53 protein-coding genes, 1 tRNA gene and 1 rRNA gene (1 of these 55 cut by a window edge) are annotated in these 57,671 nt (G+C 51.9%); 29 read left to right on the top strand and 26 right to left on the bottom strand.

The features are described 5' to 3' along the window. Window positions 1-324, top strand: partial view of a cytosine permease gene (gene codB, locus OGY10_RS15165; RefSeq protein WP_048225726.1) — the 3' portion only. Its footprint begins 927 nt before the window's first position; only the last 324 of its 1,251 coding nucleotides appear in the window; its start codon lies off the left edge, out of view; it ends in the stop codon at window positions 322-324. Then, on the top strand, window positions 314-1,594 hold the full coding sequence (locus OGY10_RS15160) for a cytosine deaminase (protein WP_032945132.1): 1,281 nt from the start codon (window positions 314-316) through the stop codon (window positions 1,592-1,594). The genes codB and OGY10_RS15160 overlap by 11 nt, the downstream gene beginning before the upstream one ends. Window positions 1,595-1,652: 58 nt before the next feature. Here OGY10_RS15160 and nanQ read toward each other — a convergent pair whose 3' ends face one another. From nanQ to nanR, 5 genes are all read right to left on the bottom strand, one after another. After that, window positions 1,653-2,120 (bottom strand): N-acetylneuraminate anomerase, encoded by a 468-nt coding sequence (nanQ, locus tag OGY10_RS15155; protein ID WP_191227194.1) that lies wholly within the window; start codon window positions 2,118-2,120, stop codon window positions 1,653-1,655. A gap of 2 nt (window positions 2,121-2,122) precedes the next feature. After that, on the bottom strand, window positions 2,123-2,992 hold the full coding sequence (nanK, locus tag OGY10_RS15150) for an N-acetylmannosamine kinase (protein WP_191226735.1): 870 nt from the start codon (window positions 2,990-2,992) through the stop codon (window positions 2,123-2,125). Between the two features lie 96 nt (window positions 2,993-3,088). Then, entirely contained in the window at window positions 3,089-4,579 is a 1,491-nt protein-coding gene (gene nanT, locus OGY10_RS15145) for a sialic acid transporter NanT (protein WP_048215451.1), read from the bottom strand. Between the two features lie 109 nt (window positions 4,580-4,688). Continuing rightward, complete coding sequence (nanA, locus tag OGY10_RS15140) at window positions 4,689-5,582, bottom strand: N-acetylneuraminate lyase (protein ID WP_003828793.1); 894 nt, start codon at window positions 5,580-5,582, stop codon at window positions 4,689-4,691. Between the two features lie 259 nt (window positions 5,583-5,841). Further along, a complete protein-coding gene (gene nanR / locus OGY10_RS15135; protein WP_126317335.1) occupies window positions 5,842-6,633 on the bottom strand; it encodes a transcriptional regulator NanR in 792 nt (263 codons plus the stop codon). 359 nt (window positions 6,634-6,992) lie between these two features. Between nanR and dcuC the strand changes: the two genes are divergently transcribed. Beyond that, complete coding sequence (dcuC, locus tag OGY10_RS15130; protein ID WP_057067985.1) at window positions 6,993-8,360, top strand: anaerobic C4-dicarboxylate transporter DcuC; 1,368 nt, start codon at window positions 6,993-6,995, stop codon at window positions 8,358-8,360. Between the two features lie 55 nt (window positions 8,361-8,415). Here the strand turns inward: dcuC and sspB are convergent, their stop codons facing one another. From sspB to zapE, 5 genes are all read right to left on the bottom strand, one after another. After that, window positions 8,416-8,919, bottom strand: coding sequence for a ClpXP protease specificity-enhancing factor (gene sspB, locus OGY10_RS15125; protein ID WP_032945142.1), 504 nt, complete (start codon window positions 8,917-8,919; stop codon window positions 8,416-8,418). 5 nt (window positions 8,920-8,924) lie between these two features. Beyond that, window positions 8,925-9,563 carry a stringent starvation protein SspA gene (gene sspA / locus OGY10_RS15120; protein WP_003025132.1) on the bottom strand — a complete coding sequence of 213 codons (639 nt, stop codon included), beginning with the start codon at window positions 9,561-9,563 and terminating at the stop codon, window positions 8,925-8,927. A 316-nt stretch (window positions 9,564-9,879) separates the two neighbouring features. Beyond that, entirely contained in the window at window positions 9,880-10,272 is a 393-nt protein-coding gene (rpsI, locus tag OGY10_RS15115; protein WP_003025138.1) for a 30S ribosomal protein S9, read from the bottom strand. 15 nt (window positions 10,273-10,287) lie between these two features. Then, window positions 10,288-10,716, bottom strand: a complete 429-nt coding sequence (rplM, locus tag OGY10_RS15110) for a 50S ribosomal protein L13 (protein WP_003025141.1) — start codon at window positions 10,714-10,716, stop codon at window positions 10,288-10,290. Window positions 10,717-10,934: 218 nt separating this feature from the next. Beyond that, complete coding sequence (zapE, locus tag OGY10_RS15105) at window positions 10,935-12,062, bottom strand: cell division protein ZapE (RefSeq protein WP_191226734.1); 1,128 nt, start codon at window positions 12,060-12,062, stop codon at window positions 10,935-10,937. 192 nt (window positions 12,063-12,254) lie between these two features. Here zapE and zapG point away from each other — a divergent pair, with 192 nt between their 5' ends. The 3 genes from zapG to degS all read left to right on the top strand — a co-directional run bounded on the left by zapG (window position 12,255) and on the right by degS (window position 15,346). Further along, window positions 12,255-12,653, top strand: coding sequence for a Z-ring associated protein ZapG (gene zapG / locus OGY10_RS15100; RefSeq protein WP_003025147.1), 399 nt, complete (start codon window positions 12,255-12,257; stop codon window positions 12,651-12,653). A 168-nt stretch (window positions 12,654-12,821) separates the two neighbouring features. Further along, window positions 12,822-14,189, top strand: a complete 1,368-nt coding sequence (gene degQ / locus OGY10_RS15095; protein ID WP_008785951.1) for a serine endoprotease DegQ — start codon at window positions 12,822-12,824, stop codon at window positions 14,187-14,189. Between the two features lie 89 nt (window positions 14,190-14,278). Further along, window positions 14,279-15,346 (top strand): outer membrane-stress sensor serine endopeptidase DegS, encoded by a 1,068-nt coding sequence (gene degS, locus OGY10_RS15090; protein ID WP_032945146.1) that lies wholly within the window; start codon window positions 14,279-14,281, stop codon window positions 15,344-15,346. 147 nt (window positions 15,347-15,493) lie between these two features. Here the strand turns inward: degS and mdh are convergent, their stop codons facing one another. Next, window positions 15,494-16,429, bottom strand: coding sequence for a malate dehydrogenase (gene mdh, locus OGY10_RS15085; RefSeq protein WP_008785953.1), 936 nt, complete (start codon window positions 16,427-16,429; stop codon window positions 15,494-15,496). Between the two features lie 436 nt (window positions 16,430-16,865). Here mdh and argR point away from each other — a divergent pair, with 436 nt between their 5' ends. Continuing rightward, window positions 16,866-17,336, top strand: coding sequence for a transcriptional regulator ArgR (argR, locus tag OGY10_RS15080; RefSeq protein WP_003025162.1), 471 nt, complete (start codon window positions 16,866-16,868; stop codon window positions 17,334-17,336). A gap of 376 nt (window positions 17,337-17,712) precedes the next feature. Continuing rightward, the gene (gene yhcN, locus OGY10_RS15075) at window positions 17,713-17,979 is read left to right on the top strand and encodes a peroxide/acid stress response protein YhcN (protein ID WP_286576962.1); all 267 of its coding nucleotides are present in this window, start codon (window positions 17,713-17,715) and stop codon (window positions 17,977-17,979) included. A 57-nt stretch (window positions 17,980-18,036) separates the two neighbouring features. Here the strand turns inward: yhcN and OGY10_RS15070 are convergent, their stop codons facing one another. The 4 genes from OGY10_RS15070 to aaeX all read right to left on the bottom strand — a co-directional run bounded on the left by OGY10_RS15070 (window position 18,037) and on the right by aaeX (window position 21,551). Beyond that, window positions 18,037-18,315 (bottom strand): barstar family protein, encoded by a 279-nt coding sequence (locus tag OGY10_RS15070; protein WP_003025168.1) that lies wholly within the window; start codon window positions 18,313-18,315, stop codon window positions 18,037-18,039. 119 nt (window positions 18,316-18,434) lie between these two features. Beyond that, entirely contained in the window at window positions 18,435-20,402 is a 1,968-nt protein-coding gene (gene aaeB, locus OGY10_RS15065) for a p-hydroxybenzoic acid efflux pump subunit AaeB (protein ID WP_204192245.1), read from the bottom strand. 5 nt (window positions 20,403-20,407) lie between these two features. After that, a complete protein-coding gene (gene aaeA, locus OGY10_RS15060) occupies window positions 20,408-21,340 on the bottom strand; it encodes a p-hydroxybenzoic acid efflux pump subunit AaeA (RefSeq protein ID WP_057067981.1) in 933 nt (310 codons plus the stop codon). Window positions 21,341-21,347: 7 nt separating this feature from the next. Next, window positions 21,348-21,551, bottom strand: coding sequence for a p-hydroxybenzoic acid efflux pump operon protein AaeX (aaeX, locus tag OGY10_RS15055; RefSeq protein ID WP_003828816.1), 204 nt, complete (start codon window positions 21,549-21,551; stop codon window positions 21,348-21,350). 184 nt (window positions 21,552-21,735) lie between these two features. On the opposite strand from aaeX, the gene aaeR reads away from it, so the two are divergent. Beyond that, window positions 21,736-22,665 (top strand): HTH-type transcriptional activator AaeR, encoded by a 930-nt coding sequence (gene aaeR, locus OGY10_RS15050; protein WP_008785957.1) that lies wholly within the window; start codon window positions 21,736-21,738, stop codon window positions 22,663-22,665. Between the two features lie 86 nt (window positions 22,666-22,751). On the opposite strand, the gene tldD is transcribed toward aaeR, so the two are convergent. The 8 genes from tldD to csrD form a co-directional block, all read right to left on the bottom strand. Then, entirely contained in the window at window positions 22,752-24,197 is a 1,446-nt protein-coding gene (gene tldD / locus OGY10_RS15045) for a metalloprotease TldD (RefSeq protein WP_057067987.1), read from the bottom strand. 147 nt (window positions 24,198-24,344) lie between these two features. Beyond that, on the bottom strand, window positions 24,345-28,145 hold the full coding sequence (yhdP, locus tag OGY10_RS15040; protein ID WP_191226732.1) for an AsmA2 domain-containing protein YhdP: 3,801 nt from the start codon (window positions 28,143-28,145) through the stop codon (window positions 24,345-24,347). A 111-nt stretch (window positions 28,146-28,256) separates the two neighbouring features. Beyond that, a complete protein-coding gene (rng, locus tag OGY10_RS15035) occupies window positions 28,257-29,726 on the bottom strand; it encodes a ribonuclease G (RefSeq protein ID WP_003025190.1) in 1,470 nt (489 codons plus the stop codon). After that, a complete protein-coding gene (locus tag OGY10_RS15030; RefSeq protein ID WP_008785959.1) occupies window positions 29,716-30,309 on the bottom strand; it encodes a Maf family protein in 594 nt (197 codons plus the stop codon). Before OGY10_RS15030 ends, rng begins: the two co-directional genes overlap by 11 nt. A 7-nt stretch (window positions 30,310-30,316) precedes the next feature. Then, a complete protein-coding gene (gene mreD, locus OGY10_RS15025) occupies window positions 30,317-30,805 on the bottom strand; it encodes a rod shape-determining protein MreD (protein ID WP_003025196.1) in 489 nt (162 codons plus the stop codon). Beyond that, window positions 30,806-31,828: a rod shape-determining protein MreC gene (gene mreC, locus OGY10_RS15020; protein ID WP_008785960.1), complete on the bottom strand. Its 1,023-nt coding sequence runs from the start codon at window positions 31,826-31,828 to the stop codon at window positions 30,806-30,808. Window positions 31,829-31,894: 66 nt separating this feature from the next. After that, the gene (gene mreB, locus OGY10_RS15015; RefSeq protein WP_000913396.1) at window positions 31,895-32,938 is read right to left on the bottom strand and encodes a rod shape-determining protein MreB; all 1,044 of its coding nucleotides are present in this window, start codon (window positions 32,936-32,938) and stop codon (window positions 31,895-31,897) included. Between the two features lie 306 nt (window positions 32,939-33,244). Continuing rightward, on the bottom strand, window positions 33,245-35,185 hold the full coding sequence (csrD, locus tag OGY10_RS15010; RefSeq protein ID WP_048215442.1) for an RNase E specificity factor CsrD: 1,941 nt from the start codon (window positions 35,183-35,185) through the stop codon (window positions 33,245-33,247). Between the two features lie 225 nt (window positions 35,186-35,410). On the opposite strand from csrD, the gene acuI reads away from it, so the two are divergent. The 13 genes from acuI to OGY10_RS14945 all read left to right on the top strand — a co-directional run bounded on the left by acuI (window position 35,411) and on the right by OGY10_RS14945 (window position 46,727). Beyond that, window positions 35,411-36,385 (top strand): acrylyl-CoA reductase (NADPH), encoded by a 975-nt coding sequence (acuI, locus tag OGY10_RS15005; RefSeq protein ID WP_003828832.1) that lies wholly within the window; start codon window positions 35,411-35,413, stop codon window positions 36,383-36,385. A gap of 119 nt (window positions 36,386-36,504) precedes the next feature. Beyond that, complete coding sequence (msrP, locus tag OGY10_RS15000; protein WP_191226730.1) at window positions 36,505-37,509, top strand: protein-methionine-sulfoxide reductase catalytic subunit MsrP; 1,005 nt, start codon at window positions 36,505-36,507, stop codon at window positions 37,507-37,509. After that, complete coding sequence (msrQ, locus tag OGY10_RS14995) at window positions 37,510-38,109, top strand: protein-methionine-sulfoxide reductase heme-binding subunit MsrQ (RefSeq protein ID WP_191226729.1); 600 nt, start codon at window positions 37,510-37,512, stop codon at window positions 38,107-38,109. It begins immediately after the preceding gene. Window positions 38,110-38,501: 392 nt separating this feature from the next. Further along, a complete protein-coding gene (accB, locus tag OGY10_RS14990; RefSeq protein ID WP_003025210.1) occupies window positions 38,502-38,972 on the top strand; it encodes an acetyl-CoA carboxylase biotin carboxyl carrier protein in 471 nt (156 codons plus the stop codon). Window positions 38,973-38,982: 10 nt separating this feature from the next. Next, window positions 38,983-40,332, top strand: coding sequence for an acetyl-CoA carboxylase biotin carboxylase subunit (gene accC, locus OGY10_RS14985; protein WP_003828838.1), 1,350 nt, complete (start codon window positions 38,983-38,985; stop codon window positions 40,330-40,332). 107 nt (window positions 40,333-40,439) lie between these two features. Continuing rightward, a complete protein-coding gene (locus OGY10_RS14980) occupies window positions 40,440-40,682 on the top strand; it encodes a YhdT family protein (RefSeq protein WP_003828839.1) in 243 nt (80 codons plus the stop codon). Further along, window positions 40,672-42,123: a sodium/pantothenate symporter gene (gene panF, locus OGY10_RS14975; RefSeq protein WP_286576956.1), complete on the top strand. Its 1,452-nt coding sequence runs from the start codon at window positions 40,672-40,674 to the stop codon at window positions 42,121-42,123. Before OGY10_RS14980 ends, panF begins: the two co-directional genes overlap by 11 nt. Window positions 42,124-42,134: 11 nt before the next feature. Next, window positions 42,135-43,016, top strand: a complete 882-nt coding sequence (gene prmA, locus OGY10_RS14970; protein ID WP_003025221.1) for a 50S ribosomal protein L11 methyltransferase — start codon at window positions 42,135-42,137, stop codon at window positions 43,014-43,016. 170 nt (window positions 43,017-43,186) lie between these two features. Then, window positions 43,187-43,921 carry a carbonic anhydrase gene (locus OGY10_RS14965; protein WP_233097447.1) on the top strand — a complete coding sequence of 245 codons (735 nt, stop codon included), beginning with the start codon at window positions 43,187-43,189 and terminating at the stop codon, window positions 43,919-43,921. A 298-nt stretch (window positions 43,922-44,219) separates the two neighbouring features. After that, complete coding sequence (gene dusB, locus OGY10_RS14960) at window positions 44,220-45,185, top strand: tRNA dihydrouridine synthase DusB (RefSeq protein ID WP_008785970.1); 966 nt, start codon at window positions 44,220-44,222, stop codon at window positions 45,183-45,185. A 25-nt stretch (window positions 45,186-45,210) separates the two neighbouring features. After that, the gene (fis, locus tag OGY10_RS14955) at window positions 45,211-45,507 is read left to right on the top strand and encodes a DNA-binding transcriptional regulator Fis (protein ID WP_000462905.1); all 297 of its coding nucleotides are present in this window, start codon (window positions 45,211-45,213) and stop codon (window positions 45,505-45,507) included. Window positions 45,508-45,595: 88 nt separating this feature from the next. Continuing rightward, window positions 45,596-46,480, top strand: coding sequence for an adenine-specific DNA-methyltransferase (yhdJ, locus tag OGY10_RS14950; protein ID WP_032945161.1), 885 nt, complete (start codon window positions 45,596-45,598; stop codon window positions 46,478-46,480). A gap of 82 nt (window positions 46,481-46,562) precedes the next feature. Then, the gene (locus OGY10_RS14945) at window positions 46,563-46,727 is read left to right on the top strand and encodes a DUF2556 family protein (RefSeq protein ID WP_003025279.1); all 165 of its coding nucleotides are present in this window, start codon (window positions 46,563-46,565) and stop codon (window positions 46,725-46,727) included. Between the two features lie 46 nt (window positions 46,728-46,773). Here the strand turns inward: OGY10_RS14945 and envR are convergent, their stop codons facing one another. Then, window positions 46,774-47,430, bottom strand: coding sequence for an acrEF/envCD operon transcriptional regulator (gene envR / locus OGY10_RS14940; protein ID WP_008785973.1), 657 nt, complete (start codon window positions 47,428-47,430; stop codon window positions 46,774-46,776). Between the two features lie 413 nt (window positions 47,431-47,843). Between envR and OGY10_RS14935 the strand changes: the two genes are divergently transcribed. The 7 genes from OGY10_RS14935 (at window position 47,844) to OGY10_RS14905 (ending at window position 57,237) form a co-directional block, all read left to right on the top strand. After that, window positions 47,844-49,004, top strand: coding sequence for an efflux RND transporter periplasmic adaptor subunit (locus OGY10_RS14935; RefSeq protein WP_008785974.1), 1,161 nt, complete (start codon window positions 47,844-47,846; stop codon window positions 49,002-49,004). Between the two features lie 11 nt (window positions 49,005-49,015). Continuing rightward, on the top strand, window positions 49,016-52,129 hold the full coding sequence (locus tag OGY10_RS14930) for an efflux RND transporter permease subunit (protein ID WP_008785975.1): 3,114 nt from the start codon (window positions 49,016-49,018) through the stop codon (window positions 52,127-52,129). Between the two features lie 270 nt (window positions 52,130-52,399). Further along, a complete protein-coding gene (locus OGY10_RS14925) occupies window positions 52,400-52,621 on the top strand; it encodes a lipoprotein (protein WP_003025292.1) in 222 nt (73 codons plus the stop codon). Between the two features lie 460 nt (window positions 52,622-53,081). After that, window positions 53,082-54,107 (top strand): amino acid ABC transporter substrate-binding protein, encoded by a 1,026-nt coding sequence (locus OGY10_RS14920; protein WP_008785976.1) that lies wholly within the window; start codon window positions 53,082-53,084, stop codon window positions 54,105-54,107. A gap of 69 nt (window positions 54,108-54,176) precedes the next feature. After that, entirely contained in the window at window positions 54,177-55,358 is a 1,182-nt protein-coding gene (locus OGY10_RS14915) for an amino acid ABC transporter permease (protein WP_191226727.1), read from the top strand. 9 nt (window positions 55,359-55,367) lie between these two features. Next, window positions 55,368-56,471: an amino acid ABC transporter permease gene (locus OGY10_RS14910; RefSeq protein WP_191227193.1), complete on the top strand. Its 1,104-nt coding sequence runs from the start codon at window positions 55,368-55,370 to the stop codon at window positions 56,469-56,471. A gap of 7 nt (window positions 56,472-56,478) precedes the next feature. Then, the gene (locus OGY10_RS14905) at window positions 56,479-57,237 is read left to right on the top strand and encodes an amino acid ABC transporter ATP-binding protein (RefSeq protein ID WP_003025300.1); all 759 of its coding nucleotides are present in this window, start codon (window positions 56,479-56,481) and stop codon (window positions 57,235-57,237) included. A gap of 118 nt (window positions 57,238-57,355) precedes the next feature. Here the strand turns inward: OGY10_RS14905 and rrf are convergent. Further along, window positions 57,356-57,471 (bottom strand): 5S ribosomal RNA (gene rrf, locus OGY10_RS14900). A 38-nt stretch (window positions 57,472-57,509) separates the two neighbouring features. Then, window positions 57,510-57,585: transfer RNA gene (locus OGY10_RS14895), tRNA-Thr, on the bottom strand. Window positions 57,586-57,671: the final 86 nt, after the last annotated feature.

Genomic DNA, 57,671 nt, shown 5'->3' with positions numbered 1-57,671 from the left:
GGCACACTGTGCGCACTGTGGCTTTACAATAACTTTGTCGGCTGGCTGACATTTCTGTCGGCAGCGATTCCCCCGATTGGCGGGGTGATCATCGCCGACTATCTGCTGAACCATCGCCGCTATGCCGACTTCAGCAAAGCGCAATTTATTTCCGTAAACTGGATAGCGATCCTGTCCGTTGCACTGGGCATTGCCGCAGGTCACTATATTCCCGGCATCGTGCCCGTCAATGCCGTACTTGGCGGCGTATTCAGCTATATCCTGCTGAATCCACTTTTCAATCGCAGCCTTGCTAAATCCCCGGAGGTCAGCCATGCAGAATAATAACATCACCATTCATCAGGCGCGTTTACAGGGACGTGAAGGGTTATGGCAAATCACGATTGAAAACGGGCGCTTTAGCCGTATTGAGCCTCAAGACGCAGCGACGTTACCACAGGGTGAAGTGCTTGATGCTGAAGGCGGTCTGGCTATCCCACCGTTCGTTGAGCCACATATCCATCTGGACACTACACAAACCGCGGGCGAGCCGAGCTGGAATCAGTCTGGTACGCTGTTTGAGGGCATTGAACGCTGGGCTGAACGTAAGGCAATGCTCACTCACGAAGACGTCAAAGCGCGCGCCATGCAGACCCTGAAGTGGCAGATGGCCAACGGCATCCAGTATGTCCGTACCCACGTTGACGTTTCCGACCCAACGTTGACGGCGCTAAAAGCCATGCTGGAGGTGAAGCAAGAAGTCGCTCCGTGGGTAGAGCTACAGATTGTCGCGTTCCCGCAAGAAGGCATTCTTTCTTATCCCAACGGTGAAGCGCTCCTGGAGGAAGCCGTACGTCTGGGCGCCGACGTCATTGGCGCGATCCCGCACTTTGAATTCACGCGTGAATATGGCGTAGAGTCGCTGCATAAGATTTTTGCTCTGGCGCAAAAATACGACAAACTTATCGACGTGCACTGTGACGAAATCGATGATGAGCAATCCCGCTTTGTTGAAACCGTTGCGGCGCTGGCGCATCGCTACAATATGGGCGAGCGCGTGACCGCCAGCCATACTACGGCGATGCATTCCTACAACGGCGCGTATGCTTCCCGTCTTTTCCGTCTGTTGAAAATGTCCGGCATTAACTTTGTCGCAAATCCACTGGTGAATATTCACCTGCAAGGGCGCTTTGACACTTATCCTAAGCGTCGTGGTGTTACGCGCGTCAAAGAGATGCTGGAAGCGGAGATCAACGTCTGCTTCGGTCATGATGACGTCTTCGATCCGTGGTATCCGCTGGGCACTGCGAATATGCTGCAGGTGCTGCATATGGGATTACACGTGTGCCAGCTGATGGGATACGGACAAATTAACGATGGGTTGAACCTGGTCACCACCCACAGCGCGAAAACCCTGCATCTGCAGGACTATGGTCTGAACGTGGGGAATTCTGCGAATCTGGTGATTTTGCCTGCAGAAAATGGGTTTGACGCGGTTCGTCGCCAGACGCCTGCCCGTTATTCCATTCGTCATGGTCGAGTCATTGCCGAGACGGTCCCAAGCCAAACCACACTGCATCTGACGCAGCCAGAAACGGTGACGTTTAAGCGCTAGGACGTTACATTCCATGTCGGATGGCGTAAGCCTTGCCATCCGACACAGTCTCTCATTCTCAAGCTTGTAATAAGCTGGCGCGGACTTTGATTACCACCTTTTTGATGTCCATCGGGGTCTGCACCACACAACCCGGTTTATGCGGCTCGCCCGGCATAAAAATCACAAATTTTCCCGGCTTCAGTACCATAGCCTGTTCATCGGCAATCTGGCTGCACAGCTGATAATCATCCTCGATGTGCATCTCTTCGCAGTGACGAGCAGAATCGATCATCCCGAACAGAATCCGTTCTTCGCCGGACAACAGCATCTGAATATCAATGTACTGCTGATGCAGCTCCGCTTTCTTATGCTCTGGGCTCTGCGTTGTAAATTGCATGACATTCATAAAAATATTCTCGCCCTGCAACGTGTAGCGCCCAGGCGTTTTCTCCTGCGGATTCGCCGCAATGGCAAGCGTTAACGCCTGCTGCAAGACCGGATGTAATCCGGCAGAAGGCAGTGAATTCAACGCATCTGATATCATCATCATTCTCCCTGGGCCAACAGCGCGGCCCCCAGTAATCCAGCGTCATGACGGTAATGCGCCGCCAGCAATTCCACGTGATAGGCCCAAGGCTCTTGTGCCAGATAATGTTCCACCAGCGCCAGATACCCTTCAGCCAGCCCAACGCTACCGCCAATGACCACGCACTGACAATCGGTCGTGGCCTTCACATCGGCAACAAGCCTTGCCAAAGTACGCGCTGAGCGATGGATCAACCGGCTTGCCTGCTCATCCCCCTGCCCGGCACGGCTAAAAATAGTTTTGGCGTCGCATCCGGCAAGCGCGCCTTCGGCAGCCGCCGCTATTCCACGACCGGATGCGATCGCCTCAACGCAGCCCTCACGCCCGCAGCCGCACATGGGTCCATGAGGATCGGCCAGCGTATGTCCCAGATGCCCAGCCAGACCGCCGACTCCGGTCAGCAGTTTCCCACCGCTGACGACTCCCCCGCCCACGCCTGTGGAGACGGTAATAAACACCAGATCGCGGTACTCACCACCAAGCGCATGGTACTCAGCCCACGCCGCTGCCTGTGCGTCATTGACGGCCAGCGTCGGCAGGTCGGTGATTTGCTCCAGCGTTTGTGTCAGCGGAAAATGCATCAACCCGCCGAGGTTATGCGGATTCAGCGCCAGTAAAGCCCCCTCACGGATAATCCCCGTCGAGGCGATCGCCACCCGATTAGCACGCCCCTGTAGCGGTGCAACCAGTGTTTGTAACGCGGCGCGCAGCGCTTGCGGCGTTTTACTGGCAGGCGTCGGCAGTTCACGCCGCTCGCGGACTTGCTGATTGTTCTCTACCAGCGCGGCAGCCAATTTGGTGCCGCCAATATCAATCGCCAGTGTGGTCATGACGCCGCCTCATGCATCGTAGTGGCGCTCTGTAGCTCAAAGAACGACATATTCTTCCCTTACGGCTATTGCCCGGTTCAGCACCGGGCAATTGGATTAACTTTTGGATTTCACCATGGTGCTTTTGTCACCGCCGAACGGCACGGCACCGCTAAACGGTCGACCATCAATGGCATCATGCGTACGCAACGCTTCAGGACGCAGCCAGCGCTGTACACGGGACGGCATATCAAGACCAATCAGCAGGATCACTACAAATGTCAGGCCGAAAGAGAGCGATCCCAGCGCGGTACCCAGATCCAGACGTTGGGCAATCAGCGCGCCGATGATCGGTGCCAGAGCCCCGCCCAGTGCGCCTACGTTATAGGTGAAGCCCAGTCCCGCCGCACGCTGATCGGTATCGAAATAACCGCCAATCAGTTTTGGTAAGATCCCGGAGATCCCCTGGCCGAGCATTTGTTGGAAAAACAGCAGCAAACCCAGTACCCAGACGTTTGAACCGCCTATCGCAAACACCGGAATAATCAGCAACTGCGAGGCCAGCAGACTGCAGACATAAGCTTTGCGCGTGCCCAGCCAGTCACCAAGAAAACCGCCGACGCAACACCCAACCGCCGCACCAAAACCGCTAAAGAAGAGCACTCTGGCCACCGTGGAAGGATCGTACAGCAGTTCCGTTTTCAGATAGGTTGGCAACAGCGCCTGAATCGGCCACGAGTACAGGAAGGCGAATAGCACGACCACCATCAGCATCACGCCCGTCGGCCAGCGTTTCCCGCTGCTTTGCACCATAAAGCTAATGAAGATAAAGGCGCATATCAGTCCCAGGACCGCCACGATAGCCGCATTTTGCAGGTTGCCAGCAAAGCAGAACCACAGCGCAGTTGCAGCGGCGAGCGTCATCAGAATATTAATTACCCGATGCTCGCCCCGGTAGAGAATGTCCACCATCGTGCGCACTGGCGCTTTGCCTTCGTGTTTCTCTTTCCAGTCTTCCGCTTCCGGAATATTTTTACGCAGCCAGAGGGCGAAGATAATTGGCAGGATGCCGATGAAGAACAGCGCGCGCCATCCCCAGACCGGGACCACCAGACTGTAAACCTGGGCGGCGATCACGGCACCAACGGAAAATCCGGAAATCAGGAAACCACTGGCTTTGTTTCGCAGGTGTTTAGGCCAACTTTCAATAACATAGGTTGCGCTGGAGCCATACTCACCGGCCATTCCCATACCGATAACCAGGCGGGCGATAAACATGGTGGTGTAGCCCGGCGCGAAACCGCAGGCCAGCGTTCCCACAGAGAACAGAATGATGCTGGTGACCATTGCCAGGCGGCGTCCGTAGCGGTCGCCCATTGCCCCCAGCATTAACCCGCCAAACCAACGGGAGATAAAGGCGGCCGAGATCAGGCTGGCAGCCTGCACCGTCGTCAGTCCGAATTCGCCCTGCACTTCTGTCAGCACCAGAGCGATTAACACAAAATCGAAACCATCAAGCAAATATCCCAGCCAGGCGGCGGAAAATGCCCGCCATTGTGCCCGATTGAGATGGCGATACCACGGGATGCTTTGGGTAGAAGTACTCATTTTACTCTCCCGACGATTTTTGTTGTTGTGCCGGGTGGTGGCTTTGCCTTACCCGGCCTACGGTCGAAAATCCAGGCCGGGCAAGCGAAACGCCCCCGGCGACCCGTGATTACGCCTTTTCCGCCAGCAGTTGGTTTGCCAGCGCTTTCAGTTCCGGCAGATAGTGTTCATCTACCGGGGCAAAGGGTTTACGGCACAGTGGGACAGAAACCACATCCATATAGTGCAGTACTGTTTTCAGACCGCGGAATACGCCAACCTTAATAAGCAGATCGATAACCTTATTGCACTCGGTTTGCAGCTTTTGCGCCGTGCGGATGTCACCTTCTTTGAGCGCTTTCACAATTCCCTGATAGCGCCACCCCATGATGTTGTAAGTGCTACCGATACCGCCATCTGCGCCTGCAAGCAGTCCGGAAGCGAAGATCTCGTCATAGCCGTTATAAAGCACCAGATCGGGATGAGCGCGGCGGATCTGTTCCATCTGATAGAGATCGCCCGAAGTTTGCTTCAGTGCGCCAACACCTGGCAGCGTCACCAGTGTGTTGATTTGATCCAGCGTCAGTTTTACGCCACTCAGCGCCGGAATGTTATAGACCACCATCGGTAAACCATCAGCGGAATCAATAATTGCGCGGTAGTGATCGCAATGTTCTTCAAAGCTGAACGGATAGTAAAACGGTGTAACGGCCGAAACAGCATCAAAGCCGTAACGATGTGCCGCACTCGCCAGCTGTTGGCTCTCTTCAGTACTCACCGTGCCAACATGGGCGATCAGCGTCACCTTACCTTTCGCCTCTTCGGCAACAATTTCCAGTACCTGCTCTCTTTCAACGCGGTTTTGGACAAAGGCCTCACCCGTTGAGCCACCGACATAGAGCCCGTCTACACCCTGACCAATGTTGAAACGCACCAGGCGGCGCAAACTCTCGATGTCCAGTCTCTGTTGGTTATCGAATGGGGTTAACAACGCTGGCATTACGCCTTTTAAATCTCTTGCCATAACGACCTCTGACGATGATTAGTGTTATCTAACCGCATACCTTTATACCTGTTATACCAGATCAAATAAGCAGCAATACAATACAGAACGCTTATAGTGCGATCTACTTCACTAAACACTTCATCCTTCGAGCCGCCTCTGCGTTAGCTGCGTTCGCTCACCCCTGTCACATAGTTATCTATGCTCCAGGGAACTCGCTCTCTTGCCGCCTTGATGCAACTTGAATGATTTTGTGTTTAAACGATCGTCGGGATCGCGATCACTTACGCAATTTTTTACTTTTGCTGAAGGCGTGCCAGGTCGCGGAAACGCTATTGAGATGTTCTTGCAGTGCGCGGTCTGCTTCTTCAGGATCGCGCTGGCGAATAGCTTCTACAATCGCGATATGCTGCTGATAACTCACGTTGTTGTGCTCATACAACTCTTGATCGGCGACGGTCGGACGGGCGGCAATCAGCCAATCTAACAGCGCAACATGGATAGCCATAAAGATAGGATTGCCCGGGATCTCAGCCAGTACACGGTGAAAATCAACGTCCGAGCGGATGAACAACGTATTGTCATCGAGCGACTGGCTGTTGATCTCCAGTGCTTTAGCCAGTCTGTCGATTTGCTCATCTGTCGCATGTTCGGCGGCGTATCGTACCAGGCTGGATTCAAAGAACAGTCGCAACTGCTCGAAGTGGGCAATGCCGCCGGGATGTGCGAGGAAATCTTTCGCCATACCTGACAGCTCGCTAATGATGGTATCAGCTGAAGGACGCGAAACGCGGGCGCGCTCGCCGTTGTTGATTTGTACCAGACCTTTGCGTTTTAACGCGGCCAGCGCTTCTCGTACAGAAGGACGGCCCACGTTAAAGAAGGCCATCAGCTCCCGCTCAGACGGCAACTGTTCGCCCTCGCCAAATTCCCGACGACGAATCATCTGCTCCAGTTCTTCTTCAACCATTTCAGACAGTTTTTTACGCGCCAACGGGCGATTGCGTAAGCTACGGCCAATGGTGGATGGAGAGTCTTCAGCTTGCGAATCAAATGCGTTCATAGGGTCCATTCAGCTAAGTCGTGGTGACAAACAACAGCGGGTTTATCCTAACACAGGATCGAAAGCAGGGTGAAATGATGGACGATCTGATCCGGCTGGCTTATTGATAATATACGTAACAGCAATATTATTTTAAGCGAGTATCTTCTGCCTCATTTTAATTGAATGGAGTTAAATAGCTTCATGAAAATTATGAATATGAACGTGATAATTTATCATAACCTTCTATTTTATAACGATAAATAATTACATCATCGAATTAAAAATAAGATATTCACTCCATAAAAAATGCCCAGAAAAATATAACATCCGTTTTGACAACAGCATTATTACCGGATTTATCTTCTTCTCTGGCATGGAGTGAAACAATGTTCGGCATCATTATCTCTGTCATCGTTTTATTAACGATGGGTTACCTGATCCTCAAAAACTACAAACCGCAGGTCGTGCTGGCCGCCGCCGGGATCTTCCTGATGATCTGCGGCGTCTGGCTGGGCTACGGCGCGTTGGTCGCTAACGACAAAAGCAGTGGCTATCTACTGGTCGATATTTACAATGAAATTTTGCGTATGCTCTCCAACCGCGCGGCCGGGCTGGGGTTATCAATCATGGCGGTGGGCGGTTATGCCCGTTATATGGACAGAATGGGGGCCAGCAGAGCGATGGTTAGCCTGTTAAGCCGCCCGCTCAAGCTAATCCGTTCACCCTATGTAGTGCTTGCCGCCACCTATGTGATTGGTCAGATCATGGCGCAGTTCATTACCAGCGCATCCGGGTTAGGTATGTTGCTGATGGTGACGCTGTTCCCAACGCTGGTTAGTCTTGGCGTAAGCCGTTTATCCGCTGTTGCGGTCATTGCCACTTCGATGTCGATTGAGTGGGGCATTCTGGAAACCAACTCTATTTTTGCCGCGCAGGTCGCGGGCATGAAAATCGCCACCTATTTCTTTCAATACCAGTTGCCCGTCGCGTCGTGTGTCATTGTCGCCGTCGCCATTGCGCATTTTTTCGTTCAGCGTCAATTTGATAAAAAAGCCGCACCGGAAAGTAACGGATTTGCGGAACAAAAGGCGCTGGAAAACGTACCCCCGCTCTATTACGCCATTTTGCCGGTGATGCCGCTGATCCTGATGCTGGGCTCGCTTGCCCTTGCACAAATGGGGCTAATGAAAGCAGAGTTGAATCTGGTGGTGGTGATGTTAATGAGCATGACGCTGACTATGTTTGTTGAATTCCTGCATAAACATAATCTGCGCGAAACGATGGATGATGTGCAGGCTTTTTTTGACGGCATGGGGACGCAGTTTGCCAACGTTGTCACCCTGGTGGTCGCCGGTGAAATCTTTGCGAAAGGGTTGACGACTATCGGGACTGTCGATGCCGTAATAAAAGGCGCAGAGCATTCCGGTCTTGGCGGTATCGGCGTGATGATCATCATGGCGGTGGTCATCGCCGCCTGCGCAATCGTCATGGGGTCAGGCAACGCGCCGTTTATGTCTTTTGCCAGCCTCATTCCGGATATTGCCGCCGGGCTGCATATTCCTGCGGTAGTAATGATTATGCCGATGCATTTTGCCACTACGCTTGCCCGCGCGGTGTCACCCATAACCGCTGTAATTGTCGTGACATCGGGTATTGCCGGCGTATCGCCCTTTGAAGTGGTAAAACGTACAGCAATCCCGATGGCAGTAGGATTTGTGGTGAATATGGTAGCCACCATCGCGCTGTTTTATTGATACCAAAGCCAGAAAACAGAACAGGCCCCAAAGGGCCTGTTTTTCATTTCACTACTTATTTCACTACGCGCAGCGCTGGACGCCCACCGCGAGGCGGTGGCGGAGTATCATCCGGATCGTTGTCGTCGCCATTATCAGGTTTATCGCCATCAATGACCGACATGACCGTTTCACTCTCAAAACCAGACGTGTCGTTGTCGTCATCATTTAAGCTGGCAACATCTTCGTCGTAGGCGGCTTCCGGTTCAAACATCGTACCGGCGCCATTTTCACGTGCATAAATTGCCAGAACGGCAGCCAACGGCACAGACACCTGACGCGGCACACCACCGAAGCGCGCGTTAAAGCGCACTTCATCGTTAGCCAGTTCCAGGTTGCCCACCGCACGCGGTGCAATATTCAGAACAATTTGCCCGTCACGCGCATATTCCATTGGAACCTGCACGTCCTGGAGCGTCACATCCACCACCAGATGCGGCGTGAGCTGGTTGTCCAGCAACCACTCATAGAACGCGCGCAGCAGATACGGACGGCGTGGTGTTAGCTGTGGCAAATCCATACAGGTTAACCCCGGCCCAGACGCATTTCACGTTCAGGCTCAGTCAGAGAAGCCAGGAAAGAGTCACGTTCGAAGACGCGAGTCATGTACCCTTTCAGTTCTTTCGAACCTGCACCGTTGAATTCAATCCCCAGCTGCGGTAAACGCCACAGCAGCGGCGCCAGGTAGCAGTCTACCAGGCTGAACTCATCGCTCAGGAAGTAAGGTTTCTGGCCAAATACTGGCGCGATTGCCAGCAGTTCTTCGCGCAGACGCTTACGCGCGACTTCGGCTTCAGATGCAGAACCGTTCACGATGACGTTCATCAGCGTGTACCAGTCTTTTTCAATACGCTGCATGTACAGGCGGCTTTCACCACGCGCAACCGGGTAAACCGGCATCAGCGGCGGATGCGGGAAGCGCTCATCCAGGTATTCCATAATGATGCGAGATTCCCACAGGGTCAGCTCACGATCCACCAGTGTCGGTACGCTCTGATTCGGGTTGAGGTCGATCAGATCCTGAGGTGGATTGTCCTTCTCCACATGCTCAATCTCGAAACTAACACCTTTCTCAGCCAGCACAATGCGGACCTGATGGCTATAGATGTCAGTAGGACCAGAAAACAGCGTCATTACCGAACGTTTGTTGGCAGCGACAGCCATGAAAACCTCCAGGTATATTCAGAATTTTTACTGCTACCAGCCACTCAGTGGCCAGCCAGAAGTGATGTCACCCAGACTCGGGAAAGTCATTACTGTTCAAAATACAAACAAAAAATGAACGATACCGGACATTTGGGCAGAAAATTGGATGATAGTTTACCAGATTTTGTGACCTTTGTGGTGAGTCGATTCTTGAAATGGGGAAAAAGAGGTGGCAATCAGCGGATTACCGTGGATCTGAGGCGAGAAATAACGATAAAAAAACCCGCCGAAGCGGGTTTTTTCGCAAATTGTCGTCTGCCGAAGCAGAGTACAATTAACGTTTGGAGAACTGAGGACGACGACGTGCTTTACGCAGACCGACTTTCTTACGTTCAACCTGACGAGCATCACGGGTAACGAAGCCAGCTTTACGCAGTTCGCCACGCAGGGATTCGTCGTACTCCATCAGAGCGCGGGTGATACCGTGACGGATCGCACCAGCCTGACCAGAGATACCACCACCTTTAACAGTGATGTACAGATCCAGTTTCTCAACCATGTCGACCAGTTCCAGCGGCTGACGAACTACCATGCGGGCAGTTTCACGACCGAAGTACTGTTCCAGAGAACGTTGGTTGATTACGATTTTACCACTGCCCGGTTTGATGAAAACGCGAGCTGCGGAACTTTTGCGGCGACCAGTGCCGTAGTATTGATTTTCAGCCATTGCCTATAATCCCGATTAGATGTCAAGAACTTGCGGTTGCTGTGCCGCGTGGTTGTGCTCGTTGCCAGCGTAAACTTTCAGTTTACGGAACATAGCACGACCCAGCGGGCCTTTTGGCAGCATGCCTTTAACCGCGATTTCAAGCACACGCTCAGGACGGCGAGCAATCATCTCTTCAAAGGTCGCTTGTTTGATACCACCGATGTGGCCGGTGTGGTGATAGTACACTTTGTCAGTACGCTTGTTGCCGGTTACAGCAACTTTGTCAGCGTTCAGAACGATGATGTAATCACCGGTATCTACGTGCGGAGTGTATTCCGCTTTGTGCTTACCGCGCAGGCGCAGAGCCAGTTCGGAAGCCAGACGGCCCAGAGTTTTACCGGTCGCGTCAACAACATACCAGTCGCGTTTTACGGTTTCTGGTTTAGCTGTAAAAGTTTTCATTAAAAGCTTACCCAAATAAATAAGTTACACGTTGGTGAACACCCAAACGTTTTGTCAGTTGAGGTTCACACGACATTGTCCAGCAAACCTACCCCTTCGAATAGCCTATGCCGGCGCATAGAAAGTTTTGGGAAAAAAACTCTCTCGTAACGTGGGGTCGCAAGATTATAGAGAAGTCAGGGTCAAAGATCGACCCCTTTATGTGATTTGCGGCAGGTTTAACCGGCTAAATGTTCCCGCTTCAGATACTCTTCGCTTTGCATCTCCTGCAAACGCGACAAACAACGCTGAAATTCAAACTTAAGACGCTCGCCCTGATAAATTTCATAGAGGGGTGATGCCGCACTGACCACCAGCTTGACGTGGCGTTCGTAGAACTCATCCACCAATGCGATAAAGCGTCGCGCTTCACTCTCCATCAGCGGGGTCATGACCGGCACATCAGACAACAGCACCGTGTGAAACAGACGCGACAGCGCAATGTAGTCATGCTGACTCCGGGCATCGACGCAGAGCGTGGTAAACGACACCGCCAGCGTTTGGTTTTCGACGGCCAGCGTCTGCATCGGACGATGATTGATCTCCAGCATTGGCGCATGTTCACCTTTGGTTCCCGCTAATGCCAGCCAAAGCTTATCCATCTGCTGGCGGGTTTCCTCATTCAATGGCGACAACCACAAATGCGCCTGCGTTAAGGTGCGCAGACGATAATCGACGCCGGCATCGACATTCATGATGTCGCAATGCTGTTTGATCGCATCAATGGCAGGAAGAAAACGCGTGCGTTGCAAACCGTTACGATATAGCTCATCTGGCGGAATATTGGAGGTCGCCACCAGCGTAATACCGCGGGCAAACAGCGCTTTCATCAGGCCGCCGAGCAGCATGGCGTCGGTGATATCAGAAACAAAAAATTCGTCGAAGCACAGCACGTCGGTTTCGGCCTTAAAGCGGTCGGCGATGATTTCCAGCGGATCGCTCTGCCCCTGTAAGGCAGTAAGCTCTTCATGCACGCGCAGCATAAAACGGTGAAAGTGCAAACGCTGTTTACGTTCGCCCGGCAGGCTATGGTAGAACAGATCCATCAGCCAGGTTTTTCCGCGCCCAACTCCGCCCCACATATATAAACCACGCACCGGCGCGTTGATCGGTGACTCACGCTTGCCCAGCAACTTACCAAAACGCGCCATCAGTCCACTCTCCTGCGGCGCAGGACGTGCTGGCGTCGTAAGCGCCTGGAAAATGGTTTCCAGTCGATTCACGGCTTCGAGTTGTACGTTGTCGGGTTGATGACTGCCGTCGTTGAGGGCTTGCTGGTAACGCGATGTAGGGGAAAAGCTTTGCATGATGTTATTGTTATTCCTTGAGAATCGATGTGCCGTCGCTCACGGTTGACGAAAAAAAGGCCGTTCTACATTACGTGATATAAACACGGGATTCCACTTCTACGGGATTAGCGGTTATAGTGGCATAATCAGGCGCAGGCATGGAGCCTAAAGCCAACACCCTACGGAAACACAAGACAACGGGAGATGTTCATGACCTGGGAATATGCGCTAATTGGGTTAGTCGTCGGTATCATTATTGGTGCTGTAGCCATGCGTTTTGGTAATCGTAAATTACGCCAACAGCAGGCATTGCAGTACGAACTGGAAAAAAATAAAGCTGAGCTGGAAGAGTACCGCGAAGAGCTGGTGAGCCACTTTGCCCGCAGCGCTGAATTGCTGGATAACATGGCGGACGATTATCGTCAGATTTACCAGCACATGGCGAAAAGCTCCAGCAACCTGCTGCCGGGTATGTCGCCGGAAAACAACCCGTTCCGTAACCGTCTGGCAGAGTCTGAAGCAGGCAACGATCAGGCGCCGGTTCAGATGCCACGCGACTATTCTGAAGGGGCATCCGGCCTGCTGCGTAGCGGCGCAAAGCGCGACTAACCGCACATCGTTAAGAAATTTATTGGGCGCAGCAATTGCGCCCTCCGCTTCTCTTCCTGTCCCAGCTATTATTTAGTCGTTAGCCGCATTGTGACCAAACCGAAAATTCAATAACATCAACCTGTTTTGAATCATCTTCCGTTTACTCAAGGTACGAGAGCAGGATCCATGAAAAAACAAACCCAGCTGTTGAGTGCATTAGCGTTAAGTGTCGGGTTAACTCTCTCGGCGCCATTCCCGGCCGCAGCGTCTATCCCCGGCCAGGTTCCCGGTCAGGCTGCGCTTCCCAGCCTCGCTCCGATGCTGGAGAAAGTGTTACCTGCAGTGGTGAGCGTAAGGGTTGAAGGTACCGCCACTCAGGGGCAGAAAGTCCCGGAAGAGTTCAAAAAGTTTTTTGGTGATGAACTTCCCGATCAACCGTCACAACCCTTTGAAGGGCTGGGTTCAGGGGTCATCATTGACGCAGCCAAAGGCTACGTTCTGACCAATAACCACGTTATTAATCAGGCGCAAAAAATCAGCGTTCAGCTTAATGATGGCCGTGAGTTCGACGCTAAGCTTATCGGCAGCGACGATCAGAGCGATATCGCACTGCTACAAATTCAGCACCCCAGCAACCTGACGCAAATTGCCATTGCCGACTCCGACAAACTCCGCGTGGGTGATTTCGCGGTGGCTGTGGGTAACCCGTTCGGTTTGGGTCAAACAGCCACCTCCGGCATTGTATCTGCCTTGGGTCGCAGTGGGTTGAACCTGGAAGGTCTGGAAAACTTTATTCAGACTGACGCCTCTATCAACCGCGGTAACTCCGGCGGCGCATTGCTCAACCTGAACGGTGAGCTGATCGGTATTAACACTGCGATTCTGGCCCCCGGCGGCGGCAGCATCGGGATTGGTTTTGCAATCCCGAGCAACATGGCGCGCACGCTGGCACAGCAGCTGATGCAGTTTGGTGAAATCAAACGCGGTCTGTTGGGTATCAAAGGCACCGAAATGACCTCGGATATCGCCAAAGCGTTCAAACTGGACGTACAGCGTGGCGCGTTTGTCAGTGAGGTTCTGCCTAACTCCGGCTCCGCAAAAGCAGGGGTGAAATCAGGTGACGTCATTACCAGCCTCAACGGTAAACCGCTCAACAGCTTCGCCGAACTGCGTTCACGCATTGCGACAACTGAACCTGGGACCAAGGTCAAACTGGGCCTGCTGCGTAACGGTAAACCGCTGGAGGTTGAAGTCACCCTCGATACCAGCACATCATCGTCCGCCAGCGCAGAGATGATTGCGCCTGCGTTGCAAGGGGCTACGCTCAGCGACGGTCAGTTAAAAGACGGCACCAAAGGCATCAGAATTGATAACGTAGAAAAAAGCAGCCCTGCCGCACAGGCCGGTCTGCATAAAGATGACGTTATCATTGGCGTTAACCGCGATCGCGTAAACTCAATCGCCGAAATGCGAAAAGTGCTGGAAGCGAAACCGTCGATCATTGCTCTGCAGGTGGTGCGCGGTAACGAGAGTATTTACCTGCTCCTGCGTTAACGCATGCAACCGGACATCAGCCCCTCGTGTGATGTCCGGTTAACTCGTGATATGCTGCTGCCGTTCCCTTTTTTAATGACGCCGCCATCATGTTTGTGAAGCTTTTACGTTCGGTCGCGATTGGTTTAATCGTCGGCGCCATTCTGCTGGCGGCGATGCCCTCTCTGCGAAAAATTAATACGCTTACCGCACCGCAGTTCGACAGTGCAGATGAAACGCCTGCCAGCTATAACTCGGCGGTTCGCCGTGCTGCTCCAGCCGTCGTTAACGTTTATAACCGCAGTATGAACAGCACAGCACATAACCAGCTTGAGATCCGCACGCTCGGCTCAGGCGTTATCATGGATCAGCGCGGCTATATCATTACCAATAAGCACGTCATTAACGATGCCGACCAAATCATCGTCGCATTGCAGGACGGCCGCGTATTTGAAGCGCTGCTTGTGGGGTCTGATACGTTAACCGACCTTGCGGTGCTGAAAATCAACGCCACTGGCGGGCTGCCAACAATCCCAATTAATAACAAACGCGTGCCGCACATTGGTGACGTAGTACTCGCCATCGGTAACCCGTACAACCTTGGGCAAACCATCACTCAGGGGATCATCAGCGCCACCGGTCGAATTGGCCTGAACCCGACAGGACGGCAAAACTTCCTGCAAACAGATGCTTCCATCAACCACGGAAACTCCGGCGGTGCGCTGGTCAACTCACTGGGTGAATTGATGGGGATTAACACGCTGTCATTTGATAAGAGCAACGATGGCGAAACCCCGGAAGGGATCGGTTTTGCCATTCCGTTTCAGTTGGCGACTAAAATCATGGATAAGCTGATTCGTGACGGGCGCGTGATTCGTGGCTACATCGGTATCAGCGGTCGCGAAATTGCACCACTGCACGCTCAGGGCGGCGGGATGGATCAAATTCAGGGGATTGTGGTTAACGAAGTTTCCCCGGATGGTCCGGCAGCGCAGGCGGGCATTCAGGTTAACGATCTGATTATCTCGGTCAATAACAAACCGGCGGTGTCTGCGCTGGAAACGATGGACCAGGTGGCAGAGATTCGACCAGGTTCAGTTATCTCCGTTGTCGTGATGCGTGATGACAAACAGTTGACGCTGCAGGTAACGATCCAGGAATACCCAGCCACCAATTAACGTCACGTCTGGCGGCCTACTGACCATAAAAAAACCGGAGCATGTTGGCTCCGGTTTTTATTAGGCGGTATCGTAGAGAGTTAGTACGTAATGCCTGATGGCGCTACGCTTATCAGGCCTACAAATACACGCAGGCCTTTCTTCGTGTTACTTAACGAACTCTTCGCCCAGAGTAATATCTTTTTTCAGCGTATCCAGCATGCCTTCCAGCGAGCTTTGTTCAAACGCGCTCAGCTTGCCGATAGACTGACGCTCTTCTACGCCGTTTTTACCCAGCAGCAGCGGCTGAGAGAAGAAACGAGCATACTGGCCGTCGCCTTCAACGTAAGCACATTCAACCACACCTTTTTCGCCGCTCAATGCGCGAACCAGGGACAGGCCGAAACGTGCAGCAGCCTGACCCATAGACAGGGTTGCAGAACCGCCACCGGCTTTGGCTTCCACAACTTCAGTACCCGCATTCTGGATACGTTTAGTCAGGTCAGCTGCTTCCTGTTCGGTGAAGCTTACGCCAGGAATTTGTGACAGCAGTGGCAGGATGGTCACGCCAGAATGGCCGCCAATAACCGGAACTTCAACGTCGCCTGGTTGTTTGCCTTTCAGTTCCGCAACAAAGGTGTTGGAGCGGATGATGTCCAGCGTGGTCACGCCAAACAGTTTGTTCTTATCGTATACGCCTGCTTTTTTCAGCACTTCTGCAGCGATAGCAACGGTAGTATTCACCGGGTTGGTGATGATACCGATACACGCTTTCGGGCAGGTTTTAGCAACTTGCTGCACCAGGTTCTTCACGATACCGGCGTTGACGTTGAACAGGTCGGAACGATCCATACCCGGTTTACGTGCGACGCCCGCAGAGATCAGTACCACATCAGCACCTTCCAGTGCAGGGGTAGCATCTTCGCCGCTGAAGCCTTTGATTTTCACAGCAGTAGGGATATGGCTCAAATCAACGGCCACACCCGGTGTTACTGGAGCGATGTCGTACAGGGAGAGTTCTGAACCTGAAGGCAGTTGGGTTTTTAACAGTAATGCTAGCGCCTGACCGATACCACCAGCAGCGCCGAGGACTGCAACTTTCATCCTAAACTCCTTATTATATTGATAAGCAAAATGTCTATTGCTCCGCGGCGGCGACCTTAATTCACAAATCCAATGAATACAACAACCACGCGTCAAGAATGCGTAGTCACGCAAATTTGGCTTTTATGCATTTAACTTACGTAAAATAAAACCTAAGTTACGTAATTCAAAACCACCCACACAGTAGAGCAACTTTCCAACAGGTGCTGACAATATACCCTACCCGCCTCTCAAAACAACATCAATTTGATAACATTTAATTTACTTTTAACCTTATTTGCGAGCCGTGACACAGGCATGTTTCTTGATAACGAAATTTGATAAAATTCCGCTCTTTCATAACATTATTTCAGCCTTGAACAAGGCAGACTGTTTGCATAAAAATTCATCTGTATGCACAATAATGTTGTTTCTACCGCCATATTACGGGTGACTTATGCGAAGCTCGGCAAAACAAGAAGAATTAGTAAAGGCGTTTAAAGCGCTGCTTAAAGAAGAAAAGTTCAGCTCTCAAGGCGAAATCGTCCTCGCGTTGCAGGATCAGGGCTTTGATAATATCAATCAGTCCAAGGTTTCACGCATGCTGACCAAATTTGGTGCCGTGCGTACCCGCAATGCGAAAATGGAAATGGTGTACTGTCTTCCGGCGGAGTTGGGCGTACCCACGACCTCCAGTCCGCTGAAAAATCTGGTGCTGGATATCGACTATAACGATGCGGTCGTGGTTATTCATACCAGCCCTGGCGCTGCTCAGTTGATTGCACGTCTGCTGGACTCATTGGGGAAAGCGGAAGGTATCCTGGGTACGATTGCCGGTGACGATACCATCTTCACCACCCCAGCTAAGGGTTTTACGGTAAAAGATCTGTACGAAGCCATTCTGGAACTGTTCGAACAAGAACTGTAATACCACCTCCCCGTCGCCTCGCGGCGGGGGAAAACACTCTCTTTTCATCCCCCTCCTTCTCTTTTCCACTGCTATTGATTTAACAAATGGTGCGTTTAACCATCAAAATACATTCACATGGTGAATGTGCAGCCTTAAAAACGCACATTTTGCAAAATCAAGTATCTACATGATTTAATTGAATTTATTTTGTGTAAGCTGTTTGAAATGCTCTTTTTAATTCCATTGAGTTATAAAAAATCATTTTCTTAACACTCAAAACCCAATGAAACAATTAGCGTGGTATTAATTTATCGGGTGATTAGTGTATACTTGATTTTGTGATGAGGGTCACGAAACACAGACCCCAATAAAAGAATTCGACGAGGTAAATATCATGAAAATCAAAACTACTATTGCAACCTTAGGCCTTCTTTCTGTTCTCTCCTTCGGTGCAAGCGCCGCGGTTACTCAGGTGAACTCACAAGAAGCACAGAATCTGCAATCCATCGGTAGCGTCTCCGTCTCTCAGATCGGTAGTTCACCAATGGACATGCGTCAGGCCATCGCCGCTAAAGCTGAAAAAGCAGGCGCCAGCAGCTATCGCGTCACCGAACTTCGTGAAGGTGCTCACTGGCACGCTACTGCAGAACTCTACAAATAAACCCTCGTCGTCTAAGTCCGACGACTTGCCCCCGCCTGCCGGGGGCTTTTTTATGTCTTACATTGAGTGACGAACGTTAAAACGCAACTGCCCTTCCAGCTCTTCTTCCGCTTCATCGAACAGTAAAATCAACGCGCCGTATCGCCTGCGCAGCTTGTCCGGTAAATGGACAAATTCAATTTCCAGCGGCAGCGGCAAGACCTCCCCGATCACCACCTCCCACAGAGAATCCAAATCAACAACCTTTTCCCGGGCCAGACCGAATGTGCGCGTGAACTCGCGGTAGAAATCGCCCTGATCTTCTATCTCGTCAAAATCAAATGTATAGATGTTCATCTATAGCCACCATCCCGACGCCAGCTACTCTACAGACCGCCAATATCCAAGGGTCTCTCGCATTTTCAGGTAAGTATAGCCATAAAAAAACCGACGCTTGTAGCGTCGGTTTACAACTCTTAATTACTGACCAGCGCATGCTGGTATTTGTGCAGCATCCCACTGAGTCGTTTTACCGGCTCGGTCACCTGCGGCGGCGCTTGCCAGATAATTAATTTCTCCTGGTAGACCTCGAGCTCCTCCAGTAACTGGCTAAAGTAGCGTCGGCGCTTGTCGTCATTTCCTGCTGAAATTACGTGATCGGCAGTACGACGAAGCTGGCGATGGAATGCGGATAGATCCTCGTTTACCGGTACCGGTGCATCACGCAGGCGCTGGTGCGCGATGATCATCGTCAGCGCCAGGCGAAACTTCGCCAGATCGCCGGGAAACTTGTTCATCAGCAAAAACAGCTGCTGATAAAGTGCCGGAAGATGATTTTCTTTACGACGGACAACATTGGTGGTCATCGCTGAAACCGCCGCCGAAACAAACTGGTTGAGCAATACGCGGCCTGTTCTGTCACGAGAGTTATCACGCACCAGCAGAATGACGATAAACGCCAACACGCAGCCAACAATCTGCCCCAGCGCACTATCAAGGAACTGGCTAAAGTGGAAGGTCATCGGGTTATCCAGCACAATGATATTAATGGTGCTGGCCAGCGCCCCCATCGATCCCAACCGTCGTTTCTGTACCTCAATCCCCAGAAAGAATCCCAGCACCGCCAGGCTCAGGCACAGTAACAGCATGCTTTGTTGCGTATTAGGGATAATCACCAGGAAATAGAGCGCTCCGAGCGGTAACGCTGCCAACGTCCCATAGATAAAGTCTATCGCCACCATGCGAGGATTTGGCAAACGCATTGCCAGCGAGGTGACGACCGCAATCATCACCATTGCACCGCTGCCGGAGGTCCATCCGGTCCATAGCCAGAATAAGGTCCCCAGCACACAAGAAAGCGTGGTACGCCAGAAGTTAACCATCGCATGATGACGCTCGGCAGACTCCACTTTCACCACCGGCTCACCTTGCAGGATCTCTTCTTCCGTAGCGCTAATCTTGGTATTACTCACCACACCACGTTTGAGCAGCAGGTAGCGCGTCGCCGCACCTGCCCAGCTATAAATCGTTACCGGTGTTTCACGCTCGCCGGTCCAGGCAATCACCCGACGCATCCGCTTCAGCTGTTTGTGGACATCCTGCGCCGTTTCAACCGACGTATCGAACAACTCGCGGAAAGTATCAGTGATCAGTTCCGGTCGGGTGTTCTGAATAAGATAGGTTTCACAGGACTGCGTGATGAGCGTGAGTGACAGCGTGTTCAATGCTTTAAGCCTGCGGTTAGCACGCCCCCAGCGTGAAGACTCCATATTCAGGTTACTGCGCATACCTTCCAGCGCTGCCGTACGACGAACTAAATCGCCCCAGGCTTTATCCACAACCTCGCTGTCGCCGTGCTTAATGCACAACTGCATCAGTTGATATTGCGCCACCAGCAGGCTGTCCAGCTCAACATCAATCTCTTGTTTTATCGAACGGGGAGAGAAAAGTAGATCGGCCACAATGGCACAGACAATCCCCATCACAATTTCACTGCAACGTTCGAGCGCAAATTGCGGCGTCAGCAGCGGTTCGGCCTGAATGGTAATGACGATGATCAGCGCCGTATAGCCCGAAAGCCCCCAGGCATAGGAGTTTTCGATCTTCACCAGTGACGAGATCCAGGTACAAAAACCGGCCCAGATACAGCACACCAGGATCATCAATAACGGAGCGCGGATCATACTGATGATAATGATCAGTCCGGCAATACAACCGATAAATGTCCCGACAATACGCAGCATGCCGCGATAGCGAATAGCCCCTGAATAGGGTTCCCCACCGGCAGCAAAGGCCGGGCCTGCCGCCACAATGGCTGCAGTCAGCACCGCCCAACGCGGAGTCTCAAGTTGGAAGTGAAAACCAACGAACAGCGCCAGTACAATCGCGCACGCCAGTTTTACCGCAAAGCGGATATGCTGATTGGCAATGGAGAAAATACCCATCGCGATTAACCAAACTCGCGCAGGCGGTGCGCCATTTTACGGAAGAAGGACTCCTGGCTTGCATCACGGTCCTGCTTACCGGTAATGACAACGGTAGCCGTTGTCCCGGCAGGCCACAGAGTTCCCTGCTGCTCATCAAGGCGGATTCGCACCGGTACACGCTGCGCCAGGCGCACCCATTCCAGATTTGAATCAATGGTCGCCATACCTTTTGCATCCTGCGTACTGCTGGCATTTGTTACCCCCGCCGCCACGCTATCAACGGTGCCTTTTAAGACATTATTACTGCCCAACGGGGTGATCTCAGCGCGATAACCAGGGCGAACGCCTTCTAGTTTGGTTTCTTCCATATAAGCCAGCACATAGAAAGAATGCTGTTTGACCAGTGCCACCGCTGTGGAACCACGCGTAATAAATTCGCCGCTATAAACGTTCAGGTTAGTGACCCAACCGTCTGCTGGTGCGCGAATGACGGTACGTTCCAGATCTAATTTTGCCAGGTCGCGGGTCGCTTGTGCTTTCGCAAGCTGGTGTAATACGGTTTGCAGGACGTTGTTTGACTGGTCAATCTCTTCACGAGACATGGCCTGCACGCCCAGGCGGTTACGACGGCCAGCCTCCTGGCGTTTTTCCTGGGCCAGAACCTGATAATAAGAAACATCAGCTTCGGCCTGCTCAAGGGCTTTCTTATAGCGTGGCTGATCGATGGTGAACAGAATCTGATCCTTTTTCACCAGTTGGTTATCATGGACGTTAACGTTGGAAATAAGACCCGCAACATCCGGCGCAATAGCGACGACATCTGCGCTGAAACGCGCATCACGTGTCCATGGCGACTCGGTGTAATACACCCATGCGCGAAAAATAGCGATGAAGGCCAGAATGACCAGTACGAGAGTCGTGGCCGTACGGGAGAGTTTTTTTGTTAGTGTTTTCACTTCAACCTCAAACGAACAGGCGCGTTATTAAATAGAACAGGCAGCAATACAGCGCGGTGTTAAACAGAGCCGGATGCCAGACAAAATCATAGATGCCGGTTGGAACCAGCATCCGGCGCACCAGCCAGAAAATCGCCAGTGACAAAAGTAATTCGAAAAAAATCGGTGGGAAGGACAAACCAAACACCACGATAACGGGAAACAGACTCATGTTGACCTTGGTAACTTAAGAGAGTGCAGGTGATAGATTTTCTAGCGTATGTCACCGCAGAGAAGGGCAAGGATGAGCCAGGCGAGAGCGACATAGCTGTTATTTGAATAATAATATATTAACGTAACTGTTATGCTGTTATCTATATTATGTGATCTAAATCACTTTTAAGCCAGAGTGAACAATGGAACGATTAAAACGTATGTCGGTGTTCGCCAAAGTCGTCGAACTGGGCTCCTTCACCGCCGCCGCAAGACAGCTACAAATGAGCGTTTCATCGATAAGCCAGACGGTCTCCAAACTGGAAGATGAGCTACAGGTTAAGCTGCTAAACCGCAGTACACGCAGCATTGGGCTGACCGAAGCCGGTAAAATTTACTACCAGGGCTGCCGGAGAATGCTGCACGAAGCGCAGGATGTTCACGAGCAGCTTTATGCCTTTAACAACACGCCCATCGGCACGCTGCGCATTGGTTGTTCTTCAACCATGGCACAAAATGTCCTCGCCGGATTGACCGCGACCATGCTGAAGGAATACCCCGGTCTGACGGTAAATCTGGTAACAGGCATCCCGGCCCCGGATTTAATTGCCGATGGTCTGGACGTGGTTATCCGCGTCGGTGCGTTGCAGGACTCCAGTCTGTTCTCGCGTCGCCTGGGTGCCATGCCGATGGTAGTCTGCGCGGCTAAAAGCTATCTCGCACAGTTTGGTGCCCCGGAGAAACCCGCCGATCTCAGCAACCACTCGTGGCTGGAATACAGCGTGCGCCCGGATAATGAATTCGAGCTTATCGCTCCGGAAGGAATTTCCACCCGCCTGATCCCAGAGGGTCGTTTTGTGACTAACGATCCGATGACATTGGTGCGCTGGCTGGCTGCGGGTGCGGGCATTGCCTATGTGCCGCTGATGTGGGTGATCAATGAGATCAATCGTGGCGAAGTGGAGATCCTCCTTCCCCGCTACCAGTCGGATCCGCGTCCGGTCTATGCGCTATATACCGAAAAAGACAAACTGCCGCTCAAGGTCCAGGTGGTGATTAACTATCTGACGGAGTATTTTGTCGATGTAGCGCAGCTTTTTCAGGGGATGTACGGCCGGGGAAAAGAGAAATAAAAAGAGTATTGGCCGGATAAGGCGTTGACGCCGCGTCCGGAAAGATGCCCGATAGCGCTGGTGCTTATCGGGCATACATCATGATGTTATGCAGTACCACCCACCGTCAGGTTATCCACCTTCAGCGTCGGCTGGCCCACGCCCACCGGCAGGCTCTGCCCTTCTTTACCGCACACACCAACCCCGTTATCCAGCTTCAGGTCGTTACCTACCATTGAAATCTGCTGCATCGCTTCGATACCAGACCCAATCAGCGTCGCGCCTTTCACCGGTTTGGTTACTTTACCGTTTTCAATCAGATACGCTTCAGACGTCGAGAACACGAATTTCCCGGAGGTGATATCCACCTGGCCGCCGCCGAAGTTAGGCGCATAAATGCCGTATTCAACGGATTCGATGATTTCCTGCGGCGTGGATTTCCCCGGCAGCATGTAGGTGTTGGTCATGCGTGGCATCGGCAGGTGCGCGTAAGATTCACGGCGACCGTTACCCGTTGGCGCGACGCCCATCAGGCGCGCGTTCAGTTTGTCCTGCATGTAGCCTTTCAGAATACCGTTTTCGATCAGCACGTTGTACTGACCCGGTGTGCCTTCATCATCAATAGCCACAGAGCCACGACGGTCCGCCATTGTGCCATCATCCACAACGGTACACAGTTCCGACGCCACCAGCTCACCCATGTGACCGCTGAATACCGAGGTACCACGGCGGTTAAAGTCACCTTCCAGACCATGACCGACCGCTTCATGCAGCAGAACGCCAGGCCAGCCAGCGCCGAGTACTACCGGCAGCGTACCAGCAGGCGCTGCTATCGCGGACAAATTAACTAACGCCATGCGTACGGCTTCTTTCGCCCAAGCGTCAGCACGGACTTCACCATCAAGGTCGCCAAGGAAATAGTCATAGCCAAAACGACCGCCACCACCGCTGGCACCGCGCTCGCGCTTACCGTCCTCTTCGACCTGTACGCTTACGGACAGGCGTACCAGAGGACGAACGTCAGCGGCCAACGTACCGTCGGTCGCTGCTACCAGGATCAGTTCATAAACACCGGTCAGGCTGGCGGTTACTTCCTGGACGCGTTTGTCGGCGGCACGGGCCACGCTATCAACGCGACGCAGAATATCCAGTTTCTCTTCGCGGCTCATGCTCTGTAACGGATCAACCGAAGTGTAAAGCGCCTGATGCTCAACCGCTCCTAGCGTTTTTACTTTGCCGTCACCGCTGTCACGCACGATAGTACGGGCAGCATGAGCACTTTGCTCCAGCGCCAGCAGGCTGATCTGGTCTGCATAGGCAAACCCTGTTTTTTCGCCGCTGATGGCGCGCACGCCAACACCCTGATCGATATTGTAAGAGCCGTCTTTAATGATGCGGTCTTCTAAAACCCAGGATTCGTGATAGCTCGACTGAAAATAGAGATCGCCGTAGTCAAGACGGCGTTCGGCCAGTTGGCCCAGAATGGCAAACAGATCCTGATGTTTCAGGCCATTCGCCGCTAGCAATTGTTCACTTACCAGGTTCAGACTCATCGTTTTGGTTACTCATTTAATTCTGCCGGATGGCGGCAAAAACGCCTTATCCGGCCTACGTTGTTAGGCTACTGTAGGCCGGATAAGCGCTGCTCCATCCGGCAATACTATGTACTGAGATTGGGGCAATTACTTGCCCCCGTCAAATCATTGCTGGCTTTCTTTGCGCGGCTGACGCAGAACTTCGTTAATCTGCGGTTTATCGACCGGACCGGTGATGCGATAACGCAAAATCGAAACTTTGCTCCATAATGGCCCCAGAACCTTACTGGCAGCAAATACCGCCGCGCCGACAATCGGGTTGACAGCAAACGCAGCGGCAACCCCTACGGTGGCAGAAATTTCAGGCGCGACAATGGCTTCCATATCCAGCTCCCGACGGACCAGGTTCACTGAGCCTTTCATCGCAATGTCTGCCTCCAGACCATCCACCAGCGTGTCGTCGGTATGCATCACACCATCTTTGATCCACGCCGTGCTGCGAATCGAGTCGAAATAGAAACCTTCACTGAAGGTATCGCTAAAATCAAAACGCAGTTTACGTAGCAACGCATCAAAGCTCAGCAGTCGCAACAGTTGCCCCGCATGCCCGGTACTGAGTTCGGTAAGCTCACCTTTGCCCAACCGGGTACGCAAAATCCCATTCAGCGAAGCTTCGTCCGGATCCCATGGCGGGTTACGCCAGTGCAGGTCATACTCCACGTTGAACGAAGAATTACGAATCGGGGTCGATACGCCAAAGAAACTGGCCGCAGAGTCAATTTTATTACCGCTCAGTTTCCCCTTCAGTGACGTTCGCTCTTTGCCCGGCGCATTCACCCACACGCCATCGGTGGTCAGTCTGGCAAAGCCCGTATCCAACAGACCGTTGCTCAACGTTAGCGTGTCGCCTTTAATTGCTACATCGGCATCAATGCGCCCATATTTCTGTCCCCACATCCAGCACTCGGCACAGCGTAGCTGAAGGTCCGGCCAGCCGCGGAAGCTGAAGTTGTCTACGGCGGAAAACGGCGAGGCTGATGTGTTGCCCGGTGACGCTTTCGCCGCGCTGGGGTTGTAATAAAGATACTTAATATTGGCCAGCCATGGCGCATTATTGCGCATCGCCAGCGTGGCGTTAATTTCACGGCCCTGCGCCTGTACGATGGAGCCATTGCTCGCAGGCTCAGACACAATACTCAAATTATTCCACTGCTGACCGCCCAGGGATAACGATGGCGTACGCACGGTGATGCGTTGTGGGAAGTTGGCATTAGTGCCAACGTTATCCGCTGCGCCTTTTTGGAACAACGCCAGCCATTGCGCGCCATCCATAGGGGGAAGATTAAGCTCAATGCCTTGCTGATCGGGTAACGCGGGCACAGTACGGCTTTCCGACGTCCAGATAGCGCGGTCAAGCGTCAGTTTCTGATTCAGCAGCCAGCGGCTGTTAAAGTGGTTCTTACTGCCAGCATTACCGGTCAGTTCAAAGCTGCGCAGATTGCCGTTGGCCTTAACATTCACCGGCAACGCTTCACCGGGCGCTTTATTCAGCGGAGCAGGTAAGTGACTACTTACATTCTTCAGATCACCCTTTAGCTCAATGTCGTAAGTCGGCCCGGCATGATACGGAAGATCGATACCCACTTTGCCATTCCACGCCATGCTGCCACTTAACGCATCGTTGACCTGCGCCGGTAAAATCCCCATGCGGGTTGGCTGCCAGTCGCCTTGCAGGTTCACGGCTACCTGATAGGCTTTCGCCCCTTCGGAAGTGGAGAAGTCGACGTTCAGCGGCTGATTGAACCAGTTCGCCGTCATCGGCTCGCTCTTCAGATCGCCGTTGATAAAGCTGAATTTACCATTCAAATTCTTCAGCGTGCTGTCGAGTGGTTTAATAAACAGACTGTTATTACGCAGGTTGACGTCGCCTTTGGCGGTAACCAGCGAGCCGTCTAGCGGAATATCAAGATGTAAGCGAGCATTCACATTGCCGTCAATTTGCAACTGCTCGAGCGTGGCGCCGAGAGAATCCTTTAATGGCGTCTCATCAAAATAAGGTCCGACCGCCTTGCCCGGCCCGTTGATATCGGCATCAATCAGCAGTTTTTCTTTTGCATAGTCGGGGATGTTGGCCGTCAGATTACTGGCCTTCACACCACCCAGATTAACGCTATCCGTCTTCATCCACAGACCGTCGTTAATGAAGTTTAGTTCGATATTAAGATCGGTTAGCGCGGGCCAGTCGGGCTGGAAAGCAAACTTCGCATTGCGAAGCGGCACCAGGACCTGAAACTGCCCTTCATTGTGCAGATACGGGAACAGATGCGGGTTGCCGCCATACACCAGCGTGGCGTTATCCGCTTCGCCGCCCTGAATAGCGCCGCTGAGGTAGTCAACCAGATCCTTACCCATCAGGTTTTCCGGGAAATAGCGCCAGGCCTGGGAGCCATCGTCGGTGCTGATACCGGCCAGAATGCCCAACCATGGCTCATCATCAGCCGGTTGCAGATAGCGAAAACCACCGCGCGCATGTACCGCTTTCGCTTTAACATCAATGTTGCGCCCGTCTAACTGGAAGCCTTTATCATTCTTCAGCCAGCTTAGCGTCGCCACGCCGTTCTCTATTTCCAACGGCGCTCGGAAGACGGTTTCATACGGCATTTTTGCTTGTTTCATGGAGGCGGTAAGCGCCCCATTTTCAACGCTTCCCGCAAGCGTACCGGAGAAATGTTCTGCCCCCGGCAGCAGCTTCCACTGTTTCCAGGCCAGATCGGTCCACGAGGACTGGAAGCGGGTTTTTTCTGTCGCCTGTAACGGGATATCCAGCGCAAGCACATCTATTTTGCCGCTCGGCTGCGTAGCTCGCCAGATATCCCCCAGCGCAGGCGATAGCCTGGATGCCATCGGACGCAGCCCTTCTAACCCGGCCAGATCCAGATTGCTGGCACGAATGCGTAGCTCATCACTGCGTTTGTTATTCTCACCACCGACTTCCTGCTCAGGGATCCAGGCCAGCGTTAATGCCCCGCTCGGCCAGGGCTTATCATCCATGGTGATACGCGTATCGGGAATAGAGAATTGCCAGCCCGGCTCTTCACGGCTGATGTGCGCCGTCAGATTATCGACGGAAAGCGTATGCGTACGATTTTCACCCAGCCAACTTGCCCCGCCTTTTTTCAGCCAGACATCACCACCAGAAACGACGCCTTTGCCGATCGTCATCCATGCTTCCAGGCTAAAACGCGCGGTTTGTAGCGCGACATTATCCTGCATCCATTTGCCCAGCCATGGTTTGACGTCGATGTCGTCTGCCTGCAGCCAGACCCGACCGTTATTCAACAGCCCTTCGTCATCACGCAGATCCATACGCACCTGCATAATGCCGTGCTGTCCGGTCAGGCTGGAGAGGCTGACCTGACCCTCGGCGCGATGCCGATTTTTACCATTCAACCAGGTAAGCTGGGGGATCGCCAGTTCAGCACGTTGACCTGAGAGGGTTATAAAGCTGATATGGCTGTCGCGTAGATCGAAATGATCAAACTGACGCAGGAAGAGATCGCTGAGATGGCCGGTTTCAATCCCATCTCCGCCTTCGCTGCGCTGGATAGGCGTATTGGTGCGCAACTGCAGTTGCCAGAAGGTGAGATCGCGAAACTGCCAGCGCATGTGCAGCAAACTTTGCCAGACATCCAGCGCCAGCGTGACGCGTTTTACCGAAAATTCTCCCCCATCTTTCAGCTGCGCATGGATATTGCGCGCTTCAAGCGTAGGACCGAAATTTTGCCAGTTGGCAGAAAGCTGGCTAGCGGAAACAGGCAGACCTGTGGCGGATTCAATCTTGCCAAGAATGGCCGGACGCCAGCTATCAAGATGAGGTAACGCAAGGCGCAGTCCACTGACCAGCAGCGCTGCGATGACAACGAATGCGGCTCCAGTGAGCAGTAAAATCCCCGGCAATCGCCTCACGCGCCTCTCCTTGTCTACCAAAAAATATGACTCACACCCCTTGAGTGAATATTGCCGGATAACGGCGCTTGCGCCTTATCCGGCCTACATGCGCGGGTGCCACTACACGATTTACATCATGACGACGTCGAACTGCTCCTGGTTATACAGCGGTTCGATTTGTACTTTGACCTGTTTGCCGACAAAGATCTCAACTTCCGCCAGCGCATGTGACTCTTCACCTTTCAGGGTTTCAGCCACTGCCGGAGAGGCATAAACCAGGAAACGATCGGAGTCATATGCATGGTGTACGCGCACGATTTCGCGCATGATTTCATAGCATACGGTTTCCACCGTTTTCACCGTACCACGCCCATGGCAGGTCGGACACTCGTTGCACAGTACATGTTCCACGCTTTCACGTGTGCGTTTGCGCGTCATCTCCACCAGGCCCAGCTGTGAAAAACCGTTAATGCTGGTTTTTACGCGATCCTTGCTCAGAGCCTGCTCCAGGGAGTGCAGCACCCGACGACGGTGATCTTCATTATTCATGTCGATAAAATCGATAATGATAATACCGCCGAGGTTACGCAGACGCAGCTGACGAGCAATGGCCTGCGTTGCTTCAATATTAGTATTAAAGATAGTGTCGTCGAGATTACGATGCCCAACAAACGCGCCGGTATTGATATCGACGGTGGTCATCGCTTCGGTTTGATCGATGATCAGATAACCGCCGGACTTCAGCTCAACTTTGCGTTCCAGCGCGCGCTGGATTTCATTCTCAACGTCAAAGAGATCAAAAATAGGCTGGCGCCCGCTGTAATGTTCCAGCTTGCTGGTCATCTCAGGGATATATTCCGCCGTAAATTCCAGTAACGCCTCATAGGTCAGACGGGAGTCGACGCGGATGCGGTCAAGCTGCGCATCGGCAAAGTCACGCAACACGCGCTGTGCCAGTGCCAACTCACCGTACATCTGGTAGCGCGTTTGTGGGCGCTTTTTACGCTCCATGACTTTCGTCCAGACGCGCTTCAGGTAGGCAGCATCCGAGGCCAGATCCTCTTCACATACGCCTTCCGCCGCCGTGCGAATGATGAAGCCACCCTGCTCATCGCAGTAATCCGCCACCACTTTTTTCAGGCGTTCGCGTTCGGTTTCGCTTTCGATACGTTGGGATACGCCAACGTGCGAAGCCCCCGGCATAAAGACGAGATAACGGGAAGGAAGCGTGATGTCCGTCGTCAGGCGTGCGCCTTTAGTTCCCAACGGATCTTTTACCACCTGCACCATCAGATCCTGCCCCTGGCGCACCAGTTCAGAGATGTCGCGTACGGTGAACTGTTTTTGTTCTTCACCCGCCACGCATTCGGTGTGCGGCATGATGTCAGAAGCGTGAAGAAATGCGGCTTTATCCAGTCCAATATCTACAAAAGCCGCCTGCATACCCGGAAGTACACGACTTACACGACCTTTGTAGATATTGCCTACGATTCCGCGTCGCGCCTCACGTTCAATATGAATTTCCTGCAGAATACCACCATCAATGTAAGCCACCCGAGTTTCCGATGGCGTTACGTTTACCAACAATTCAGCCGTCATGTTTATCCCTTTTCTCACGCAGTGCGTTAAAATTGGTCAGCAACTCATACGTTTCTACCAGCGGTAAGCCGACTACGGCGTGATAGCTGCCATTTATCTTCCTGACAAAACAGCCACCCAACCCTTGAATACCGTATGCACCTGCTTTATCCATTGGTTCACCGCTGGCAACATAGCCCGCGATGTCCTCATCGGTTAGTGCTCTGAATGTCACTTCCGTCACTACCAGGCAGTCCAGACTGTGCTGGCGATCGGCCAGTGCCACGGCCGTCATAACTTGATGCGTTTTGCCCGACAGTTTGCGCAGCATTGCTGCGGCATGGTCGGCGTCGTGAGGTTTTTCCAGCACTTCGCCATTAAGGATAACGATGGTATCCGCACCCAATACCGGCAAATCGCGCTGGGCCAGCGCTACGCCAGCCTGCGCTTTTTCGCGCGCCAGACGGGAAACGTACTGCTGCGCGCTTTCCTGCGGGTGCCGCTGTTCTTCAATCCCAGGGACCAGTCGTTCAAACGTAACACCAAGCTGAGCGAGCAACTCCTGACGACGTGGAGAACCTGAAGCAAGATACAGAGTATTCATATCAACCTTATTGCACCGCAAACTGCTGACGGACTTTACGCATCAGTAAGAATAGCCATGGCCAAAGCACACCATTCACTACACTACTCCAGAACACTTCAGGTCTGAAAGAGACGTTGATCACTAAAAACTCGGCCCAGAAAACAATAATATCCACGACCAGTGATAACAACATGACCACCAGCGCCTGTTGCCAGAGCGCGAGGTTTCGGAATAGCTGGAATTTCAACGCGACCAGATAAGCAATGATACTCATCGACAATGCGCGCACGCCAAGCGTGGAGCCGCTGATGAGATCCAGTATGGCACCCACCACAAATCCCGTGCCCACATTTACGCGATGCGGCAGTGCCAGGATCCAATACAACAAGATGAGCAGCACCCAGTTTGGCCGGAAAACCAGAATGTCATCCGGCCAGGGCATGACTTGCAGCAACAGTGCAATAAGGAACGAGAGCCAAATCACCCAACGTCCCTGGCTACGATAGCTTGCCACTTACTGTCCTCCCGGCTTACGCGGAGCAGGTTGTGGCGGCGTGGTATCTGCGGGCGCTGGAGCCACGCCTGTTGCAGGTGCTGGTATTGGCGCAGGCGGTCCCATGGTATCTGGTGCAGGCAGAACTTGCGGCATCATTTGCATCAGACGTTCATTAGCAACGCGGTGTACTTCTTCCGGCGTCATCGGGTTTGCGCCATTACGATCGGCACCCCACAACAGCAGCAGATAGCGCAGACGCTGCAGACCCGCGGTCGGGCGAGCCTGAATCACGGTATAAGCGCGCTGAGTGTCCAACTTAACGGAAGAAACAACAGCAACCGGATAACCTTCAGGGAAACGTCCACCCAGACCCGAGGTGACCAGCACATCGCCAACGCGAATGTCGGTGTTGGCTGGCAGGTGTTCGAGTTGAAGATCGTCGGTGCAGCCGTTACCCGCAGCGATCACGCGGATATCGTTACGCAGTACCTGAATGGGCAGCGCATGCGTCGCATCGCAAATCAGCAGCACGCGGCTGGTCAATTTAGCCACCGCCACGACCTGACCTACTACGCCTTTGTCGCTAATAACCGGCTGGCCTTCGTAGACGCCGTTAACGCTCCCTTTGTCGATCACCACCTGATCGCTGTAAGGGTCATTAACCGTTGAGATGACCTGCGTCACCATCTTTTGTTCGTCCTGACGCAATGGCGATCCCAGCAGCTCACGCAAACGCGCGTTCTCCTGTTTGTATTGCCCCAGCATCAGCAGTTCGCTGTTTTTCAGCAGCAGTTCCTGACGCAACGCCCGGTTTTCAAGTTCGAGTTGGTCACGCGAAGCCAGCGTTTGCGACACGCCGTCGAGTAATTCACGAGGACCATTTGAGATAAAGTAGAAAGGACTGACGGCGGTATCCATGTACGTTCGGATTTGACTAAACGTACCCAGGCGGCTGTCGGCAATAATAACGCCGAGCGCCACCAGCACCGCCAGAATAAGGCGAATCTGTAGCGACGGGCCACGGCTAAAAATTGGCTTCATAGTCTATGCGTATTCTCGTATCAGAGCGGAAGGGCAACCCGCGGGGGCTACCCAACCTGCATCCGATTACTCTTCGCTGAACAGGTCGCCGCCGTGCATGTCGATCATTTCCAGCGCCTTGCCGCCGCCGCGCGCCACGCAGGTCAGCGGATCTTCAGCAACAACAACTGGAATACCGGTTTCTTCCATTAACAGACGGTCAAGGTTACGCAGCAGCGCACCGCCACCGGTCAGCACCATACCGCGTTCGGAGATATCAGACGCCAGTTCCGGCGGGCACTGTTCCAGTGCAACCATTACTGCGCTCACGATACCGGTCAGTGGTTCCTGCAGGGCTTCCAGAATCTCGTTAGAGTTCAGGGTAAAGCCGCGCGGAACGCCTTCAGCCAGGTTACGACCGCGAACTTCGATTTCGCGCACTTCGTCGCCCGGATAAGCGGAACCGATCTCGTGTTTAATACGTTCTGCGGTCGCTTCACCGATCAGAGAACCGTAGTTACGACGAACATAATTAATGATGGCTTCATCGAAGCGGTCGCCGCCAATACGGACAGAAGAGGAGTAAACCACGCCGTTCAGGGAGATAACGGCAACTTCAGTGGTACCACCACCGATATCCACAACCATTGAACCGGTTGCTTCAGAAACTGGCAGACCCGCACCGATCGCGGCCGCCATCGGCTCTTCGATCAGGAAGACTTCACGAGCACCTGCGCCCTGAGCGGATTCACGGATCGCACGGCGTTCAACCTGAGTTGCTCCAACCGGTACACACACCAGTACGCGCGGGCTTGGGCGCATGAAGCTATTGCTGTGCACTTGCTTAATAAAGTGCTGGAGCATTTTTTCAGTCACGAAGAAGTCAGCGATAACGCCGTCTTTCATTGGGCGAATTGCAGCGATATTGCCCGGCGTACGACCCAGCATCTGCTTCGCATCATGACCTACTGCAGCCACGCTTTTCGGCGAACCGGCACGATCCTGACGAATGGCCACAACAGAAGGCTCATTCAATACGATGCCTTGTCCTTTTACATAAATAAGGGTATTCGCGGTACCCAGGTCAATGGACAGGTCATTGGAAAACATGCCACGAAATTTTTTCAACATACTAAGGGATAATCCTGAAAGCTGGGGCGGAAAACAAAATCCGCTTACTTTACCAACCACACGCAGCAGCGACAAGGCGCAAAAATCATCTGCTACGGTGAAAATTAGTGCAGTTCGTTTCCTTTGTTACAAAACCGGCCTGAGTCCATCAGGGCTGAATAAATCAGCAGCACTCCTCGCTTTTGTTTGCAACCTGTCAAAGGTCATTCACCTGCATGTTTGCTGTTACAACCTGGCGAGCAGGCAAGCACACCCCCAGAAGGCACAGCGCGCGTTATTCTACGTGAAAACAAATTAAACGGCAGGTTAAACCGAGTATCTTTGCGAATATTTTTTCACGTTAGTGTCAAGTGGTTGTGATGCGGCAAAAAAATCTCCTTGCCCACCCGCAACTCCGCGTTCTGTCAGCGTATGCCACTCACTACGCGAACGTACGCCCGTGGCGTAAACCTGCGTGGGTGTTCCCGAACAGGCCTCCACCAGGCTTTGAACCAGAAGCTGATTTTCCGTTCGCTTATCAATGTTCCTCACCAGACTTGGATGAAGCTTCAATAACTCAACGTTAAGCTCTTTGATCCAACTGGTGCTCACCAGCGTTAACCCCGCCTGCGTAACGGCAATACGCACGCCCAGCGCATTCATCAATCTGATGACGGGCTGTAACCGGCTGATATGTTGACAGACATCTGCCTCAGCAAGTTCAATAATTATGCGTTTGCGTAATGATTTTTCGCACTGCATCAGCGTATCACGCAGCCAGCGCTGAAAACGTGGACGAATAAGTGATTCAACCGTTGTCTGCATCGCCAGATTTTCCTGCGGCCAGTAGCCCAAAAGCAGGATCAGACGGCTTATCTGCAAACGGTCATACTCTTCTGCCAGACCAAATTGCAGGACCATCGGCATATATTCCGCCGAAATGACCTCTTCGTTGCCATCAAAAATACGGCACATCAACTCCCGATGGTGCACCCGGCCTTCACGCGTTACTGCAGGCTTTTGATAAATTCTCGGCCCGCCCCGGCTGAGCATCTGTTCGATCAGCGTTCGCCAGCGTACGTTGCCCCGACCTTTTTCCGGCAGCGAGTCATCATAGACCGACCAGCTATTTCCGCCCTGCAATACCGAATTCCGGGTGGCGGCTTCAGCATGATCCATCACTTGCTCCGGCGACTGACCGCTGCGGCAAACGCAAATGCCAATATGAACCATATCGGCACGATCGATCATTTTATTAGCCGGAAGTGCATCTACCGCTTTTAATAATTGCCCGGCGATGCTTTCCGCCTCTTTTAGAGTACGGTGCGGCAGTAGGATAGCAAAATCGCTACGGTGGTAGCGTGCCAGCAACGCGCCCGGATACCGCGTCATAAAAGTCGACAACAAATTGATCAGCGTCGAGATTTGTTCTTCCGCGAGGGTGATTCCCCAGCTATCGCGCAGCAGCGTAAAGTCCGGCAGGCGCACCATCATCACGACGCCATGCGAGCCTACTTTTTCCTGATCTTCCAGCAGCGTGGCCAGTTGGTTATCAAAGAACAAGCGGTTGCTTAGCCCGGTTTTTGTATCCTGCGCGACATAGGAACGAATCAGCGTATCCAGGCGGCTGCGTTGCTCGCGGGCATTTTGAATTTCAGTCAGCAGCATATCGAGCGCACTACTGGTACGCGCAGGCCATTCATAGACCGTTCCCCGCACGTTCGGTCCACGTTCGCCGTTCAGAATACGTGTGGAACGAATCTCCAGCAGCTCCTGACCCGAAAGCTGACGCTGAAGCCAGCGCACAGACAAAAAGAGCATCAGAATAATGAAAGCAATGGCTATCGTGAGCGGCGCGGTGGTCAGTAGCGAATGGAAATAGTTACCCATCGGATCCTGATAAACCAGACGCAATGACATACCCGGATGCTTGACCAACGGTACGGTAATCTCGCGGTAGAGATTGTTTGTCCCTGCCGGTCGGTAGCTGCTGGTGCGTGAGTGGTCATACACCACGTTTTCGCCCTGCAACAGTTCGATGCGCACGATATCAACAGAAACCATCAGTTCATCTATTTGCGGGGTTAACGCAACGACATCTCTGGAGACCAGATGCGTATCAATCGCCGTCGCGACCGCATGAACGCGCGTAGTGAACTTATATTGAATAGCGTTGTAGAAACTCAGCGAACAGCCGATCAGAGTCACGAAGATCGTTAACCCAGTAAGCAGCGTGACAAAAGCTGAAAATTTCGTCGTTAATCGCATCCTTGTGTTAACTCCGACAGTTATGAAACAGGCCTGAAAGTGATAAATCGACTCTAAAATGCAAAACTGACCGCAAAATCCGCCAATTTATACAAACTGTGAGGGCATACTACCAAATCAGGTATATCTGGCAATTTATTGCGCAGAATCGGCATCATGTTTTGATTAGCGAGTATAGTCTTCATTATTAATTTTCCAATCCACTATACGAATTGAGGACAGGTTATGCAGGCTTTGATCTTAGAACAGCAGGACGGAAAAACCCTCGCATCCGTTCAACCCCTCGACGAAAATCAGCTACCGGAAGGCGATGTAACGGTGGATGTCCACTGGTCAAGCCTGAACTATAAAGACGCCCTGGCTATCACCGGCAAGGGAAAAATCATTCGTAATTTTCCGATGATTCCTGGTATCGATTTCGCTGGTACCGTGCGAGCAAGCGAAGATCCCCGTTTTCATGCGGGTCAGGAGGTTTTACTGACCGGTTGGGGCGTGGGTGAAAATCATTGGGGTGGACTGGCAGAACGCGCACGCGTGAAAGGCGACTGGCTGGTTGCGCTGCCAAAAGGGCTGGATGGACGTAAAGCCATGGTCATCGGTACCGCTGGCTTTACCGCCATGCTTTGCGTCATGGCGCTTGAAGATGCAGGAATTCGTCCGCAAGACGGTGAGATTGTCGTCACTGGTGCCAGCGGAGGCGTGGGCAGCACGGCCGTTGCGTTACTGCATAAGCTGGGTTATCAGGTTGCGGCGGTTTCGGGTCGTGAAAGCACCCACGACTACCTGAAAAGCCTGGGCGCTAATCGTATTCTTGGCCGCGATGAATTTGCTGAATCTCGCCCGCTGGAAAAACAGCTGTGGGCTGGCGCGGTGGATACCGTTGGCGACAAAGTTCTGGCGAAAGTCCTCGCGCAGATGAACTACGGCGGCTGTGTTGCCGCCTGTGGCCTGGCGGGCGGTTTCGCTCTGCCAACCACGGTGATGCCATTCATTCTGCGTAACGTTCGTTTGCAAGGAGTGGACTCGGTGATGACCCCGCCGGCACGCCGTGCAGAAGCCTGGGCGCGTCTGGTTAAGGATCTGCCGGAATCGTTCTATGCTCAGGCGGCAACGGAAATTACGCTGGCGGATGCGCCGAAGTTCGCCGATGCCATCATCAATAACCAGGTGCAAGGCCGTACGCTGGTGAAGGTGAAGTAACAGACCCTGGCGCAGAAATTTACACTTAATTAACGAAATTTCGCGGCACATCTACAGACTCCCTGCCATATTAACTACGCGTCCCCTGTCAGTTATGACGCGTAAGCCGGGAGTCTGTTATGAAGAAATTACGTCCATTTACAGAAGCCGACGTCACTGACGAGTCGGCTTTTTTTATGCAGCGTCGCCATGTGCTGAAAGCATTAGGGATCAGCGCAGCCGCGTTGTCTTTACCCCACTCTGCGCAGGCTGACCTTCTGAGTTGGTTTAAGGGTAATGACCGCCCGCCCGCGCCCGCGGGAAAGCCGCTTGATTTCAGCAAGCCCGCCGCCTGGCAAAATTCGCTTCCTTTAACGCCAGCGGATAAAGTTTCTGGCTACAACAACTTCTATGAATTCGGTCTCGACAAAGCGGATCCGGCAGCCAACGCGGGTAGCCTGAAAACCGATCCGTGGATATTAAAAATCAGTGGTGAGGTCGCCAAACCACTCACTCTCGATCACGATACCTTGACCACCCGTTTCCCGCTGGAGCAACGGATTTACCGCATGCGCTGCGTGGAAGCCTGGTCAATGGTCGTGCCGTGGATTGGTTTTCCGTTACATAAACTGTTGACGCAGGTGGAACCCACCAGCAATGCGAAGTATGTCGCGTTCGAAACGCTGTACGCTCCGGAGGAAATGCCAGGACAAAAAGATCGCTTTATTGGCGGCGGGCTGAAGTATCCCTATGTTGAAGGGTTGCGCCTGGATGAAGCGATGCACCCACTCACACTGCTTACCGTGGGGGTTTATGGTAAGGCCCTTCCGCCACAAAATGGCGCGCCCATTCGCTTAATTGTGCCGTGGAAATATGGATTTAAAGGCATTAAGTCGATCGTGAGTATCAAACTCACGCGCGAACGCCCTCCGACAACCTGGAATCTGGCCGCGCCCAATGAATACGGATTTTATGCCAACGTGAATCCGCATGTCGATCATCCCCGCTGGTCCCAGGCCACAGAGCGTTTTATTGGCGCTGGCGGTATTCTGGACGTACAGCGTCAGCCCACGCTGATGTTTAACGGCTATGCCGAAGAGGTTGCGTCACTGTATCGCGGACTCAATTTGCAGGAGAATTTTTAAGTGCGACTGACCGCAAAGCACATTACCGGGCTGAAAGTTTGCCTGCATCTTGCCGGTTTTTTGCCGTTTATCTGGCTATTTTGGGCGATAAATCACGGCGGCCTGAGCGCCGATCCGGTCAAAGATATCCAGCACTTTACCGGTAGGACAGCTCTGAAATTCTTGCTGGCGACCTTGCTGGTCTCTCCACTCGCGCGCTACGCTAAACAGCCATTATTGATACGCACACGTCGCCTGTTAGGGCTATGGTGTTTCGCCTGGGCAACACTGCATTTAACCAGCTACGCGTTACTGGAACTGGGCATTAATAATCTGTCGTTGTTAGGGCGGGAATTAATTACGCGGCCTTATTTAACCTTGGGCATTGTCAGTTGGGTCATATTATTCACCCTCACCTTAACATCCACGCAGGCTGCGCAGCGAAAGCTGGGCAAAAACTGGCAGTATTTGCATAACTTCGTCTATCTTGTGGCGATCCTGGCACCCATACATTATCTGTGGTCGGTAAAAATTATCTCCCCTCAACCGATTATTTATGCAGCGCTCGCTGCGGTGCTGTTAGCGTGCCGTTACAAGAAGTTTCGCCAGTGGTGGCGGTAGTTTCACGATATGTGCAGTGCGTTGCAAAACACGGACGATCCGATTTTCTTTACATGTTAACGGTTGATTATCTTCCCTGATAAGACCAGTATTTAGCTGCCAATTGCTACGAAATAGTTATAATGTGCGACTTTGCTATCCCTGGTAGCGTTTTTAAGGCGCTGAAAGGGTGACAATCGCATATTGAAGGTATATTTTGTCTTTTACCCGAAAATGGCAGAAGATAGCCGCACAATGACTAACAAGTCTGGCAATCTCACTTAATGGCAGCAGCACCCAGTGCAGCGCCTGAGATGCGTGGCATCTTGTCACTCACTGTTATAAAAATGCTATACAGACGGCGGTAAAACGCCTGTCACAATCTCACTAAACAAAGAGTACGGAACCCACTCATGGATATTCGTAAGATTAAAAAACTGATCGAGCTGGTTGAAGAATCAGGCATCTCCGAACTGGAAATTTCTGAAGGCGAAGAATCTGTACGCATCAGCCGTGCAGCGCCAGCTGCAAGTTTTCCGATGATGCAACAGGCTTATGCTGCACCAGTGATGCAGCAACCAGCTCTGTCTAACGCTGTCGCACAAACTGCCTCTCCAAGTATGGAAGCTCCGGCAGCAGCGGAAATCAGTGGTCACATCGTACGCTCCCCAATGGTTGGTACGTTCTACCGCACCCCGAGCCCGGATGCTAAAGCGTTCATCGAAATCGGACAGAAAGTGAATGCGGGCGATACCCTGTGCATCGTTGAAGCCATGAAAATGATGAACCAGATCGAAGCCGACAAATCCGGCGTAGTTAAAGCGATCCTGGTAGAAAGTGGTCAACCGGTAGAATTTGACGAGCCGCTGGTCGTCATCGAATAACGAGGCGAACATGTTGGATAAAATTGTTATCGCCAACCGCGGCGAGATTGCCCTGCGTATTCTTCGTGCCTGTAAAGAACTGGGCATCAAGACTGTCGCTGTGCATTCAAGTGCGGATCGCGATTTAAAACACGTATTGCTGGCGGATGAGACGGTCTGTATCGGCCCGGCTCCGTCCGTAAAAAGCTATCTGAACATCCCGGCTATCATCAGCGCCGCTGAAATCACCGGCGCGGTGGCAATTCACCCGGGCTATGGCTTCCTCTCTGAGAACGCCAACTTTGCTGAGCAGGTAGAGCGTTCTGGCTTTATCTTCATCGGCCCGAAAGCTGACACCATCCGCCTGATGGGCGACAAAGTGTCTGCAATCACCGCGATGAAGAAAGCGGGCGTACCGACAGTCCCAGGCTCTGACGGCCCGCTGGGCGATGACATGGACGCTAACCGCGCTCATGCTAAACGCATCGGCTACCCGGTTATCATCAAAGCCTCCGGCGGCGGCGGCGGTCGCGGTATGCGCGTCGTGCGCAGCGATGCCGAACTGGCACAATCCATCTCCATGACCAAAGCGGAAGCAAAAGCCGCTTTCAATAACGACATGGTCTACATGGAGAAATACCTGGAAAACCCACGCCACATTGAAATTCAGGTGCTGGCTGACGGTCAGGGTAACGCGATTTATCTGGCAGAACGTGACTGCTCCATGCAGCGTCGTCACCAGAAAGTTGTCGAAGAAGCACCAGCGCCGGGCATTACCCCGGAACTGCGTCGCTACATCGGCGAGCGTTGCGCCAAAGCGTGTGTTGATATCGGCTATCGCGGGGCGGGTACTTTCGAGTTCCTGTTCGAAAACGGCGAGTTCTACTTCATTGAGATGAACACCCGTATTCAGGTTGAACACCCGGTAACCGAAATGATCACCGGCGTTGATCTGATCAAAGAGCAGCTGCGCATCGCTGCGGGTCAACCGCTGTCCATCAAGCAGGACGAAGTTGTGGTTAAAGGCCATGCGGTAGAATGCCGTATCAACGCCGAAGACCCGAACACCTTCCTGCCAAGCCCGGGTAAAATCACGCGTTTCCACGCGCCGGGTGGCTTTGGTGTGCGTTGGGAGTCTCATATTTACGCAGGCTACACCGTACCTCCGTACTATGACTCAATGATCGGTAAGCTGATCTGCTATGGCGAAAACCGCGACGTCGCTATCGCCCGTATGAAAAACGCATTGCAGGAACTGATCATCGACGGTATCAAAACCAACGTTGACCTGCAGATCCGTATCATGAATGACGAGCACTTCCAGCACGGTGGAACCAATATCCACTACCTGGAGAAAAAACTCGGACTTCAGGAAAAGTAAGCGTGCGTTAACCGAAAAGGCCGGAAATTCCGGCCTTTTGTTTTTCTCCCCTCCCGCACGTGCCATAAGGTACAATCCCCGCTTTCTTTATCCACAAGGGACAAAAAATGGACGCTCGTTTTGTTCAGGCCCATAAAGAGGCGCGCTGGGCGCTGTGGCTAACCCTTTTATATCTGGTCACATGGTTAGTGGCCGCTTACTTACCAGATTCAACGCTGGGTTTTACCGGCTTACCGCACTGGTTCGAAATGGCCTGCCTGCTAACGCCGCTGGTTTTTATCGTGCTGTGCTGGGCGATGGTGAAGTTTATCTATCGCGACATTCCGTTGGAGGATGACGATGCAGCTTGAAGTTATTTTTCCGCTGGTCGCCTATCTTCTGGTGGTCTTCGGTCTCTCAGTTTATGCCATGCGCAAGAGATCGACCGGTACCTTCCTGAATGAATATTTCCTCGGCAGCCGCTCCATGGGCGGCGTCGTGTTAGCGATGACGCTAACGGCAACCTACATTAGCGCCAGCTCGTTTATTGGCGGTCCTGGTGCCGCTTACAAATACGGGCTGGGATGGGTGCTGCTAGCGATGATCCAGTTGCCCGCCGTATGGCTCTCATTGGGGATTCTTGGTAAGAAATTCGCCATTCTGGCACGCCGTTATAATGCTGTTACCCTCAACGATATGCTATTTGCACGCTACCAGAGCCGCCTGCTGGTATGGCTGGCAAGCCTCAGCCTGTTGGTCGCGTTTGTCGGGGCAATGACCGTACAGTTTATTGGCGGCGCACGTTTGCTGGAAACCGCAGCGGGTATCCCCTACGAAACCGGCCTGCTGATTTTTGGCGTCAGCATCGCGTTATACACGGCGTTTGGCGGCTTTCGCGCTAGCGTGTTGAACGACACCATGCAGGGCATGGTGATGCTGATTGGTACTATCGTTTTGCTGGTCGGCGTTGTTCATGCTGCCGGTGGCCTCAGCAATGCGGTGGTAACCCTGCAGACTATCGATCCTAAACTGGTTTCGCCGCAGGGCGCTGATGACATTTTGTCACCCACGTTTATGACCTCATTCTGGGTGCTGGTATGCTTTGGCGTGATTGGCCTGCCACATACGGCGGTCCGCTGTATCTCTTATAAAGACAGTAAAGCGGTACACCGCGGCATTATCATCGGCACCATCGTGGTGGCGATCCTGATGTTTGGTATGCATCTGGCGGGCGCCCTGGGACGGGCGGTAATCCCTGACCTGACGGTACCGGATCTGGTAATCCCTACGCTGATGGTCAAAGTCCTGCCGCCGGTCGCTGCCGGGATTTTCCTCGCCGCACCTATGGCCGCGATCATGTCGACGATCAATGCCCAATTGCTGCAAAGTTCCGCTACGATCATTAAGGATCTGTACCTGAACCTTCGCCCGGAACAGCTGGAAAACGAAACCCGGCTGAAACGCATGTCGGCAGTGATTACCCTGCTGCTGGGCGCGTTACTGTTGCTGGCCGCCTGGAAACCGCCAGAGATGATTATTTGGCTTAATCTGCTGGCGTTTGGCGGGCTGGAAGCCGTCTTCCTGTGGCCTCTGGTGCTGGGCCTCTATTGGGAGCGGGCAAACACGTCAGGCGCATTGAGCGCGATGATTGTCGGCGGCGTGCTTTATGCTCTACTCGCCACCTTTAACGTTCAGTTCCTGGGCTTCCACCCAATCGTGCCCTCGTTACTGATAAGCTTGCTGGCTTTCCTGATAGGCAACCGTTTCGGTTCCGCCGTCCCGCAAGCCGCCATATTGACTACTGATAAATAAAGAGTTTTGCCATGCCATGGATCCAACTGAAACTGAACACGACCGGTGCCAACGCTGAAGAGTTGAGCGATGCGCTGATGGAAGCGGGCTCCGTTTCCATTACTTTCCAGGATACGCATGATACGCCGGTATTTGAACCTCTGCCGGGCGAGACTCGCCTGTGGGGTGATACCGACGTTATCGGCTTGTTCGATGCAGAAACCGACATGAAAGAAGTAGTTGCTATCCTGGAACAGCATCCGCTGCTGGGTGAAGGCTTCGCGCATAAAATCGAACAGCTCGAAGACAAAGACTGGGAACGCGAATGGATGGATAACTTCCACCCGATGCGCTTTGGTGAACGTCTGTGGATTTGCCCAAGCTGGCGCGATGTCCCGGATGAGAATGCTGTCAACGTGATGCTGGACCCGGGTCTGGCGTTTGGTACAGGCACGCACCCCACTACCTCTCTGTGCCTGCAATGGCTGGACGGTCTTGATCTTAACGGTAAAACGGTTATCGACTTTGGCTGCGGCTCCGGCATTCTTGCCATTGCGGCACTGAAGCTGGGTGCGGCGAAAGCCATTGGCGTGGATATCGACCCGCAAGCGATTCAGGCCAGCCGTGATAACGCCCAGCGTAATGGTGTTTCTGAGCGTCTGGAGCTTTATCTACCGAAAGACCAGCCAGAGGCGATGAAAGCCGACGTGGTGGTCGCCAACATCCTTGCTGGCCCATTACGTGAACTGGCTCCGTTAATCAGCGTACTGCCCGTTGAGGGCGGTTTGCTGGGGCTTTCTGGTATTCTTGCCAGCCAGGCGGAAAGCGTCTGTGAAGCCTATGCCGATCTCTTTACGCTCGATCCGGTTATCGAGAAAGAAGAGTGGTGTCGCATTACCGGCCAGAAAAAATAATCCCTTCCGGCGTGGTTATCTGACCACGCCATTTTCAGACAATTGACCAGCATACCGACACTTTCCTCAGCGATATAATAATCAATTGATTTTGTTATTTTTTATATTGATTCTCGTTGAGTAAACGTATGCGTTTCAACTGTTTTACAACAACTTTGCTGGCAGCATGCATGATGCCACTGACCACGCTGGCCGTACCATGGGGATATACCGAAGAAAACGGCCCAGCACGGTGGGGAGAAATCAGCAAAGCGTATGCAACGTGCCAGACAGGCATAAACCAATCCCCCATAGACATCCAGACCACCACAACCAGTAAACTCGGTCTCCCCGCGCTGAACATGCAGTACGTCGATGGCCCAACCAGATTTCGGAGCATCAACCATACGTTGCAAGCAACGATGAGTAGCTACGCATCTAATTCTATTGAAATTGATGAAACGCTTTATTATTTAAAACAATTTGATTTTCATGCCCCGAGCGAACATACCCTCAACGGTAAAACCTATCCGCTGGAGCTGCAGCTGGTCCACAAAAATCAATCCGGAGACATCGCTATCGTGGCGGTTATGTTTGATATCGGCGAACCAAACCAGGCGATTCAAAATTTGTGGGAGTCCTTTCCAACCATGGAGGACAGCAGCATGGCCATCTTCTCGCCGGTCGATATCCACCAGCTTTTACCCGACAATAAAACCTACTGGCGCTACCGTGGTTCGTTAACAACGCCTCCCTGCACCGAAGGCGTCACCTGGACTATCCTGAAAACGCCTGTTGCTCTTTCTGCCGAACAGATGGATAAATTCCACTACATTGTTGGGACGGCAAACAATCGCCCGCTGCAGCCGTTGAATGAACGCAAGATTACGGACAGCTATTCTGGGGATACCGAGATCCTGTACTAAAATGAGGTAGCGATCACACAATGACGAGGTAATTTGCTGATTAATTCAGCAGAATATCTTGTCAGTACCGTCTGCAGCTGAAGAAAAAATGAGAAGTTACGCAAAATTATATGTGTATATAAAATCGACACATTTTTATAATGCGATGATTTATATGATTAAATATTTTCATGCGTTCACATTTACGGCAATTCATTGATCCACCTCAGTGGATTGGTCAAAGTTTGGCCTTTCATCTCGTGCGAAAAATGCGTAATATACGCCGCCTTGCAGTCACAGTATGGTCATTTCTTAACTCATGCGCATCGGACAATACCAGCTCAGAAATCGCCTGATCGCAGCACCTATGGCTGGCATCACTGACAGACCATTCAGGACGCTGTGCTATGAGATGGGAGCCGGATTGACAGTATCCGAGATGATGTCTTCTAACCCGCAGGTTTGGGAAAGTGATAAGTCTCGTTTACGGATGGTGCACGTTGATGAGCCAGGAATTCGCACGGTGCAAATTGCCGGTAGCGACCCTGTTGAGATGGCCGATGCCGCACGTATTAACGTGGAAAGCGGCGCCCAGATTATTGATATCAATATGGGGTGTCCGGCTAAAAAAGTGAATCGCAAGCTCGCAGGTTCAGCCCTCTTGCAGTACCCGGATTTAGTGAAATCGATACTAACCGAGGTCGTCAATGCAGTGGACGTTCCTGTCACACTCAAGATTCGCACCGGCTGGGCTCCGGAACACCGTAACTGCGTAGAGATTGCCCAACTGGCTGAAGACTGTGGCATTCAGGCTCTGACCATTCATGGACGCACCCGCGCCTGTTTGTTCAATGGAGATGCTGAGTACGACAGTATTCGGGCAGTTAAGCAGAAAGTTTCCATTCCGATTATCGCGAATGGCGACATTACTGACCCGCATAAAGCCAGAGCTGTACTCGACTATACGGGGGCGGATGCCCTGATGATAGGACGTGCAGCTCAGGGAAGACCCTGGATCTTTCGGGAAATCCAGCATTATCTGGACACTGGGGAGCTGCTGCCCCCGCTGCCTCTGGCAGAGGTGAAGCGCTTGCTTTGTGCGCACATTCGGGAACTGCACGACTTTTATGGTCAGGCAAAAGGGTACCGAATTGCGCGTAAACACGTATCCTGGTATCTCCAGGAACACGCTCCGGATGACCAGTTTCGGCGCACATTCAACGCCATTGAAGATTCCAGCGAACAGCTGGCGGCGTTGGAGGCATACTTCGAAAATTTTGCGTAAACAGAAATAAAGAGCTGACAGAACTATGTTCGAACAACGCGTAAATTCTGACGTACTGACCGTTTCTACCGTTAACTCTCAGGACCAGGTAACTCAAAAGCCCCTGCGTGACTCGGTTAAACAGGCACTGAAGAACTATTTTGCTCAATTGAATGGTCAGGATGTGAATGATCTCTATGAGCTGGTACTGGCTGAAGTAGAACAGCCCCTGTTGGACATGGTGATGCAATACACCCGCGGTAACCAGACCCGTGCTGCCCTGATGATGGGCATCAACCGTGGTACGCTGCGTAAAAAACTGAAAAAATACGGCATGAACTGATACTAATCAGTTAAATGTTTGTTTTAAAAGGCGCTACTCGGCATGGGGAAGCGCCTTTTTTATTGACGTCACACGGGAGGCTTTGGCGATGAACGCGAGATGTGAACCTGTCTATTTTGGCGATGAATCTAAAAAGATAATCCTGGGTGACGCGCTAACTGAACTGAAAAAACTGCCGTCTGAAAGCGTTGAACTCATTTTTGCTGACCCTCCTTATAACATCGGGAAAGACTTTGACGGGATGGTTGAATCCTGGGACGAAGAGACCTTTCTGGCGTGGTTGTTTGAGTGCATCGACGAGTGCCATCGCATCCTCAAACCACACGGCACCATGTACATCATGAACAGTACGGAGAACATGCCGTACATTGACCTCAAATGCCGCCCGCTTTTTACCATCAAGAGTCGTATCGTGTGGTCATACGATAGCTCAGGGGTACAGGCCAAAAATTACTTTGGTTCGATGTATGAACCGATCCTGATGATGGTCAAAGATCAGAAAAACTACACATTTAATCGTGACGATATTCTGGTTGAAGCCAAAACTGGCGCTAAACGCGCGCTAATAGACTACAGAAAAAACCCGCCGCAGCCCTACAATCAGAAAAAAGTGCCGGGCAATGTCTGGGAGTTCCCACGCGTACGCTATCTGATGGACGAATACGAAAACCACCCCACCCAGAAACCCAAAGCCCTCCTGGAGCGTATAATTCTGGCGTCCTCGAACCCAGATGACAAGGTACTCGATCCGTTCGCCGGCAGCTTCACCACCGGAGCTACCGCCGTGGAATTGGGTCGCAAGTTTGTCGGGATTGAGATCAATACTGAATACGTAAAAATGGGGCTCAGAAGACTGAGTATCGGTTCTCATTTTTCAGAAATTGAGCTTGCCAAGGTGAAAAAACGTAAGACAAAAAACCTGTCTAAAAAGAGTCGATTGACGGCAAAGAGTGGCGATCTTTCAACAAAGTAAAGGCATTGTAAGTCTGCTTTTCAGCTTAAAAATTTCGTGTATATTCCCTGCACACTTGGGCATGAATACACAGGGTTTAGGAATGATTCGCAAGTATTGGTGGCTGGTTGTTTTTGCGGTCTTCGTTTTTCTTTTTGATGCGCTGCTCATCCAATGGATAGAGCTGATGACAACAGAGCACGACAAGTGCCGGAATATGAACTCAGTGAATCCCCTTAAGCTGGTCAACTGCGTCGACCTCGAATAGCACCTCAGATAACACTTCGACAGCCGTCAGCCTCTGGCGGTAAAAACTATCCGACCTGGTTTTCACTCTGCATTAATTGCATGACGCTACCGTCTGGGCTTAACATTTTTAGTACATTATCAACTAATACTGGAGCTTGCCCATATAGATCATAACTCACTGGATTCATTAACCAGTTTTTTATAATTCCGCTAAAACTACCGTGCAGAATAATGATGATGACATCTAAATCAAGAGTGGTGGCAATCAGATTGTCATCGACACACTTTTGCAGGGAATCACGAATGCTTTGATGACTGATACCTATTTTATCGCGAATATCCTGCTCAGATATCATATCGTTATGAAATTCACACTTATGATATAAAATCTGCATTAATGCCTGCTGACGAGGGTTCTCTGCAATATATTGTAACCCCACCACAAACTTTTCTCGCAATCGCTGTAAAGGGTTATCACCCCAACGACCAATTAGCTTGTCCTGAATAAGATCGCGTAAAGGTGGTTGTTGTAACCATAGCTCATTAAACAATTGAGTTTTATTTTCGAAATGCCAATAGAGCGCGCCACGCGTCACGCTGGCGGCATCCGCAATGTCGTTTAGCGTCGTATTGCTTACGCCACGTGCGGCAAACTGTACAATTGCCGTTTCTATCAGGTGCTGCCGCGTTTTGAGGGCATCAGCTTTCGTTTTTCTGGCCATGGTTCCGACTGTCTGAGGTAGAGTAGAGAATGATTAACTTTCTTATCTAATATTTGCGATACGGAACAAATGTATCACTTAGCATTTATTTAAACGAGTTCTAAAAAATATTATTACGGACTTTGCACACGAATAAACAAAACGAATACCAACAAACAATATATTCACAAACCAAATGCTTATTTCAATTTGTGTTTATGCGAATCATAGTATTGCTATTAACACCACAATGAAACAGCTGTCGATTAATCTTTTTTTGCTTTTACGTGCCGTGTATCGTGCCTATAAATAAGTATTGCTTACATCGCAAGCTAATAATTTGTAGGATAGCCAACTATTATTTTTCTTGTGCACGTTATCGCCCCCTGCGTTACCCGGTTAATAACGAGCGTTCGCTTTTTTAAGGAATAGAAATGACGAAAAATGCCAGGTTTTCACTCCTGCCCTCATTCATCATCGTCTCCGCTGCATTACTCGCCGGTTGTAACGATCAGGGAGAAACACAAGCTCATCCCGCAGAACCGCAGGTGACTGTCCATGTCGTCGAAAAGGCTCCTTTAGCCGTAACGACCGAATTACCCGGGCGCACAACGGCATTCCGAATTGCAGAAGTTCGTCCCCAGGTCAGCGGGATAGTGCTTAAACGGAATTTCACTGAGGGAAGCGATATTGAAGCCGGACAGTCACTTTATCAGATCGATCCCGCGACTTATCAGGCTGACTATGACAGCGCCAAAGGTGAACTGGCGAAGAGTGAAGCGGCGGCTGCAATCGCGCATTTAACGGTGAAACGCTATGTGCCGTTGGTTGGCACCAAGTACATCAGCCAGCAAGAGTACGATCAGGCAATTGCTGATGCTCGTCAGGCCGATGCCTCCGTGATCGCGGCAAAAGCGGCGGTCGAAAGCGCGCGTATCAATCTGGCCTACACCAAAGTGACATCGCCAATTAGCGGACGCATCGGTAAATCTAACGTCACCGAAGGTGCATTAGTCACGAATGGCCAGGCTACTGAGCTTGCTACCGTTCAACAGCTCGATCCCATTTACGTCGACGTGACACAGTCCAGTAACGACTTTATGCGCCTCAAACAGTCCGTTGAACAAGGGAGTCTGCATAAAGACAGCGCCAGCAGTACTGTCGAACTGGTGATGGAAAATGGTCAGTCATACCCGCTAAAAGGCTCTTTGCAGTTTTCTGATGTGACGGTTGATGAAAGCACCGGATCAATCACCCTCAGAGCCGTGTTCCCTAACCCACAGCACACGCTGTTGCCGGGCATGTTTGTGCGCGCACGCATTGATGAAGGCGTCCAGCCGAATGCCATTCTCGTTCCGCAGCAGGGGGTAACGCGTACGCCTCGCGGTGATGCCACCGTAATGGTCGTTAACGACAAGAGTCAGGTTGAGTCTCGCGCAGTCGTTGCCGCACAAGCTATTGGTGACAAGTGGCTCATCAGCGAAGGCCTGCAACCGGGTGACAAAGTTATCGTGAGTGGCTTACAGAAAGCACGTCCAGGCGTTCAGGTTAAAGCAACCGCCGATACCGAAACCCCTGCCACGAAAGCCCAATAAGGTAACCGGACATGGCTAACTTTTTTATCAGGCGTCCTATCTTTGCCTGGGTATTGGCTATCATTCTGATGATGGCGGGTGCTCTGGCAATCATGCAACTGCCCGTGGCACAGTACCCGACCATTGCGCCTCCTGCGGTCGCCATTTCGGCCACCTATCCTGGTGCGGATGCACAGACGGTTCAGGATACAGTCACACAGGTTATCGAACAGAATATGAATGGTATCGATAACCTGATGTATATGTCCTCCACCAGCGACTCGGCCGGGAGTGTGACTATTACACTGACTTTCCAGTCCGGTACCGATCCCGATATCGCGCAAGTGCAGGTGCAAAATAAACTGCAGCTCGCCACTCCGCTACTGCCGCAAGAAGTTCAGCAGCAAGGGATCAGCGTCGAGAAATCCAGCAGCAGCTTTTTGATGGTTGCGGGTTTTGTTTCTGACAACCCACAAACCACACAGGATGACATTTCCGATTACGTCGCCTCGAACGTTAAAGACTCAATCAGCCGTCTGAATGGCGTGGGTGACGTGCAGCTGTTTGGTGCACAGTACGCCATGCGCATCTGGCTGGATGCAAACTTATTGAACAAATATCAGCTCACGCCGGTTGATGTGATCAATCAGTTGAAGGTACAGAACGATCAGATTGCCGCAGGTCAGTTAGGGGGGACGCCTGCATTACCTAACCAGCAGCTTAACGCTTCTATCATTGCGCAAACGCGACTGAAAGACCCTGAAGAGTTCGGCAAAGTGACTTTACGCGTGAACAGCGATGGTTCGGTTGTTCACCTGAAAGACGTCGCGCGTATCGAGTTAGGCGGGGAAAACTACAACGTCGTGGCGCGTATTAACGGTAAGCCTGCATCCGGCCTTGGGATCAAGCTGGCAACTGGGGCAAACGCGCTGGATACCGCGAACGCTATTAAAGCCAAGCTGGTTGAACTGCAACCATTCTTCCCGCAGGGAATGAAGGTGGTCTACCCGTACGACACGACGCCATTTGTGACCATCTCCATTCATGAAGTGGTAAAAACACTGTTTGAAGCGATCGTGCTGGTGTTCCTGGTCATGTATTTGTTCCTGCAAAACATCCGGGCAACGCTCATTCCGACCATCGCCGTACCTGTCGTATTGTTGGGCACATTTGCCGTGCTTGCTGCGTTTGGCTACTCAATAAACACCCTGACGATGTTCGGCATGGTGCTCGCCATCGGTCTATTGGTCGATGATGCGATAGTGGTGGTGGAAAACGTGGAACGCGTGATGATGGAGGATCATCTGCCGCCCAAAGAGGCGACGGAAAAATCCATGTCACAAATACAGGGAGCACTGGTTGGTATCGCCATGGTGCTGTCTGCGGTATTTATCCCGATGGCCTTCTTTGGCGGTTCAACCGGGGCTATCTATCGGCAGTTTTCCATCACCATCGTTTCCGCCATGGCGCTTTCAGTACTGGTCGCGCTGATCCTGACTCCCGCACTTTGTGCAACGTTGCTGAAGCCGGTATCAGCTGAACATCACGAGAAAAGAAGCGGTTTCTTTGGCTGGTTCAACGCCAAATTCGATCACAGCGTCAATCATTACACCAATAGCGTCAGCGGTATTGTGCGTAAAACTGGGCGTTACCTGGTCGTCTACCTGATAATCGTCATCGGGATGGCGGTGCTGTTTATGCGCCTGCCAACCTCCTTCCTGCCAGAGGAAGATCAGGGCGTCTTCCTGACGATGATTCAACTTCCTGCAGGCGCCACGCAAGAACGCACCCAGAAGGTGCTGGATCAGGTCACCCACTACTACCTGAACAATGAAAAAGCCAACGTTGAAAGCGTCTTTACGGTTAACGGCTTTAGCTTCAGCGGCCAGGGGCAAAACTCAGGGATGGCGTTCGTCAGCCTCAAGCCCTGGGAAGAACGTAGCGGTAACGAAAATAACGTTGAATCAATTATCGCCCGTGCTACCCGAGCGTTTAGTCAGATTCGTGATGGTCTGGTGTTCCCTTTCAACATGCCAGCCATCGTTGAACTGGGTACCGCGACGGGCTTCGACTTCGAGCTGATTGACCAGGGCGGGTTGGGGCATGCTGCGCTAACCCAGGCACGTAACCAACTGCTGGGCATGGTTGCCAAACACCCTGACCTGCTGGTTCGCGTGCGTCCAAACGGTCTCGAGGATACCGCACAGTTCAAGCTGGATGTCGATCAGGAAAAAGCTCAGGCCCTTGGCGTCTCGCTGTCCGATATTAATGAAACCATCTCCGCTGCGCTGGGTGGCTATTACGTCAATGACTTCATTGACCGTGGCCGCGTGAAAAAAGTGTACGTACAGGCCGATGCCAAATTCCGTATGTTGCCGGAAGACATCAATAATCTGTATGTTCGTAGCGCCAATGGCGAAATGGTTCCGTTCTCCACGTTCAGTTCCGCACACTGGATCTACGGCTCACCGCGCCTGGAGCGCTATAACGGTATGCCTTCTATGGAACTGCTGGGAGAAGCTGCGCCTGGCAGAAGTACCGGTGAAGCAATGGCGCTGATGGAAAGCCTGGCGGAAAAACTGCCAAACGGTATTGGTCATGACTGGACGGGGATGTCCTATCAGGAACGACTGTCGGGTAACCAGGCTCCTGCGCTGTATGCCATCTCGCTAATCGTTGTCTTCCTTTGCCTTGCCGCATTGTATGAAAGCTGGTCTATTCCTTTCTCGGTGATGCTGGTTGTACCGCTCGGTGTTGTGGGCGCATTGTTAGCAGCATCACTGCGTGGGATGAATAACGATGTGTATTTCCAGGTTGGCTTACTAACCACAATCGGCCTCTCGGCTAAGAACGCCATCCTGATCGTCGAGTTTGCCAAAGACCTGATGGATAAAGAAGGCAAGGGGTTGATTGAAGCGACGCTGGAGGCATCGCGCATGCGTCTTCGTCCTATCCTGATGACATCCCTGGCCTTTATTCTGGGGGTTATGCCTCTGGTTATCAGTCACGGTGCAGGTAGTGGTGCGCAGAATGCGGTCGGTACCGGTGTTATGGGAGGAATGCTGACCGCAACATTGTTGGCTATCTTCTTCGTCCCCGTCTTCTTTGTTGTCGTAAGACGGCGTTTTAGTCGGCACAACGATTAATTTGTAAAATAAAGGCGTCTACGGACGCCTTTTTCACCTACGATGCTCCTCTTTATTTATTAGTAAGATAGCCATTTATTTCATTTAAACTATCCCTCTAAACTCGCCTGCAGCCTTTCTTTTTATCCATTATTTTTACAATCCACATGAATTGAGATTATTCCTCATGTCAGTCCTTTTTTAAGAAGTGGTAAAATAATCGCCGAGTTCGCAGATGGCTTAGCGTTTGTCTTTGCTTAATTAGCGAAACGCTTATTTTGAGGTAACACCATGAAAAGATTAATATCCGTTGCACTGCTTACCGCATTCCTGGCTGGCTGTGCACACGATTCTCCTTGCGTACCTGTATACGACGATCAGGGACGCCTGGTTCATACCAATACCTGTATGAAAGGCACCACCCAGGATAACTGGGAAACAGCCGGAGCCATCGCCGGTGGTGCTGCAGCCGTTGCCGGACTGACGCTTGGGATTGTCGCCCTGACCAAATAAATCATATTAAAAGCGCGGTTATTACCGCGCTTTTAGCAATAAGCATAAAATCTACATATAAGACAAAACGTTGCTTAATAGAACCTGACATGTAATAAAATTATTATAGATTTCACTCACACATCCGCGATTTGAAATTAGCATTTTTTCTGTTTTTCGTAACACCACATTTTCTTTTCATTATTCTCACGTCATTAATATTAACGCCAGAAATCGTTATCACGCGTCCTGTCTGATTTTTAAATTTTTTGCGCCGAAATGTGGCTTACGTTTCAATTTTGCACCACTTCAGGGCGCTGCATTTATTTTTTCCTGTCTACACTCTGCATATTGCGTCGAATAATCAGGCGCAAAAAACTGGCACTACCTTTGCTTAAAAGAGTATGGCCAAAGCCACAGACAGGTAAAAGACGTTTTCAGAACGTTTCCATAACAATAATTCCTCCACACAGGATGCTCTATGAAAAAGATGATAATCGCCAGCCTGGCTGCGGCCGGTGTGCTGCTTGCTGTTGCAAATCAGGCACATGCCGGCGCAACACTTGATGCCGTAAAGAAAAAAGGGTTTGTGCAATGTGGGATCAGCGACGGCTTGCCTGGCTTTTCTTACGCCGATGCAAGCGGCAAGTTCTCGGGTATTGATGTTGATGTATGTCGTGGCGTTGCCTCCGCCGTATTTGGCGATGATAGCAAAGTAAAATATACCCCGCTCACCGCCAAGGAACGCTTTACCGCATTACAGTCTGGTGAAGTCGACATGCTCTCTCGTAATACCACGTGGACCTCTTCTCGTGATGCCGGTATGGGCATGTCCTTCACTGGTGTAACGTATTACGACGGCATTGGTTTTCTTACCCACAATAAAGCAGGCCTGAAGAGCGCTAAAGAGCTGGATGGTGCAACGGTCTGTATTCAGGCGGGAACCGATACCGAACTAAACGTGGCCGACTACTTTAAAGCCAACAAGATGAAGTACACCCCCGTCACCTTTGACCGTTCGGATGAATCAGCCAAAGCTCTGGAATCTGGACGTTGCGATACGCTGGCTTCCGACCAGTCTCAGCTGTATGCCCTACGCATCAAGCTGAGCAATCCTGCGGAATGGATCGTCCTGCCAGAAGTTATTTCTAAAGAACCGCTGGGACCTGTCGTACGTCGCGGGGACGATGAGTGGTTCTCCATTGTTCGCTGGACACTGTTCGCCATGCTAAATGCGGAAGAAATGGGTGTTAACTCGAAAAACGTCGATGAAAAAGCGGCTAATCCAGCAACACCGGATATGGCACACCTGTTGGGTAAAGAAGGGGATTATGGCAAGGATCTGAAGCTTGATAACAAATGGGCCTACAACATTATCAAGCAAGTTGGTAACTATTCGGAGATCTTTGAACGTAACGTTGGATCGGAAAGTCCGCTGAAGATCAAACGTGGACAGAACAACCTCTGGAATAACGGTGGCATTCAGTATGCGCCACCGGTGCGCTAATGCGTAGTGATGTAACGGGCGCCGCAACTGCGGCGCTCAGCCCAGAGTCATAGTTACTGAGGTTTTCTTATGTTCCATCGCCGCTCAACCGTAAAAGGATCGTTATCCTTTTCTAACCCTGCGGTCCGCGCCAGGTTATTTCAAATACTCGCCGTCATTGCGGTTATCAGCATTGCGGTCTATCTCATTCATAACACGATAAATAACCTGAACAATAGCGGTATTACCTCGGGGTTTTCTTTTCTCGATCGCAGCGCCGGATTTGGCATTGTCCAGCATCTGATCGATTACGAGCAAGGCGATACGTATGGTCGTGTCTTTGTGGTCGGCCTGCTCAATACGCTGTTAGTTTCAGCACTGTGCATTGTTTTCGCATCAATTCTCGGTTTCTTTCTCGGGCTGGCACGCCTGTCAGATAACTGGTTATTGCGAAAGCTCTCGACGATCTACATCGAAACGTTCCGCAATATACCGCCGCTGCTGCAGATCTTCTTCTGGTATTTCGCCGTATTACGTAATCTGCCCGGCCCACGCCAGGCCGTTAACGCGCTGGATTTGATGTTCCTGAGTAACCGGGGGCTCTATATTCCGTCCCCGCAAATGGGAGAAGGTTTTTTTGCCTTTTGTACCGCTGTCGTTATCGCTATCGTCGTCACCATCGGATTATTTCGCTTCAACAGAATGCATCAGACCAAAACCGGTCAGCTACGTCGGACCTGGCCCACGGCTCTGGCGTTGATCGTACTTTTACCGGTGATTTCACAGTGGATGTTTGGCGCTGCGCTTCACTGGGATATTCCCGCGCTCCGTGGTTTTAACTTCCGTGGCGGTATGGTGCTTATTCCTGAACTGGCGGCACTGACTCTGGCGCTTTCGGTATATACCTCGGCATTTATTGCAGAAATTATTCGGGCGGGCATTCAGGCCGTTCCTTACGGCCAACATGAAGCCGCACGCTCGCTGGGTCTGCCAAATCCGGTGACGCTACGCCAGGTAATCATTCCACAGGCGCTACGCGTCATCATACCCCCACTGACCAGCCAGTACCTGAATATCGTCAAGAACTCTTCTCTTGCAGCCGCCATTGGCTACCCGGACATGGTTTCACTGTTTGCCGGCACGGTACTCAATCAAACAGGGCAAGCCATTGAAACGATCGCCATCACCATGTCGGTATACCTGATCATCAGTCTGAGTATTTCTTTGCTGATGAATATTTATAACCGCCGTATTGCACTGATTGAGCGCTAAGGAGCCATGATGACAAAAGCACTGCTGTCTCACCCCTCGCGCCAGCGCAGCAATCCGGCAAGCCGCTGTCTACTCTGGGTGCGTAAAAACCTGTTCTCCAGTTGGTCAAATAGCCTGCTCACCCTGCTATGCGTATGGCTGATTTGGTCATTTCTCCCGCCACTGTTGAACTGGGTATTCTTTCAGGCCAACTGGGTCGGTTCTACCCGGGCAGACTGTACCAAAGCCGGAGCCTGCTGGGTGTTCATCCATGAACGCTTCGGGCAATTCATGTATGGGCTTTATCCACACGATCAGCGTTGGCGCGTAAATCTGGCCCTGATAATTGGTCTGGCTTCTATTGTTCCGATGTTCTGGAAAACCATTCCCCACCGTGGCCGTTATATCGCTATCTGGGCAGTCATATATCCGATTGTCGTCTGGTGGCTGATGTACGGTGGTTTTTTCGGACTTGAACGCGTAGAAACCCGGCAGTGGGGCGGATTAACACTGACGCTTATTATTGCATCCGTGGGGATTGCAGGCGCGCTTCCATGGGGCATTTTACTGGCGTTGGGACGTCGTTCCCATATGCCAGTCGTGCGGGTTTTATCCGTCATTTTCATTGAGTTCTGGCGCGGTGTACCGTTGATTACCGTTCTGTTTATGTCCTCGGTCATGCTTCCTCTGTTTATGTCCGAAGGAACCAGTATCGACAAGCTTATCCGGGCGCTGGTCGGCGTTATTCTTTTCCAGTCGGCCTATGTCGCAGAAGTGGTTCGCGGAGGGTTACAGGCCCTACCGAAAGGTCAGTATGAGGCCGCGGAATCACTGGCGCTAGGGTACTGGAAAACTCAGGGGCTGGTCATTCTTCCGCAAGCCCTCAAGCTGGTTATCCCGGGTCTGGTTAACACGATTATCGCCCTGTTCAAGGATACCAGCCTGGTCATCATCATCGGTCTGTTTGATCTCTTCAGTAGCGTACAGCAGGCAACTGTGGACCCTGCGTGGCTGGGTATGTCGACAGAAGGATATGTTTTCGCTGCACTGATTTACTGGATCTTCTGTTTCAGTATGTCGCGTTACAGCCAACATCTGGAAAAACGTTTTAACACCGGGCGTACACCGCACTGAGGAATTTATGAGCCAATTATTAATGCCGTCTACCGACGCGATGATTACGCTGGAAAACGTCAACAAATGGTACGGACAGTTTCATGTCCTGAAAAACATCAACCTGAAGGTAAAACAAGGAGAGCGCATCGTATTATGCGGGCCTTCCGGTTCGGGTAAATCGACAACTATCCGCTGTATTAACCATCTGGAAGAACATCAGCAAGGACGCATAGTAGTGGATGGGATTGAGCTCAATGAAGACATCCGCAATATTGAGCGCGTCCGACAAGAAGTTGGCATGGTCTTTCAGCACTTTAATCTCTTTCCTCATTTAACTGTCTTGCAAAACTGCACGCTGGCGCCTATCTGGGTGCAAAAGATGCCGAAAAAAGAGGCTGAAGTACTGGCAATGCACTACCTTGAGCGGGTCCGCATTGCCGAACATGCACATAAATATCCCGGGCAAATCTCTGGTGGACAACAACAGCGCGTGGCCATTGCACGCTCGCTGTGTATGAAACCCAAAATCATGTTATTTGATGAACCCACATCAGCGTTGGATCCTGAAATGGTAAAAGAAGTGCTGGATACCATGATAGGCCTGGCGCAATCGGGCATGACCATGCTATGTGTAACCCATGAAATGGGCTTTGCCCGCACAGTAGCTGACCGGGTGATCTTTATGGATCTTGGCGAGATTGTGGAACAGGCACCACCGGATGAGTTTTTTGCTCACCCCAAATCGGAACGCACTCGCGCGTTTTTATCGCAGGTTATTCATTAAATATATATGCCGGATAAAGTTCCGGTGGATTTGTCCTCCTCAGGAGAGCGCTCGCCGACAAACAACAGATAAAACAAAAGGCCCAGTCTTTCGACTGAGCCTTTCGCTTTTATTTGATGCCTGGCAGTTCCCTACTCTCGCATGGGGAGACCCCACACTACCATCGGCGCTACGGCGTTTCACTTCTGAGTTCGGCATGGGGTCAGGTGGGACCACCGCGCTACAGCCGCCAGACAAATTCTTTTCTAAGTGCCGAACTTTAACCGAAAAACTGGTGCTGATACCCAGAGTCGAACTGGGGACCTCACCCTTACCAAGGGTGCGCTCTACCAACTGAGCCATATCAGCACACTAAATTTGATGCCTGGCAGTTCCCTACTCTCGCATGGGGAGACCCCACACTACCATCGGCGCTACGGCGTTTCACTTCTGAG

This window comes from Citrobacter sp. Cpo148 (assembly GCF_030332375.1).
In the GTDB taxonomy this organism is placed as follows: Bacteria; Pseudomonadota; Gammaproteobacteria; order Enterobacterales; family Enterobacteriaceae; genus Citrobacter; species Citrobacter portucalensis.
Note: the sequence above shows the minus strand (reverse complement) of the source record. Positions and strands in the feature narration are given on the sequence as shown.

Bases quoted from the DNA above. Each gene is read 5' to 3' on its own strand.
- OGY10_RS15160 (WP_032945132.1), top strand. From the start codon at position 314: ATGCAGAATAATAACATCACCATTCATCAGGCGCGTTTACAGGGACGT.
- nanQ (WP_191227194.1), bottom strand. From the start codon at position 2,120: ATGATATCAGATGCGTTGAATTCACTGCCTTCTGCCGGATTACATCCG.
- nanK (WP_191226735.1), bottom strand. From the start codon at position 2,992: ATGACCACACTGGCGATTGATATTGGCGGCACCAAATTGGCTGCCGCG.
- nanT (WP_048215451.1), bottom strand. From the start codon at position 4,579: ATGAGTACTTCTACCCAAAGCATCCCGTGGTATCGCCATCTCAATCGG.
- nanA (WP_003828793.1), bottom strand. From the start codon at position 5,582: ATGGCAAGAGATTTAAAAGGCGTAATGCCAGCGTTGTTAACCCCATTC.
- nanR (WP_126317335.1), bottom strand. From the start codon at position 6,633: ATGGACCCTATGAACGCATTTGATTCGCAAGCTGAAGACTCTCCATCC.
- dcuC (WP_057067985.1), top strand. From the start codon at position 6,993: ATGTTCGGCATCATTATCTCTGTCATCGTTTTATTAACGATGGGTTAC.
- sspB (WP_032945142.1), bottom strand. From the start codon at position 8,919: ATGGATTTGCCACAGCTAACACCACGCCGTCCGTATCTGCTGCGCGCG.
- sspA (WP_003025132.1), bottom strand. From the start codon at position 9,563: ATGGCTGTCGCTGCCAACAAACGTTCGGTAATGACGCTGTTTTCTGGT.
- rpsI (WP_003025138.1), bottom strand. From the start codon at position 10,272: ATGGCTGAAAATCAATACTACGGCACTGGTCGCCGCAAAAGTTCCGCA.
- rplM (WP_003025141.1), bottom strand. From the start codon at position 10,716: ATGAAAACTTTTACAGCTAAACCAGAAACCGTAAAACGCGACTGGTAT.
- zapE (WP_191226734.1), bottom strand. From the start codon at position 12,062: ATGCAAAGCTTTTCCCCTACATCGCGTTACCAGCAAGCCCTCAACGAC.
- zapG (WP_003025147.1), top strand. From the start codon at position 12,255: ATGACCTGGGAATATGCGCTAATTGGGTTAGTCGTCGGTATCATTATT.
- degQ (WP_008785951.1), top strand. From the start codon at position 12,822: ATGAAAAAACAAACCCAGCTGTTGAGTGCATTAGCGTTAAGTGTCGGG.
- degS (WP_032945146.1), top strand. From the start codon at position 14,279: ATGTTTGTGAAGCTTTTACGTTCGGTCGCGATTGGTTTAATCGTCGGC.
- mdh (WP_008785953.1), bottom strand. From the start codon at position 16,429: ATGAAAGTTGCAGTCCTCGGCGCTGCTGGTGGTATCGGTCAGGCGCTA.
- argR (WP_003025162.1), top strand. From the start codon at position 16,866: ATGCGAAGCTCGGCAAAACAAGAAGAATTAGTAAAGGCGTTTAAAGCG.
- yhcN (WP_286576962.1), top strand. From the start codon at position 17,713: ATGAAAATCAAAACTACTATTGCAACCTTAGGCCTTCTTTCTGTTCTC.
- OGY10_RS15070 (WP_003025168.1), bottom strand. From the start codon at position 18,315: ATGAACATCTATACATTTGATTTTGACGAGATAGAAGATCAGGGCGAT.
- aaeB (WP_204192245.1), bottom strand. From the start codon at position 20,402: ATGGGTATTTTCTCCATTGCCAATCAGCATATCCGCTTTGCGGTAAAA.
- aaeX (WP_003828816.1), bottom strand. From the start codon at position 21,551: ATGAGTCTGTTTCCCGTTATCGTGGTGTTTGGTTTGTCCTTCCCACCG.
- aaeR (WP_008785957.1), top strand. From the start codon at position 21,736: ATGGAACGATTAAAACGTATGTCGGTGTTCGCCAAAGTCGTCGAACTG.
- tldD (WP_057067987.1), bottom strand. From the start codon at position 24,197: ATGAGTCTGAACCTGGTAAGTGAACAATTGCTAGCGGCGAATGGCCTG.
- rng (WP_003025190.1), bottom strand. From the start codon at position 29,726: ATGACGGCTGAATTGTTGGTAAACGTAACGCCATCGGAAACTCGGGTG.
- OGY10_RS15030 (WP_008785959.1), bottom strand. From the start codon at position 30,309: ATGAATACTCTGTATCTTGCTTCAGGTTCTCCACGTCGTCAGGAGTTG.
- mreC (WP_008785960.1), bottom strand. From the start codon at position 31,828: ATGAAGCCAATTTTTAGCCGTGGCCCGTCGCTACAGATTCGCCTTATT.
- mreB (WP_000913396.1), bottom strand. From the start codon at position 32,938: ATGTTGAAAAAATTTCGTGGCATGTTTTCCAATGACCTGTCCATTGAC.
- csrD (WP_048215442.1), bottom strand. From the start codon at position 35,185: ATGCGATTAACGACGAAATTTTCAGCTTTTGTCACGCTGCTTACTGGG.
- acuI (WP_003828832.1), top strand. From the start codon at position 35,411: ATGCAGGCTTTGATCTTAGAACAGCAGGACGGAAAAACCCTCGCATCC.
- msrP (WP_191226730.1), top strand. From the start codon at position 36,505: ATGAAGAAATTACGTCCATTTACAGAAGCCGACGTCACTGACGAGTCG.
- accB (WP_003025210.1), top strand. From the start codon at position 38,502: ATGGATATTCGTAAGATTAAAAAACTGATCGAGCTGGTTGAAGAATCA.
- accC (WP_003828838.1), top strand. From the start codon at position 38,983: ATGTTGGATAAAATTGTTATCGCCAACCGCGGCGAGATTGCCCTGCGT.
- OGY10_RS14980 (WP_003828839.1), top strand. From the start codon at position 40,440: ATGGACGCTCGTTTTGTTCAGGCCCATAAAGAGGCGCGCTGGGCGCTG.
- panF (WP_286576956.1), top strand. From the start codon at position 40,672: ATGCAGCTTGAAGTTATTTTTCCGCTGGTCGCCTATCTTCTGGTGGTC.
- prmA (WP_003025221.1), top strand. From the start codon at position 42,135: ATGCCATGGATCCAACTGAAACTGAACACGACCGGTGCCAACGCTGAA.
- OGY10_RS14965 (WP_233097447.1), top strand. From the start codon at position 43,187: ATGATGCCACTGACCACGCTGGCCGTACCATGGGGATATACCGAAGAA.
- dusB (WP_008785970.1), top strand. From the start codon at position 44,220: ATGCGCATCGGACAATACCAGCTCAGAAATCGCCTGATCGCAGCACCT.
- fis (WP_000462905.1), top strand. From the start codon at position 45,211: ATGTTCGAACAACGCGTAAATTCTGACGTACTGACCGTTTCTACCGTT.
- yhdJ (WP_032945161.1), top strand. From the start codon at position 45,596: ATGAACGCGAGATGTGAACCTGTCTATTTTGGCGATGAATCTAAAAAG.
- OGY10_RS14945 (WP_003025279.1), top strand. From the start codon at position 46,563: ATGATTCGCAAGTATTGGTGGCTGGTTGTTTTTGCGGTCTTCGTTTTT.
- envR (WP_008785973.1), bottom strand. From the start codon at position 47,430: ATGGCCAGAAAAACGAAAGCTGATGCCCTCAAAACGCGGCAGCACCTG.
- OGY10_RS14935 (WP_008785974.1), top strand. From the start codon at position 47,844: ATGACGAAAAATGCCAGGTTTTCACTCCTGCCCTCATTCATCATCGTC.
- OGY10_RS14930 (WP_008785975.1), top strand. From the start codon at position 49,016: ATGGCTAACTTTTTTATCAGGCGTCCTATCTTTGCCTGGGTATTGGCT.
- OGY10_RS14925 (WP_003025292.1), top strand. From the start codon at position 52,400: ATGAAAAGATTAATATCCGTTGCACTGCTTACCGCATTCCTGGCTGGC.
- OGY10_RS14920 (WP_008785976.1), top strand. From the start codon at position 53,082: ATGAAAAAGATGATAATCGCCAGCCTGGCTGCGGCCGGTGTGCTGCTT.
- OGY10_RS14915 (WP_191226727.1), top strand. From the start codon at position 54,177: ATGTTCCATCGCCGCTCAACCGTAAAAGGATCGTTATCCTTTTCTAAC.
- OGY10_RS14910 (WP_191227193.1), top strand. From the start codon at position 55,368: ATGACAAAAGCACTGCTGTCTCACCCCTCGCGCCAGCGCAGCAATCCG.
- OGY10_RS14905 (WP_003025300.1), top strand. From the start codon at position 56,479: ATGAGCCAATTATTAATGCCGTCTACCGACGCGATGATTACGCTGGAA.